The following is a 57,671-nucleotide window of genomic DNA, read 5'->3' on the forward strand; positions in this document are numbered from 1 at the left end:
GGCGCCCCCCGCCCCGCCCGACGCGGCGCCGGTACCCCGCGACCCGCCCGGGGCGTCCGGCGCGGGCTTCCCCGCGGCGTCCGGCCCGGACCCGGCAGAGCCGTCCGCGCTGCCGCCCGTCATCGCACGCGCCCCACGGGCCTCGCGCTCGGCGCACCCGCCGGCGTCGTCGGTGTCTCGTCCATCAGGCCCGATGATGCCAGGAAGACACGTCTGCGCACCGCCGCGTGAGCCGATCCCCCCGGCCGCGCCCTGCCGCCCGGCAGCCGACGTCCGCACCCGGCAACGCCAAATCCGGCGTCCTCCGCCGCCGCGCGCCTGCCGGCCGCGCCGCGCGGCCGCGCGTACCGCCACGCCGCCGCGCGTACCGCCACGCGCCCGTGTGCCCGCTTCGTCCCCGCGACCGAGCGGCAACGGTGGGGATGTCCTGGCAATGAAGTGAGCCGGGTGGTTCACTTCAGGGGACAGGTAGGTCCGGGCCACGGACGGACGGGCCGGGAGTGGTGACGCGGGCGCCGGTTCGGCCGGTGTCGAGGAGGGCGCGTATGGAACGCACGATCGAACTGTCGGCCGGGACGATCGCGTACGGTGACAGCGGCGGCGACGGACCGCCGGTGGTGATGCTGCACGGCCTGATGATGGACGGCTCGCTGTGGGACGGCCCGGCCGCCGAACTGTCGTCGGCCTACCGCTGCCTGACGCCGACGCTGCCACTGGGCGCGCACCGCCGGGCGATGCTCCCGGACGCGGACCTGTCGCTGCCGGGCGTGGCCCGTCTCGTCGCGGAGTTCCTGGAGCGGTTGGACCTGGCCGACGTCACGCTCGTCGGCAACGACACCGGCGGCGCGGTGGTCCAGACGGTGGTCGCCGAGGGCCTCGCCGACCGGGTGGGGCGGATCGTGCTCGCCTCCTGCGAGGCGTTCGACAACCTCCCGCCCGGCCTCACCGGGCGGACGCTCGCCCTCGCCGGCAAGCTCTCGCCCGGCGCGTTCGGCCTGTTCATGCAGCAGATGCGGCTGCGCCCGGTACGCCGGCTGCCGATCGCCTTCGGCCTGCTCACCCGCGCCGGCGACGAGGCGACGGCGCGCTGGATGCGGCCGGTGCTGACCCAGCCGGAGATCCGCCGCGACACCGTCCGCATGCTGCGGGCCGTCCTCGACGACCGGCAGGCCCTGGTCCGGGCGGCCGAGAAGCTGCCGTCCTTCGACCGGCCGGCCCTCGTCGTCTGGGCGGACCGCGACCGCGTCATGCCGCCGGAGCACGGCCGCCGGCTGGCCGAACTCCTGCCGCACGCACGGCTGGTGGAGATCCCGCACGACCGCACGCTGCTCGCACTGGACCGGCCGCGCGAACTCGCCGCCGCCATCGGCGACTTCGCGTCCGACCGGACCCCGGTGTAGCGCCGGGCGGGCGGTTCGCGAGCACGCCGCGGGGGTTCCGCCGCAGGCGCGCGGCGGGGCCCCGGCGCGCGCCTGCGGCGGAACCCGGCCGGCACTCGGGCGGGACCTGGGCGGGGACGAGCGGACAGCGCGCCGCCGACCGGGCGTCAGGCCGCGGCGGTCGCGGCCTTCGCCTCCCGCACGCCGCGCAACGCGCCCGCCCAGGCGATGACTTGGCCGAGCATGTCGCGAACGGAGGCGTCGAGGCCCTCTCCCGCGACGAAGCCGCCGGTGGCGAACGAGGGGATCAGCGGCACGGCTGGCTGCGCGCGGACCGTGGCCACCTGGAGTTCGGCGAGGACGAGCCGCAGCGCCTCCGCGGCGCGGACGCCGGCCGCCCAGCCGCCGTAGCTGACGATGCCGGCGGCCTTGTCGTTCCACTCCCGGTAGACGTAGTCCAGCGCGTTCTTCAGCGCCCCCGGGTAGGAGTGGTTGTACTCCGGGACGAGGAAGACGAAGCCGTCGAGGCCGTCGACCACCCGGGACCAGTCGTGGGTGTGCGGGTGCGCGTACTGCCGGAGGTTCGGGTTGCCGGCCTCGTCGAGGTTGCCCAGACCACGGTCGGCGAGGTCGACCAGTTCGTAGTCGGCGCCGCCGTGGGCGCGTGCGGTGTCGAGCAGCCACGCGGCGATCCGGTCGCCGCGGCGGCCGGGCCGGGTGCTGCCGAGGATGATGCCGATGCGCAGGGCCATGGTGCCCCTTCCGTAGGAGTTGTCGTGTCAACTCTAGGTCGGATCGAGTTGAAGTGACAACTCCGCAGGTCCCGCTAGACTTCAGGGCATGGTGGAGACCCGCGGGCTGGAGCCCGAGGAGTGGGAGCTCTGGGATTCCTGGACGCGCGCGCAGCGGCTGCTGGTCAGGGAGCTGGAGCGCGGCCTGCAACGCGACTGCGGCATCTCGAAGGCCGAGTTCAGCGTGATGGTGACGCTCCTGCGGGCGTCGGGCGACGTGATGCGCGTGCGCGAGCTGGCCGAGTCGCTCGACTGGGACAAGAGCCGCGTCTCCCACCAGCTGACGCGCATGGAGAAGCGCGGCTTCGTGGAGCGGACCGAGTACGGCGCCGACGGCCGCCGCGCGGGCGTCGGCCTCACCGCGGAGGGCCGCGACGCCGTGCGCGGCGCGCTGCTCGTGCACGGCGGCAACATCCGCCGGCACTTCCTCGACACTCTGACGCCCGAGCAGAGCGCCGTCCTGCGGACGTGGAGCGAGCAGGTGGCCGAGCGCCTCGAACCGCGCTAGCCCGCGGCCCGCGGAGGCGCGAGGCGCGGAGGCGCGAGGCGCGGAGGCGCACGCCGCGAAGACGCGAGGCGCGGAGGCGCGGCCTGCGGAGCCGTACGCCGCGAAGGCGCGAGGCGCGGAGGCGCGGCCTGCGGCGGGCGTGGGGCGCCCGGCGTGCGCCGCCGGGCGGCGCACGCGGACGCGGCCGGCGGACGCGGGATGGGTCAGCCGGGCGGCCGGCGGCTCAGGCCGGCGTGGGCGGCGGGGTGGGGGAGGGGCGCCGGGAGACGGCGCGGGCGACGCGGGACTCCAGGGCCGCCCGGCACTCCGGCCACTCCGCGGCGACGACCGAGAAGATCGCGGAGTCGCGCAGACCGCCGTCCTCGCCGGGCGCCCAGGAGCGCGACCAGTTGCGCAGCACGCCCTCGAAGCGCGCGCCGACCGCCTCGATCGCGGCCCGTGAACGGGCGTTGCGCGCATCGGTCTTGAGGTCGACCCGGGCCACGCCCCACTCCTCGAAGGCGTGCCGGAAGAGCAGCAGCTTGGCCTCCGAGTTGACGCCCGTGCCCTGCGCGGAGCCGGCCAGCCAGGTGAACCCGACCTCGACCGCGCACAGTTCCTCGCCGTCCGGCCACGGCCGCGGGTCCCAGAACGACGTCGCCCCGACCGCGCGCCCGGTCTCCTTCGACACCTGCGCGTAGGGGATCAGACGCCCCGCCGCCGCGCGCGCGAGCTGCGCGTCGACGTACTCGCCGACCTCGGCCGCGGTCGGCACCCATGTGAAGCCGTACGACGAGCGGTCCTCCTCCGCGGCCACCGCGAGGTCCGCCGCGTGCCGGTGCCCCAGCGGCTCCAGCCGCACCAGCGTCCCGTCGAGCGCCGGCGCCTCGAACCTCGTCCCCATGGCCTGTCACCGTTCCCGTTCCCGTTCCCGTTCCCGTTCCCGTCCGCGTGCCGCTCCCCGCCGCACGTCCTCACCGCGCGTCGCGCGCGCCCTGCCGGGCCGGGATCCTCGCAGCCAGGGGGTCGCCGTGTCGTGCGGATTTCCGCCCGCGCGTCGGCCGGCGGGCGGACGCTGTCCGCTCACAGGCCGTACGCCTCCAGCGCGTTGGTGCGGCCGATCATGGTGGCGACGCGGCGGGCGTCGGCCGCGGACCAGTCGCCCGCGGCCACCCAGGCGCCGATCGCCGCGGCGGTCGCACGGCGCCACAGCACCGCGCCCACGTAGTGGAGTTCGGGCGGCCCCCAGGCATCGGAGGAGAACAACAGGCGGCCGAACGGGGCGAGTTCCATGGATTCCGCGACCACCGCGGCGGCACGCGCGCCGACATGGTTGAGCGCGAGGCCGACATCGCAGTAGACGCGGTCGAACGCCTGGGCCAGATAACCCGCTTCCCGGTGGTACGGGTAGCAGTGCAGCAGCATCACCGGCACGGCGGCGACCGCGGGCTGCCGCAACAGGTCGGTCAGCAGCAGCGGGTTGACCCGGTGCAGGTCCAGGTCCCGGTCGCCGAAACCGGTGTGGACCTGCACCGGAAGACCGAGCCGCACCCCGCAGTGGACGCCGAAGCGCAGCAGCACGGGGTCCGCGAGCCGTGGGCGGCCCGGCGCCCGCGCCGACTCGGCCAGCCAACGGGCCGCGGCCCGGCGCACCGCGTCGGCGTCCGGCTCGCTCCAGTCCAGGTCGAAGCCCGCGCGGTAGCCGACCACCGTCTTCACGCCGACCGCGCCACGCGCCACCGCCGCACGCAGCAGATCGCGGTAGGCGTCGGCGTACCCGCGCCCGTCCGTCGCGCCCTGCCCGGCCAGGGTCGCGGCCACCTCCTCGGCCACCGCCTCCAAGCGCACCACCTCGTGCGCCGTGCTGCCCGCGACCTGTGCCAACTCGCCCGGGGACAGCAGCCGTTCGGCCGCGTGACCGGCGTCGACGATCCAGCGGTCGACGCCGGCCGCCGGCAGCAGCCGCGCCGCCACCTCGGCGTCGCCCAACACCGCCCGCCGCGCCCAGTAGTCCTCGGCGGGCGCGTGCGCGGGCAGGTCGAGCAACGGCGCGCACCAGCGCCGTACGGCGAAACCGAGGTGGGTGTCGAACGCCGTGGTCCCGGCCGGAATCCCGCCCGTGGAGCCCTCGTTGAGCGACTCCTCGAACTCCGTACGCCCCAGGGGCCCGCGGAACGCGCCGTGCGCGTGGTGGTCCACCAGCCGCAACCCGGCGGTGAACTCGGCCAGTCGCGCGACCTCGGCGGACCCGGTGCTTCCCACGGCGGACCCGGCGCCGGCGGCGGTCCGGGACGTCGTCCCGGTGGGCTGGGACGTCGTCCCGGTGGGCTGCGCGGTCCCGCCGCTCCCGGCGGCGCTGGTGTTCACGAGGTCCACGCGAAGCGGAAGCGGTCGGCCAGGGCGGGCACCGGCAGTTCGCCGTAGGTGGTCTGCTCGTGGCGGCGCACCGCGAGCGTCGCGTCGAGAATGTCGTCGCCGACGATGTCCCGGGCGAGAGCGGAGGCCGCGAGGGCGTCGAGGGCCGCGCCCTGGTCGACCGGCAGACGCACGGCCGAGGGATCGGTGGACGGGTCCACCCGTACCTCCGGGGGGAGTTCGGCGCCCCGGGCGACGCCTCGCACCGCCAGACCGAGGACCGCGGCGGTCGCGAGGTAGACGTTCGCCGCCGGATCACCGCACTTGACCTCGACGTTGGCGCCGTGCGGATTGCCCCGCGTCGCGGCCACCAGCCGCACCGCGGCCTCGCGGTTCTCCAGCCCCCAGCACGCGTAGGCGCCCGCCCACGAACCAGGAACGAGCCGCGCGAAGGAGAGCACCGAGCCGGCGAGCAGTGCCACGGTCTCCGGCAGACCGGCCACGATGCCGCCGAGCATCGCCGCCCCCTCCCGCGTCAGCCCGTGCGGGCCCTGCCCGCCGGACAGCAGCGGGACGCCCGCGCGCTCCAACGACAGGTGCACATGCGCGCCGTTGCCCGCGCCGCCGCCGAACGGCAGCGGCGAGAACGACGCCAGCAGGCCGTGCGCGCGCACCACCCGCCCGATCACCAGTCGCGCCAGCACCACCCGGTCGGCCGACTCCAGCGGCGCGGACGGCGACAGCGACACCTCGAACTGCCCGGTGCCGAACTCCGCGTGCACTTGCTCGACCGGTGCGCCGGCCTCCTCCAGCGCGTCGGTCAACTCCGCGGCGAGGCCGCCGTGTTCGAGCAGCGTGCCGAGTCCGTACGGCTGCCAGCGGCGCTCCGGCAGCGGCTCTCCCGCGGCGTCGGTGAGGGTGAACTCCAGCTCATGGCCCACCGTCGCGGTCAGTCCGGCCGCCTCGGCCGCCGCCTGCACCCGGCGCAGCCGCCCGCGGGCACAGCCCGGCCACTCCTCGCCGTCCTGGCCGAACACCTCGGCCGGCGCCCACGCGTACCCGTCGCCGATCGCGCGGGCCGCCGCGAGGTCGGCGCGCAGCCGCAGATCGCCGACGACGCCCAGGCGCTCGGTGAACACGATGGTGTTGTCGACGCAGAACGAACCCCAGGTCGGCGAGGCGCCCATGCCCGAACGGTGGAACTCCCCGATCCGCCGCAGCGGCACCGACTTCGCGCGCGCCACGCCGCCCATGTCCACCACCGACCCGACCAGCACCCGCACCCCGGCGGTGCCCAACTCCGCCCGGTACTGCGCCACATCGGCGTCGGACAGCACGGGCAGCGACTCGCTGAGCGGCACGGGAACCTCCACGGCGGGCGGACCAGGGGCGCGGGGGCGGCTCGGCTCGGCGCCCGGACCCCCGCCTGCGGGCGGGAGAGTCGCCCGACCGCCCACCACGCTACCGCCGGGGCCCACCGCTCCCGCAGACCTTCACGCGCCCCGCGCGTACGCGTCGCCGCACGTCGTACACCGGGAGTCGCACACCGTGAGTCGCACACCGCACGTCGCACACCGCGCGTCGCACACCGGGAGCCGAGCCGCTCAGTAGCCGCGGCGCAGCGACGTGATGCGGGCCTCGTCCTTGCGGCGGGCGCGGCGGGCCCGCTCCTCGGCCAGCTCGGCGACCGCCTGGTGCAGCGCGTCCAGGACCGCCACGACCTGAGAGCCGAGCGCGTCCGGCGGTTCGGGCTGCAGCACGCCGGTGCCGACCGCGCAGGCCAGTGCGACGAGCAGCGGCTCGTCGGCCGACCAGCGGTGGGCGGCCCGGCGGCGCTCGGGCGAGTCGGCCAGCACGACGCGCCCGGGGGTGAGCAGCCCCCAGCGCCGCCGCCGCTCGCGGGTCAGCCGCCCCTCCGCCTCGAAGGCGTCGAGATACGCGCCGGTCAGATCACGCCCCCGGCGCCACAGCCAGTCCTCGACGGTCTCGGGCTCGCCCCGCGGTCCCGCGGCGAGCGCCGCCGCGGCCTCGCCGAGCATCCGGTCGCCGGCCCAGCCCGCACCGCCGTCGCCGCCCGCGCCGCCCGCCCCGTCCCCGATCGCCGCGCCCCCGCCCGCCGACCGCGGCACGATCCGGTCGCCGTCGAGCACCGCGGCGTCCAGCTTCAGCAGGTCGACCAGCTCCGCCGCCGCGAGCCCGAGCGACAGGTCGCCGCGCTCCACCGACCGGGCGGACGGCAGGTCCAGCGTGATCGTCAGAAGGTCCCGAGCGGTGGTCATGAGCGGTGCTCCCCGGAAGACGCCACGGCCGGCCGGTCCGGCACCCCCGCCGCCCGGCCACCCGCCCATTATCCCTCCCGGCGATCATCGTGCCCGCCCGGTTCCGCCGCCGGGCTGCGGCAGGGCGTCGCTCCCCGGCCCCGGCGCCCGCCCGCACCTGGTCGCCGCACGCGAGGCGGCGCCGCGGTGCGGGCAGGGCGGGCGCCGCACCGCGCGGGACACGGGCCGTGCGTCGCGGGCGAGGGTGATCGTGGGCACAGTGGTGACAGATGGGGCCCGTGTCGGTTGAATGCCGTACGCGTGCAGCAAGCGCTTACTGCTCCTGGAACCCCACACCCCGGAGGGCCGTCGTGCCGATACCCCGCCGCACCCTGCTCACCGCGCTGCCCGCCGCCGCGCTGCCCGCCCTCGCGCTCGGGAGCGCCGCCCCCGCCGGCGCCACGCCCGGAGCGGGTTCCCCGCACGTCGGCGCTGTCCCGTACGCCGCCCGCGCCGCCGACGATCCCTACGCCGCGGTGATCGCGAACACCACCGGGCTCCTCGCCGGGACCGACGCCTCCAACGCCCTGCCGGCGACCGCCGCCAAGCTCGCCGCCGTCGAGGCCACCGCCCGCGCGCGGCTCGCCGCCATGGACGCGGCGGGGACGGGCGAGCTGTTCCGGGGACTGCCGCTCGGCACCAGCGACACGCACCTCACCACGTCGTTCCAGTACCTCTACGAGATCGCGCTCGCCACCCGCGTCCCCGGTCCCGCCGGGACCACCCTGCGCGGCGACGCCGCCGCCCAGCGGCGCGTCGTCGACGGCCTCGCGGCGCTCTACGACGGCTACTACGGCGACCAGGCGACCGGCTACTACGGCAACTGGTTCACCTGGGAGATCGGCATCTCCACCCACGTCTCCCGCACCCTGCTGCTGCTCGCGGTGCCGCTCGCCGCCGCGCGACCCGACCTGACCCCGGCCTACGTCGCCGCGATGGACGGCTACCTGCGCAACGGCAAGGACGGCGACGTCGACCTCGACTCCCGCTTCCACACCGGCGCCAACCTCGCCGACATCACCACCAACCGGGTCCTGCAGGGCGCGGTCGCCGGCGACGGCGCACGCATCGCCAAGGCGGTGGCCGACCAACTCACCGTCTACGCGACCGTCGACCCGTACGCGCCCCGGCACGGCGTCACCGACGGGTTCCACGCCGACGGCTCCTTTATCCAGCACGCCTCGGTCGCCTACACCGGCTCGTACGGCGCCGGGCTGCTCACCCGGGTGGTGCAGACGGTCCAGATCCTGGCCGGCACGCAGTGGGCCCCCGGCGGCGAACTGGTCGAAGTGGTCCGCGGCTGGGTCGTGGACGCCTTCGCGCCGCTGCTGTTCGAGGGCTGGATGATGGAGACGGTCAAGGGCCGCGCGGTGTCCAGGACCACCACCGGGTACGCGGACGCGGCCGCCGTCGTCGAAGCCGTCGTGGACCTCGCCGCGCTGACGACGGGTCAGCAGGCCGCGGACCTGGCGGCGTTCGTCAAGTACGTCGCGACCGCCTCGCGCACGCCGCCCGATCCGGCCGCCTTCGTCTCCCCGGTCGGCGTCGCCCGGCACGCCGCGATCCTCGCCGACCCCGCGATCCCCGCGCGCGACCTCAACGCCCCCGCCTCGCATGCCGCGTTCAACGCGATGGACCGCACCGTGCACCGCCGCCCCGGCTACGCCTTCGCGCTGTCCCGCAGCTCCCGCCGGATCAGCGGCTACGAGTACATGAGCGGCGAGAACCTCATGCCGTGGTTCCAGGGACAGGGCGCCCACTACCTCTACCTGTCCGGCCAGGACCAGCGGAAGGCCTTCGGCGTCGACCACTTCACCACCGTGTCGCCGTACGCGCTCGGCGGCGTCACCGCGCCGGTGGAGACCCGGCGATCCGTCCCCGAGCTGTACGGCGCCGCGTGGTACGACAACCCGGCGGCCGGCTTCACCTCGTCCTCGCCGTCGCAGAACACCTACGTGTACTTCCCGTTGGCGACCAACGCCTTCTCCGGCGGCGTGCGCCTCGGCGGTTACGGCGTCGCGGGCCTCGCGCAGTCCAGCGACGTGGCCTACCGGGACGCCCGAGCCGGGCTGCTGCCGGCGGACTTCACCGCCTACCGCAACGCCGACGCCACCAAGTCGTGGTTCATGTTCGACGACGAGATCGTCGTGCTGGCGGCAGGCGTCGGGGACGGCGCGGGACGCGCGGTGACCACCACCGTGGACACCCGGATCGCCGACCCGGACGCGCCCGTCACCCTCACCGGGGCGCTGCGCGGCGGCGCGCCTTGGTCGGGCACCGGCAGCGGCCCGCTGGCCTGGCTGCGCTACTCCGACGCCGCGCAGGGCGTCGCGGTCGGCTACGCCTTCCTCGCCCCCGCCGTGCCCACCGTCGCACTGGAGACCGTGACCCGCAGCCGCCGCGCGATCCGCACCGCGAACCCCGACACCCCGGTCACCAAGCAGGTGTTCGGCCTCACCGTGCCCCAACCCCCGGGCGACGCCCACCGGTCCATGGCCTGGGCGATCGTCCCGCACGCCACCGAGGGGCAGTTGGCGGCGTACGAGCACGGGCCGCTCGCCGTCCTGGCGAACACCACGCGGTTGCAGGCGGTGCGGCACACCCGGCTCGGCATCCTCGCCGCCAACGCCTTCACCGCGGGAGCGCACCGCGCCGGACCGCTGGAACTCGACGGACCGGCGGGCGTGCTGCTGCGCACCGGCGGCGACGGCTCGGTGCGGATCGCGGTCAGCGACCCCACCACCGAGCGCGACGCCGTCTCGGTGCTGCTGCGCGGCAGGCGGCTGCGGCCCACCGCCGCCGACGACGGCGTCCGGGTACGCCGCGTCCCCGGCGGCACCCGGCTGGACGTGGCCACCCGCCACGCGTACGGACGCGGCTTCACCGCGGCCCTCCGCTGACCCGGGGCGCCGGGTCCTGCGCGCGGTCCCACGCGCGGTCCCGGGCCCGGTCACGAGCCGGACCCCCAGCCGGACGCCCAGCCGGACCCCGAGCCGGATTCGCTGCCCGAAGCGCTGCCGGACCCACGGACGGCCCCGCCCGGCCGCACCCGGTCGGCCCATGTCCGCGCCGCGCCGTTCGCGCGTCGGAGTGATGCCGCGCATAGCCGCGCCCGCCGCGGGGGACCCCTGTGATCGCCGTCCGCCGGACCCGGCCGGCACCGACCCCGAGCGGGCCCCCGCCGTGCCGTGCCGTGCCGGGCCGGACCGCCGCAGCGATCTGGAGGTACGGCCCATGCCCGTCGCCCGCCGCGCCCGCCGCGTCCGTCGTCCCCGCCTCGCCGCCGCGCTGCTCGCCGCGGCGGCCTCCTTCGGCTGCCTCCTGTCCGGACCGGCGCACGCGGGAACGCCCGGCCACGCGGAATCACCCGGGCGCTCCGGACCGCACGCGTCCGCCGGCGAGGACCGCGCCCTCCGCGCCCGTCTCGCCGCGTTCACCGCGGCACCCGGCGGGCCGCCCGGCGCCGTCGCCGTGATCCGCGTCGACGGCCGCCGCGCCGTCTACCGGGCCGGCGTCGCCGACCTCGCCACCGGGCGGCCGCCGCGGGCCCGCGACCACATGCGGATCGCCAGCACCGCCAAGGCGTTCAGCGGCGCGGTGGCGCTGTCCCTGGTCGACGCGGGCCGGCTGCGCCTGGACGACACGATCGGGCGCCGGCTGCCCCGGTTGCCCAAGGCGTGGGGCAAGGTGACGCTGCGTCAACTGCTGCAGCACACCAGCGGCCTGCCGGACTACTCCGAGGCGCCCTCCTTCGTCGCGGAGCTGACCGCCGACCCGCACCACCACTTCGACTCGCGCCGTCTGCTGGACTACGTCGCGGGTCTGCCGCTCGGCTTTGCGCCGGGCTCGCGCTACCACTACTCCAACTCCGACAACATCGCGGTCGCGCTGATGGCCGAGGCCGCCACCGGACGCCGCTACGAGAGCCTGCTCGACACCCTGGTGGACCGGCCGCTGCGGCTGCGCGACACCACGCTGCCGCAGGACTGGCGGCTGCCCGAGCCGTATCTGCACGGCTACGCCCCGGGCGAGGACGGCGGCGCGCCCGAGGACGTCAGCACCCTGCTCAGCGCGTCGGGCGTGTGGGCGTCGGGCGGCATCGTCTCCACGCCGGACGACCTCGCCGCGTTCACCGCCGGCTACGCGGGCGGCCAACTGTTCGGCCCGGCCGTCCGGCGCGCCCAGTTCGCCTTCGTGCCCGGCGCCTCCGAGCCCGCCGGTCCCGGCGTGAACGCCGCCGGGCTGGCGGTCTTCCGCTACGCCACCCGCTGCGGCACGGTCTACGGACACACCGGCAACTTCCCCGGCTACACCCAGTTCGCCGCGGCGACCGCCGACGGCCGGCGCGCCGTCACGGTCAGCATCACCCGCCAGGTCAACGCGACCGTCGACCCCCAGCGCCTGCCCGAACTGCGCGCGCTGGAGGAGGACTTCGTCTGCGCCGCCCTGCACGGCGCGCGGTAGGGCCGGTACGGCGGCCGGCGCCCCTCCCCGCGCGGTGACGCAGCGCAGCCCCGGTAGCGCTCCGGAGTGGTTGTGTCGGAATGGTTGCGCCGCCACCAGCAGGATGGAACACTTCCGGACGCCAACCGACTGGTTCGCACATATATCAACAATCTCGTTGCACCGCGCGGCGGTTGGCGAGCCCCACGACCGCCGAACGTCGCGCCGGACCGGTCCGTACGCGCTCCCGCACCCGACGTGGAGGTCGACGAATGCCCCTGCACCCCTCCCGGCGCCGCGATCCGCGGCACCGGATACTCCGACGCGCCGTGGCCACCGGCGTCACCCTGGCGCTGGCCGCCGGGCTCGGCGTGGGCCTCGGCGGCACCGCCGGCGCCGCCGCCCGCCCCGCCTCAGCCTCCTCGGCGACCGCCGCCACCCCGGCCGCCGCGGTCGCCACGCACGACGGCCGCGCCCACACCGTCAGTTACGACGGCTACTCGTACCTGATCGACGGCAAACGCGTCTACCTGTGGTCCGGCGAGTTCCACTACTTCCGGCTGCCCAGCCAGGACCTGTGGTACGACGTGCTGCAGAAGATGAAGGCCGCGGGGTTCAACGCGGTTTCCCTGTACTTCGACTGGGGCTACCACTCCCCGGCGCCCGGGGTCTACGACTTCACCGGCGTCCGCGACGTCGACAAACTCCTCGACATGGCCGACCGGTTGGGCATCTACGTGATCGCCCGCCCGGGCCCGTACATCAACGCCGAGGTGGACGGCGGCGGCTTCCCCGGCTGGCTGTCGACCAAGGGCGGCCACACCCGCACCGACGACCCCGAGTACCTGAAGTACAGCGACGAGTGGCAGACGCAGATCGACCGCATCCTGCGCCGCCACCAGCTCACCGACGGCACCGGCTCGGTGATCGAGTACCAGGTCGAGAACGAGTACTACAACGGCAACGCCGACGGCCGCTCGTACATGAAGCACCTGGAGGACAAGGCGCTGGCCGACGGCATCACCGTGCCGCTGGTCGGCAACAACAACGGCACCTTCAACTCCGGCGACGCCGCGCTCGACGTCGACGGCGCCGACTCCTACCCGCAGGGCTTCAACTGCAGCACGCCCACGCGCTGGAGCGGCGTCCCCGACATCAGCTACGACCACCCGGACGGAAAGCCGCTGGAGACCGCCGAGTTCCAGGGCGGCGCCTTCGACCCGTGGGGCGGACCCGGCTACGACAAGTGCGCGCAGCTGATCAACGACCAGTTCGCGGACGTGTTCTACAAGCAGAACATCGCCGTCGGCGCCACCTCGCAGAGCTTCTACATGACGTACGGCGGCACCAACTGGGGCTTCCTCGGCGAGCCGCAGAACTACACGTCCTACGACTACGGGGCCGCGATCCGCGAGAACCGGCAGCTGGACCCGAAGTACGACCAGGACAAGCTGATCGGCTACTTCACCCAGGCGGTCACGCCGCTCACCAAGACCGACGCGCTGCCCTCGGTGCCCACCGACAACGCCGCCGTCCTCGACACCGCCCGCCGCAACCCCGACACCGGCACCCAGTTCCACGTGCTGCGGCACACCGACTCCACCGCCACCTCGAAGGACAGCGCCCACATCACCATCGACCTCGGCGCCCACCCCGGCTACACCTACGACGACCGCGACAGCGCGATCGCGTACAGCGGCGACTGGTCGCACGTCGGCAGCGAGCAGAACTACACCGGCGGCGACTACCAGCACACCGAGTCCTTCACCGACACGGCCGGCGACGCCGCGAGCATCGCCTTCACCGGCACCGGCGTGAAGTGGGTCAGCAACCTCGACGGCAACCACGGCACCGCCGACGTCTACCTGGACGGCGCCAAGGTCAAGACCGTCGACCTGTACGGTTCGACCAAGCAGAACCAGTACGTCGCCTACCAGGCCCGCGGTCTCAGCGACGGCCCGCACACCTTGAAGATCGTGGCCACCGGAGCGAGCAACCCGAACGCGTCCGGCACCTTCGTCACCATCGACGCGATCGACGTGGCCACCGGGGCCGGCTCCACCGAGCCCGTCTACACCGTCCCGCAGGCCCCGGGCACCTCCATCGGCCTGAACGGCCGGCAGAGCAAGGTGATCGTCGCCGACTACGACCTCGGCGGCAACCAACTGCGCTACTCCACCTCCGAGATCATGACCGACGCCGCCATCGGCGGACGCGAGGTGGCCGTCCTCTACGGCGACCAGGGCACCGACGGCGAGACCGTGCTGCACTACGCCCAGCGGCCCGCCGTCACCGCCACCGGCGGCGACGTCACCACCACCTGGGACCCGGCCACCGGCGACCTGCGGCTGAACTACCGGCACGACGGCCTGATCCGGGTGCGGATCGGCGGCGCGCACCCGCTCCTGCTGCTGCTCGCCGACACCGCCACCGCCAAGACCTTCTGGCGGCAGGACACCGCCGCGGGACCGGTCCTGGTCCGCGGCACCCACCTGCTGCGCGGCGCCGTCTCCCACGGCGCGAACCTCGCGCTCACCGGCGACAACGGCGACGACAAGAACATCGAGGTGTTCAGCACCGCCAAGACCCTGACCTGGAACGGCGCGCCCGTGCACACCCGGCCGACCGCCACCGGCAGCCGCACCGGGACCATCGCCACCGCCGCCCCGATCACACTGCCCGCCCTCACCGGCTGGCAGCACATCCAGGAGTCGCCCGAGTCGCAGCCCGGCTTCGACGACTCGACCTGGCAGGTGGCCGACAAGACCAGCAGCAACAGCGTCACCACCCCCGCCTCGCTGCCGGTGCTCTTCGCCGACGACTACGGCTTCCACACCGGCAGCACCTGGTACCGCGGCCGGTTCACCGGCGCGGCCGGGCAGACCGGCATCACCCTGTCCGCGCAGAGCGGCGGCGGCGCGGCGGCCTCCTCGGTCTGGCTCAACGGCGTCTTCCTCGGCAGCTCCACCGCCGACGGGCAGAAGACCTACCCCTTCCCGGCCGGCGTGCTCAAGACCGGCGCGGACAACGAGGTGTCGGTGCTGACCGTCGACATGGGCCACGAGGAGGACTACAACGCCGCCAACGGCAGCAAGGCCGCCCGCGGCCTGACCGGCGCCTCGCTCGCCGGCGACCCGCTCGGCACCATCACCTGGCGGCTGCAGGGCGTCCGCGGCGGCGAGACCCCGGTGGACACCGTGCGCGGCCCGCTGGCCACCGGCGGCCTGTACGGCGAGCGCGCCGGCTACATGCTGCCCGGCCACCCGACCACGGGCTGGAAGCCCGTCAGCCTGCCCGCCACCGACACCACCCCCGGCGTCTCCTGGTACCGCACCGACGTCCGCCTGAACCTCCCCAAGGGACAGGACACCTCGCTCGGCCTGACCATCAGCGACGACCCGTCGCGCATGTACCGGGCCGAGATCTACGTCAACGGCTGGGAGATGGGCAACTACGTCAACTACAAGGGCCCGCAGCACAGCTTCCCGGTGCCCGACGGCGTGCTGAACCCGCACGGCGGGAACACGATCGCGATCGCGGTGTGGAACCTCGACGGCTCCACCGGCGGCCTCGGCACGGTCGCGCTGACGAACTACGGCTCGTACGCGTCCTCGCTGACCGTCGCGCAGAACACCAGCCCGCGCTGGGACCCGGTGCGCTACGCGATGCCCGCCGCGCCGCGCGCCTCGGTCGCCCTGCACACGCCCGGCTCGGTCGCCGGCGGCACGGTGTTCACCGCGACCGCGACGGTCTCGGTGCCGGCCGGCGCCCCCACCGCCCGCGACGTCGCCCCGGCGCTGACCGCGCCGGACGGCTGGACGGTCGGCCGCGCCACCCCGGCCTCGGCGCCGAGCGTGGCCCCCGGCCACTCCGCCACCTTCAGCTGGCAGGTCACGGCCCCCGCGCAACCGGCCAAGGCCAGCGGCCTGAAGGCCGCGGTGCGGCTGGTCCAGGGCGGCAGGACCACCACCGTCACCGACGAGCGGATCGTCGGCAGCGTCCCCGCGCCGCCGCCGGCCGGCCAGAACCAGGTCAGCGACCTGGAGTTCCTGTCCGCGACCAACGGCTGGGGCCCGGTCGAGCGGGACCAGAGCGTCGGCAACACCGCGGCGGACGACGGCACGCCGATCACCCTCGGCGGCACCGTCTACGCCAAGGGCCTGGGCACCAACTCGCCCAGCGACGTGCAGATCTACCTCGACGGGCGGTGCAGCAGGTTCACCGCGACGGTCGGCGTGGACAACGGCGACCCGGGCTCGGTCACCTTCTCCGTGCTGCTCGACGGGAAGGTCCTGACCACCACGCCGGTGCTGCGCGGCTCGTCCGCGCCGGTGAGCATCGACGTCCCGGTCACCGGGGGCCAGGTCCTCGACCTCAACGTCGGCGAGGGAGGCGACGGCAACGGCAACGACCACGGGGACTGGGCGAATCCGATCCTGACCTGCGCGGCCGGCTGACGCCGACGCCTCATGCCCGCGGCCCGAGCGGCGGGCGGCGACCGGGGACTCCGGACACCGCCCGGCCGCCCGGCCGACGGCTTGCGTCCGCGGCCGTGGTGCGGGAATCCCCGCGCTACGGCCGCGGCGGCGCGTCCGGCGGCGGGGGAGCGCCGTGCGGCGGGGGCGGCGGCGGTCCGCCCGCGGGGCCGTGGCTGTCGTGCGGCTCGTGCCGTCCGGGCCCGCGGCTGCCGTGACGGCCCGGACCGTGCGGCGGGGGCGGGGGGATGGTGTCGGTGCCCGGGGCCGCGTCCGGCCACACCAGCAGCACCGGGCACGGCGCGTGGTCGACGATGAAGCGGCTGTGCGGACCCAGGCTGTGCGGGCCGAGCCGGGTCCTGTCCCCGTCGCGGGCCAGCACCAGCAGCTGCGCGCCCTCGCACGCCGCGACCACTTCCCGCTCCACCCGCCCGGAGCGCAGCACGCGATCGGCCGGGCGGCCCAGCCGCCGCTCCGCCTCCTCCAGCAGCCGGTCGCCGCCGCGCTCCGCCGCCTGCTCCAGCGCGATCCCCGGATCGCGCTCCGGCCGACCCCGCCCCAGCAGCCCGGCGAACGCGCCGTGCGCCGCGCCCGGCACCTCCGGGTCCGGCACGTGCAGCAGCACCACCGGCGCGTCGGCCGGCGCCCGCTCGCGCACCGCGTCCACGGTGGCCGGCCAGGTGCCCTCCACGATCCAGGCGACGACCGCGCCCCGGCCCCCACCGCCCGGTCCGCGCGCGTCCTCGCTGCTCGTGTCCCTCGTCACGGCGGTCAGCCTCCGATCGCGGTCAGCGACAGCCACAGTGCCACGACCGCGGCGAGCAGCGCGGCAGGCACGGCGAGCAGCCCGAGCCGGGTGAACTCGCCCAGCTCCACGTCCGTTTCGTGCTCCCGCACGATACGCCGCCACAGCAGCGTCGCCAGCGAACCCGCGTAGGTGAGGTTGGGCCCGATGTTCACGCCCAGCAGCACCGCGAGCACCGCGCCCGCCCCGGCCGGGGCGGTCAGCGGGAGCAGCACCAGCACCGCGGGAAGGTTGTTGATCAGGTTCGCCAGCAGCGCCGCGAGCGCGGCCGTGCCCAGCAGCGCCAGGAACCCGGTGCCGTCCGGCACCGCACGGCCCAGCGCCTCGGTCAGACCGTTGTCGACCAGGGCCCTGACCACGATCCCGAGCGCGAGGACGAACGCCAGGAACGGCACCGCCGCCGCCCGCAGCAGCGCCGGGGCGGTCGTCCGCCGCCGGACCAGCGCGCGTACCGCCAGCACGGCCGCCCCGGCGAAGGCCGCCCACGCCGGGTCCATCCCGAGCAGCGACGCCAGCACGAAGCCGCCCAGCGTGCCGCCGACCGTGACGAGCGCGAAGACCGGCAGCGGCGGCGGTGTGCCCGCGGCGCCGTCGGCGGGCGCGCCGGCCGCAAGGTCCGCGGCGAAGAACCGGCGCACCACCGCGTACTCCGCGCCGATCGCCGCCAGCCACGGCAGCGCCATCAGCGCGGCGAACCGGGTGAAGCTCAGTCCGCTGGCCGACAGCGCGAGCAGGTTCGTCAGGTTGGAGACCGGGAGCAGCAGCGACGCGGTGTTGGACAGGTGCGTGCACGCGTACACGTGCGGCTTGGCCCGGACGCCCAGCCGGGCGGCGGTGGCGAAGACCACCGGCGTCAGCAGCACGACCGTCGCGTCCAGGCTGAGCACCGCCGTCGTCACCGACGCCAGCACGAACACCTGGACCAGCAGCCGGCCGGGACCCGCGCGGCCGGCCCCGCCGCCCCGGCCATCCGCGCCCCGCAGGCCGTGAACAGCCCCTCGTCGTCGCACAGCTGGGCCAGCACCAGCACCGCCGCGAGGAACCCGATCACCGGACCGAGCCGCTGCGCCTCCTCCCGCGCGTGGTCCAGCGGGATGGCGCCGCTCCCCACGACCACGGCCGCGGCCGGCACCGCGACGACCGCCTCCGGCAGCCCCCACGGCCGCGCCACGGCACAGCCCAGCACCAACACCAGCAGGACGGCGCTCAGCGCCTCGGCGACGCCCTGGCTCACGCTTCGACCCCTCTTCCCCGCGGTTCCCGCGATGTCCGGCGGCGGATCACCTCGCCGCGGTCGGTGGAGTCTGTCACGCCGACCCCGGCCACCTGCGGACACCGCTCACACGGGTCACGTTTTCCGCCGCGATGGGTACGTTTGTCCTATGGAGTCGAGGGGCATGCCTGCGCGGTCGCGAGGACGGTGGATGCCCAGGTCGCCGTACGCCCGGCTGGCCGCCCCGCTGGTGCTGGTCGCGGTGCTGCTCGCCGTCGACCTGATCGGCGGGAGCGAGCTGCGGATCGGCGGTCTGATGGTCGCGGTCCCCGCGCTCGCCGCGGTCTTCCTCGATCCGTCCGCGGTGCTCGTCGTCGCCCTGGTCACCGTCGCCTGCATCCTGGTGACGGGGAGCGACAACGACCAGATGTGGTCCGCCAACTTCGTCGTCATCCTGGCCACCGTCGTGCTGATCAGCGCGGGCGCGGTCGCCGCAGCGGGGGCCAGACAGCGACGCGAGCGCCAGCTCGCCAAGGTCCGCCGGGTGGCCGCGGTGATCCAGCGGGTGCTGCTGCGCCCGCTGCCCGAACGCCTCGGGCCGCTCACCATCGCCTCGATGTACCTGGCCGCGGAGGAGGAGGCGGCGATCGGCGGGGACCTGTACGCCGCGGCCCGGCTGCCCGGCGGCGACACCCGGCTGATCATCGGCGACGTGCAGGGCAAGGGCCTGGGCGCGGTCGAGGTGGCCGGACTGCTGATCAGCGCCTTCCGCCGGGCGGGCCGGCGCGGCGTGCCGCTGCCGGAGCTGCCGGGCTGGCTCGACGCGGGGCTGCGCGAGGACCTGGCCGAACTCGTCATCGCCCGCGACCCGGACGCCGCCTGCGCCCCCGACCCCGTCCGCGACCCGGCGGGCGTCGGCGACCCGGCGGGCGTCCGCGACCCGGCATTCGCGGCGGGCTCGACCGCCCGCCCCGACCGTCCCGCCGGCCCCGACTGTCCCGCCGGCACGGACCGTCCCACCGGCGCGCACCTCGACCCGGGCGCCGCCGACGACCCTGCCGCCGCACGCCGCGGCCCCTCCGCGCTGGAGGGCTTCGTGACGGCCGCCGTGGTCGACGTCCACGACGGCGGCCGGGTGCTGCAAGTCGCCAACTGCGGCCACCCGCCGCCGCTGCTGATCCGGCGCCGCGCCGTCCGGACGCTGGACGCGACGGTCCCCGGGCTGCCGCTCGGCCTCGGCGACCTCGGCCCGCGGTCCGCCGGGCAGGTCGACTCCTTCGCGCTCGACCCCGGCGACATCGTGCTGCTCTACACCGACGGGGTGATCGAGACGCGCGACGCCGCCGGCGCGTTCTACCCGCTCGCCGACCGGCTCCCGGAACTGGGCGCCCGCGCGGGCGGCCTGGACGACCTGCTGGTCGCCGTCCGCGACGACCTCCAGCGGCACGCCGCCGGTCGGCTCGGCGACGACATCGCCATGGTCGCCTTCCGCCGGGCCGGCTGACCGGGCCCACCGCCGGACTCACAGGCCGGGCGGCGCCGGCGGCGGCTGGTCCTCGTCGAGGCAGAACCACACCGTCTTGCCCTCGGACTCCGGGCGCACGCTCCACTCCAGGGCCAGGAGGTCCAGCATCATCAGCCCGCGGCCGGACGACGCCAGCTCGCCGGGCGCGCGCTGGTGCGGCAGCTCGTCGCCGCGGTCGGTGACCTCCACCCGCAGCCGGCGGCTGCCCGGGTCGCCGGTGATCGTCGCGGTCAGCGCGGCCTGCTGGTCGGTGTGCACCAGGACGTTGCCGACCAGCTCGGACGCCAGCAGCACGGCGGTGTCCACCTGGTCCTCCTGCCGCCAGTCGTGCAGCAGCGACCGCAGCTCGGTCCGCGCCTCCGCCAGGCCCTCGGCCTCCTCCTGGCCCACGGTCAGCAGCAGCCGCCGCTCGGGCACGGCGACCCGCCGCACCGGGCTGTCCCGGCGCAGCAGCAACAGCGCGATGTCGTCCTCGTTGCGCGGCGCCAGCCGGCCCCGGCCTCCGCCCGGGCGCGGCCCCGCGGCCCGTACAGCTCCTCCGGCACCGCGGGGCGCCCGGCGGTCGGCGCGTCGTCCTGCTCGTACTGCTCCATCGGGCTGTGCACCGCGCGGATCAGCCGCTCGGCCATGCCCTCCAGGTCCTCGGCCGGACCCGGCGCCATCGCGTCGCGCACCCGCACCCAGCCGCTGAACATGTCGTGGCCGCCGGTCTCGATCAGGCCGTCGGTGCACAGCATCATGATCTCGCCGGGCTGGAGCCGCAGATCGGTGACCGGGTAGTCGTGGTCGTCCGGCATCAGCCCGAGCGGCAGCCCGCCCCTGACGTGCTTGATCATGCAGGTGCCGTCCGGCAGCCGCAGCACCGGGTGCGGGTGGCCGGCCCTGGCCATGTGCAGCAGTCCGGTGTCCGGCTCGGCCTCGACGTACAGGCAGGTCGCGTACCTGTCCTGGTCCAGCGCGGTCAGGAAGCGGGAGGTGCGGGTCAGCACGGCGTCCGGGCCGTGCCCCTCGGCCGCGTACGCGTGCACCGCCGTGCGCAGCCGCGCCATCAGCCCGGCGGCGTGCACGTCGTGGCCCTCCACGTCGCCGATGACCAGCGCGACGCGGCCGTTGGGCAGGTTGATCACGTCGTACCAGTCGCCGCCGACCACCTGGCCGCCGCCGGTCGGCACGTAGCGCGTCGCGACGGTGAGGCCCGGCGAGGCCGGGGCGGTCGCGCCCATGCTGCGCCGCAGCCCGCGGGAGAGGGCCAGCTCCGCCGAGCTGGTCCGGGTGCGCTCCAGGGCCTGCGCCACCAGCCGCGCGATCAGGCCGAGCAGCCCGCGCTCGTCCGCGGTGAACGCCATCGGCGCGGCGAAGGCCACCAGGCACACCCCGGTGAGCCGCCCGGCCACCACCAGCGGCACGAACGCCCAGGACTCGCGGCCGTGCCGGGCGGCCAGCGGCCAGGTCGCCGGGTACCGCTCGGCGTACTCCCGCGGGGAGGACAGGTACACCGACCGGCCGGTCCTGACCACGTCGGTGGCCGGGAACCGCGTGGTCAGCGTCATACGGAAGACGTCCTCGTGCATCGCGCGGCGGTAGTCGCGCTGGCCGACGACGTTGAGGAACTTGCCCGTCACGCCGAAGACCACCAGTCCGTCCACCGGGAAGCCGGGCGACCCCATGCGGGCGACGGTCCGCAGCGCGCCGGCGAGGGTCTCCGCGACGGCCAGTTCGTGCCCGGTCTCCAGCATCAGTGCGTCGCGGCGTCGGGGCGGCATCGCTTCCGCGCGGTCGCCGGCCGCGTCGTCCCGGGGCGGGACATCCGCGGTGACGTCGGCGGTGACATCGGCGGCGGCGTCGGCGGCGTCGTCCCGGTCCCGGTCCTCCTCCGGGGCGTCCCGAGCGGGCGCGTCCTCCTCGCGCGCGTCCGCGCGGGCGTCCGCCTCCTCGCGCGCGTCCGCACGGGAGGCGGCGTCCCCGGGCGCGGACGGATCGGGCCGCGGATCGATGCGGTTCAGCGCGTCGATCTGCCGCAGCTCCGCGGTGTCCGACGCCTTGCCGCCCGGCGCCGGACCCTCCGCTCCCTCGCCCATCCGGCGCCCTCTCGCCCAGGTGTGGTCCCCTTCCGCCTCCCATGCTCCGACGGGCGAGCCGCCCTCGCACTCGGAGGACGGCGGCGGGGGGCCGTACGGTGGGGCGGCGGGGCGGGGCCCGGCCCGGGGACGGGCGGTCAGCCGGTGGTCGGCCGGTAGGAGTACACCGTCGTGGCGACCTCGCAGACGCCCGGTGACACGATCTCCACGCGCAGGGTGGACGCGTTCACGTCGTAGTCCACGCCCTCGGTCTCGAACGAGCCCGAGCAGATGCTGCTCTGCGGTACCTGGAAGAGCGTGCTGACCTGGCCGGTGACGGCGGTGCCGTCCAGCGCGTGCGGCAGGTCCACCTGGATCACGTCCTTGGCGGCGTCGTCCGACGCGCACACCAGGCGGGTGGCGGAGACGAAGTCGCAGCCCTGCACGTCGGTGACCTGCCGGTCCAGGGTGATCTGCCCGGCCTGCGGCAGCGTCCCGCCGGTGGCCGGCGTCGACGCGTTGGTCAGCGGCGCCGGGAACACCTGGAGCCGCCCGACCGTGCCCCACTCGCCCTCGACCAGCCACTGCGCGTCCGGCGAGACGGCGGCGAAGGAGTTGTTCAGCAGTTCGCCGGCGTCGAGCGGGTGGGTGTAGTCGTACGTCTGGCCCGACGGGGTGGTGACCTCGAACATCTTGGACGTGGCCGAGTCGCCGCCCTGGTACGCGTCGTAGACGTAGCCGTTCACGATGTCCGGGTCGCCGACGTGGTTCCAGCCGGCGATCCGCAGCCCCAGCGGGATCGAACCGAGGCCCCGGGTGAGCAGCGAGCCGTCGGCGCGCGAGGCGATGCCCTCGCCGCCGGTCAGCGAGTTGACGGTGGTGCTGCCGGTGGCCCGCCAGCCGCCCGGGGAGTCGGCGTGGGCGGTGGAGGCGCCCACCGCGGCGAGCGCGGTGGCGGCGATCAGCGCGGTGGCGGCGCGGCGGCGGGTCGTGCGTGCGGATGCGGGCGCGGTCAACGGAACCCCCAAGAGGAACCAGCGGGCGACGGGCGGGCACGCCGGTCGGGTACGGCGGCCCCGGGCGGCAAGAACCGTAGCCCCGCACGCCCCGCCCGCACCACAGGGCATCGGCCAACTCGGCCTGAACATCAGCCCCTTCGCGGCTTGCGTCCGCGCGAGGAGGTCGGCCAACGGACCGGCCTTGACAGGAACGCCGCCGCGACAGAGTCTTGGCAACGTTGTCAGGATCGCGCGTCCGGTTCACCCGCAGCCGGGCCGCGCGGGTCCCCACAGACGGGGCCGGGGTGCGCCTGGGATCGCTGCCCCGGCCCTTCGACGCGATCGCCGGGCGCGGGGCGCCGCGCGGGGCGTCGGACGCGCCCGGCGCGGCGCGGGGCTCCCGGGAGTCAGTCCTCGCTGTAGGGGGACAGCAGGCGCACTGCCTGCTCGCGGCGGGACAGGCGGCGGGCCGACGCCTTGGAACGGGCGGCGGTCAGTGTGGCCAGGGCGTGGGCGACGGCGGCCACCGCGGTGGGCGAATCGGCGTACGACGCGCTCGCCGTGGCCGCGGTCAGACACACGTCGGCGTGCGCGGCCAGCGGGCCCGCCGGGTCGTCGGTCACCGCGACGACCGTCGCGCCGGACGCCGAGAACGCCTCGGCCAGCCGCAGCGTCCCCACGTGGTAGCGGCGCAGCGCGAAGGCGACCAGCACGTCCTGCGGGCCCGCGTCGATCAGCGCCTCCACCTCGTGCGCCGCCGGACCGCCGACCACCGCGACCTGGCCGAGCACCGCGGACAGATCGCTGGCCAGCAGGTATGCGAAGGCGTGGCTGCGCTGCGCGCCGGTGACCCAGCGGCGGCGGGCGGCCAGCAGCGCGTCCGCGGCGGCGGCGAGCGCGCCGCTGTCGTCCAGCTCGCTGAGCGTGGTCGCCACGTTGTCCGACTCCAGCACCGTCATCCGCGGCAGCAGCCCGGCCCGCGCCGCCGGGTTCAGCCGTGCCTCGAACCGGGCCGCGGGGCTGCGCAGTTCGCCGTCGAGCTTGTCGGCGACCCGCGCCTGCAGCTCGGCCAGGTCGCGGAAGCCCGCCGCGGTCAGCAGCCGGTGCAGCTCGCGCCGGGTGGCGCCGCTGCGTTCGAGCAGCACGTCGTGCCGCTGCAGCACGGCGTGCGGATAGCCGGCGGACAGCACCTCGCACAGGGCCTGCTCGCCCGGACCGAGATCGCGCGCGGCGTCGGCGAGCATCGTCAGCGGGTCCGACCAGGACGAGGCGTGGCTGCACACGTCAGCACTCCCGGCAGATGCGGCGGCGGTCGACGGCCCGCGCACCCCCGCGGGCCGTTCGGTCACGACCGCGATCCTGCCCCCTGCCATAGCGCCACAAACCGTGGTAATCACTGATGTTCACGGCGCGCCCGCCCGGGACGCGGCGTGGGACGACGACGGGGAGGCGGCCGTGACGTATCGCGGTGACGGGTCGGCGGCAGGCGGCGGCCGGGACGAGGGCGGCGCGGGCACGGACGCCGGAGCGGCCGGCGCGTCCGGCGCGCGAGCGCGAGTCGAGGCGTCCGGTGCGCGAGCGCGAGTCGAGGCGTCCGGTGCGCGAGCGCGGGTCGCGGCGCCCGGTGTGCGGCCCCGGCCCCGGGCAGCGGCCGACGACACGGATGCCGCGGACGCAACAGAGACGGCCCACCGCGCGGACGCGGCCCGCGCCGACGTCTCCCGCGCGGGCGGGGCCGGCACGGCGCGGGTGCCCGCCCAGGGCGGGGAGGCGCGGCGGACCGCCCGGCCCGGCAGCAGCGTGTCCGCGATGCGCCTGGGTCGCAGACTGCGGATGTCGCGCCGCAGGCTCGGCCTCACGCTGGACGCGGTGAGCGGCAGGACCGGCCTGTCCAAGAGCTTCCTCAGCCAGGTCGAGGCCGGCCGCGCCAACCCGACGCTGGAGTCGCTGCACCGGCTGGCCGAGGCGGTGGAGACCCCCCTGTCGGTGCTGCTCGCCGGGCCCGGACCCGCGGGCGGGGGCGGCGCCGGCCGCGCGCCGGCCGCCCTCGCGCTCGGCACGACCTACCGCCCGGCCCGCGACTGCGGCCGCTGGGCGGCCGGGGAGGGCCGGACGTACCCGCTCACCGCGCCCGGCGCGCGGCGCTTCGAGACCGTGCTGGTCGAGGGGACCGCCGCGCACCACGCCCTGGCCACCAGCCACCCCGGCGAGGAGCTGTGCCACGTGCTGGCCGGCCGGCTGCGCGCCGAGGTCGACGGCGAGCGGTTCGCGCTCGCGGCCGGCGACTCGCTGCACTACGACAGCGCTCTGGCGCACCGGCTCACCGCGCTCGCCGCCGGGACCCGCTTCCTGCTCCAGGTCGCGGGGCCGCCGGTCGCCTGACCGCGCCGCCGGCCCGCCGCACCGGCCCTCGTGGCAGGGACACGTCGTCATGGCCCCTCACCGTACGCACACGCGCCCGGCCGGGCGATGGACGTGGTGTCGGTGCCGCGGCTTCACGGGTCGACAGAACGTCCAGCCGGCACGCCGACGCGGAGGCCGCCCCCGGGGAGCGGACGCGCGTCGCGCTACCAGCGCGGGGGGCCGTCCGCCGGGTGCGGGGGGAGCGCGAGGCCGGGCGGGTGGACGAGGTACGCCGCTCCCGCGCCGCTGCCGGAGAGCCACACGCGCGCGAAGGCGGTCCGCGGGTAGACCCGGCGAACCTCGTGGTCATCCGCGGCCAGCGGGTCGTTGACCACCACGTCACCGGCCGCCGTGAAGCCGCACACCACCACGATGTTCCCGGCCGTGGTGTACGAGCGGCCCGGCCCCGACAACTCGGTGCTGCGCAGCGCCAGCGAGGTCGCCACCGGCACGCCGGCGGCCACGAAGCGTTCCAGGTCGGCCAGCGACAGCAGCCGCACCACCATGCCGCGCAACCCGTAACGCGCCGGATAGGCGGCGTTGAAGGCCCAGTTGCCGCAGCCCTTGTAGGCGTGGTCGTAGACCTGACGGGCGGCGAAGTCGACCTGCGGCGCCGGGTCCTCGGGGTCCAGCCAGGCCAGGTCCGCGGCGTCGGGGCCGCGCCCGAAGAACTCCACCAGCATCGCGGTGCACGCCGGCCCCGCCCACGCCTCGCCGCCGCCGTCCCACTGCGGGCAGTGGCCGGTGTGCGCGCCCTGCGACCGCCCTGGCACGTCGAGCACCACGCCCCAGGCGGCCCGCCCGTCCGCCGCGTCCGCCGCGTCCGTCCGGCGGTCGGGCCCCGTTCGGATGCCGGCCGGCGAGGCCGTGCCCCCGCCCGTACGCCAGTCCGCGCGACCGTCGCCCCGCGCGCCGGGGACCGCCGCGCGGGAGGCCGCCGCGTACAGGCCGGCCAGCGCGACGGGCGCGCCGCCGCGGACCGCCGCGGCGAGGTCCACGGCGAGGCGGTACGCCGCGATCCCGGCCGGCCCGGCGGTGACCGTGTCGACGTCCACCCGGGCGTGCGCGTCACCCTGGCCCGGAACGGTCGCGCGGTGCACCAGCGCGTCGCCCGCGCACCAGTGCGCGAGCACGTACCACGGCGAGAGCGCGCCCGCCGGGTCGCGCACCTGGAGCCGCACCGTCAACCGCGCGCCGTCCGGGGCGTCGGCGCTCCACGACGGCACCACATCGGTCGCGGTGAAGGGCGGCGCGACCCACGGCGAGGTCCAGCGGCCGTACTCCCACGACGCGCAGCCGTGCCCGAACGGGTCCGCGTACTCCTCCCGCCCCGCCGCAGCGCCCGCCGGCCGCAGCGCTCCGTCCCGCCACACCACGCCCTGCGCGCGCCCGCGCGCGAAGTCCGCGGCGCTGTCCCAGCGTTCGAGCGCGGCGAGCGCGGCCGACGCGGTCGCCGCGGCTGGGGCCGCGGCAGCGGCGGGGCGACGGCCGCCGGGCGCTGCCGCCGGCTCGTGCGCCGACACGGCGGGAACGCGGCCGGGCCCCGCCGGACGATCGGCGTACGCCGCGCGGGCGCTCCCGGACGCTCCCGAGCCCCCGGCAGCACGCCGCCCCGGACGCCCGTCCGGCGCCGCCGGATCGCCGCCGCGCGCGGCCGGGCCGGTGCCGGTTCCGGCCGAGCGGATGTCGGCCGCCGGGCCGGTGCTGGACCCCGCGGCGCCGCGGGGTGCCGTGGAGCTACTGCCGGTCTTCGCCGAGGTCGTGGCGGCTGCTTGGCCGCCGCCGCGCGCGGCCGGGCCGCCGGGCTCTGCCGAGGGGACACCCGTCGCCGGATCGCCGCCGGGCTCCGCCGGGCCGCTGGGGAGCGTGCCGCTGCGCGGTCCGGCGGAGGGCCGCTCATGGTTGCCTGTCACGCTGCGCCCGCCGCTCCCGTCGATCCCCGCCGGGGGCCACCGTACCCGGCCTGAGCAGGGGAGACTCCCACGGGTCCGTCGGCGTCCCGGCCCCGTCGCCCGCCGCCGTGCGGATGCGCAGGGCGTGCGGGACGGCGGTGACGGAGGGCGTGTCGCGGGGCAGGAGGGGGCCGGGTCCGCCGGGCACCAGCGCGCCCAGCACCCGGGGCCCGCGCGCGCCCGTGCACGAGGGCAGCGTCGCCGGCAGGCCGTGCGCGGTGTGCCAGCCGAGCACCGCGAACGCCACCGCCTCCTTCGCGTCCGCCGGCAGCCCGACCGCGTCGGTGGGCCGCACCCGGACGCCGGGCAGTTCCGCCGCCACCTCCCGCATCAGCACCGGGTTGCGCGTGCCGCCGCCGGACACCAGCAGCGCGTCCAGGCGGTGCGCGCGCACCGCGTCCGCGACGGTCCGCGCGGTGAGCGCGGTCAGCGTGCGCAGGAGGTCGGGCAGCGCCAGGCCCGGACGCCCCGCCAGGAAACGGTGGGTGTAGCCGCCGTGGAACAGCTCCTTGCCAGTGGTCTTCGGCGCCGGCCGCCGGTAGTACGGCTCCGCGAGCAGGTCGGCGAGCAGGCCCTCGTGCACGGTCCCGGCCGCGGCGAGCGCTCCGTCCTCGTCGTACGGGCGGCCGGTGGCCGTGCGCACCGCCGCGTCGAGCAGCGCGCTCGCCGGACCGGTGTCGTACGCGAGGGGCTCGCCGCCGCCGACGGTCAGGTTGGCGATCCCGCCGAGGTTGAGCGCGCCGGTGCGGTCGGGCAGCCCGGTGAGCAGCAGCACGTCCAGGTACGACACCAGGGGCGCGCCCTGGCCGCCCGCGGCGACGTCGCGCGGGCGCAGATCGGCGACGACCGGGACTCCGAGGCGCTCGGCGATCCAGGCGGGCTGGCCGAGTTGCAGCGTGCCCAGCACCTCGCCGCCGCGCGTCCAGTGGAAGACGGTCTGGCCGTGCGAGCACACCAGGTCCACCGGGCCGGCCGCGGCCACGGCGTCGGCGGCGGCGTCCGCGAAGGCATGCCCGATGCCGGTGTCCAGCCGGCAGACCTCCTCCATGCCGACCCGGCCCGGCGGCAGCGCCGACACCAACTCCTCGCGCAGCGCGGCCGGGTACGGCGTCGCGCCGGTCGCCGCCACCGCGATCTCCAGCACGCCGTCCCGGCAGGAGATGTCCACCACGGCGGTGTCGATCGCGTCGTGGGACGTCCCGCTGATCATTCCCAGCACCCTCACCGGCGCTCCTCTCCCGCCCGACCGTCCGACTGCCCGACCGCCCGACCGCCGTCCGACCGCCGTCCGTGCGCCGCGGGCGCGCCGAACGGCGGGAAGCGGTTCGGCCGAGGGCGGCCCGAACGGCGCGGCGCGGGCGGCACGGACGACGACGGTAGGGCGACCGCACGCCGAAAGCGATCACGCGCGGCCGTGTTCACCCCTGGTGCACCAACGCCTCCGGCGCGTGCGCGTGGGCGCGCCGGCCGCACTCGACGCGTCGAAGCACCCACGTGGCCCGCAGCCGCCCTGATCGGGTCGGTCGCGTCGCTCGTCCCGCCGGTCGGGCACGGGTCAGCGCGGGGCGAGGAGGAGGTCGACCGCCGCGCGGGCCGAGGCCAGGGAGGGGCCGTAGGTGGCGAGGTGCCAGGCGCCCGGGCGTCCCGTCGCGGGGGAGTGCGCCGCGGCCGCCGGCGCCGGTGCGGCGTCCGCCGGCCGGGGTAGGTGGCGCCGGCCGGCCGCGGCTGCGGCGGGAGTGGCCGGGCGTCCGGCGCGGGGAGGCCCATGTCGACCACGCCCGCGTCCGGGCGAGCGGACAGGAGGCGGGCGAGGGCCGCGGTGATCCAGGCGTGGCGCGCCGCGTCGCGTACCACCAGCACGAGGGGGCGCTCGTGGTCCGCGGCGATCTCGGCGAGGGCGGACGGGTCGGCGGTCTCCGGCGTCACCGTGCGCAGCACCGTGCCGGGCAGCCGCTCGGCCAGCAGGTCGGCGATGCCCCACGGCGTGACACGGCCCACCGCCACCGTCCGCGCCGTCTCGAACGTCGCCACCACCGGCGGCACGTCGAACCGCGGGGCCTCGCCGCGCAGTTCGAGCGCGCGCCCGGCCGCCAGGGCGCCCAGCGCGGCGTACGCGCTCCGCCCCGGCCGGGCGGCCGAGGCGCCGCCCGACGCCGCGGAGCCTGACGCGGCGCCCGACGAGGCGGAGCCCGACGCGGAGCCTGACGCCGCGGCCCCCGTCGCGGCGTCCTCGGGCGCCGGCCCCGGCAGCGCGATCCCCGCGACGCGGTCCGCCGCCTCGGCCAGGCGCTCGGCCGGCAGCTCGCCGGACCGCACCGCCGCCACCACCGCGTCGGCCACCGCGCGCACCGTGGCCTCCTCGGTGGCGCGCGCGCCCAGGCAGAGCAGATCGGCGCCGGCCGCCAGCGCGCGTACCGCCAGCTCCGGCAGCGTACGGCCCGCGGCCACCGCCTCCATCTCCAGCGCGTCGGTTACGATCGCGCCGCCGAAACCGAGCCGTCGGCGCAGCAGGGTGAGCAACACGGCGCTGAGACTCGCGGGCCGGTCCGGGTCCAGGCTCGGCACCAGCAGGTGGCCGGCCATCACGGTCCGCACCCTTGCCGCGATCGCCGCCCGGAACGGCGCCAACTCCCGTCCCTCCAGCGTCGCTTCGTCGACGTTTAGCACCGGCAGCGCGTGGTGGGAGTCCACGGAGGTGTCGCCGTGGCCCGGGAAGTGCTTGGCGCAGGCCGCGACCCCCGCGGACTGCAGCCCGGCGACGAACGCGGCGGTGTGCGCGGCGACATCGGCCGCGTCGGTACCGAACGACCGCACCCCGATCACCGGGTTGCGCGGGTCCGAGGTGACGTCGGCGGTCGGCGCGTACGCCAGGCGGATGCCCGCCGCGGCCAGGAACGCGCCCATCTCGGCCGCGACCGCGCCGGTCAGCGCGGGGTCGCCGACCCGGCCGAGCGCCGCGTTGCCCGGCCAGCTGCTGCCGTGCGCGGACTCCAGCCGGGTCACCGCGCCGCCCTCCTCGTCCGCCGCCACCAGGACGTCCGGGTTCTCCGCGCGCAGCGCCCCGGTGACGGCGGCGGCCGTCACGGCGTCGGGCGTGTTGCGGGCGAACAGGCAGACGCCGCCCAGCCCTTCGCCGATCAGCCGCCGCAGCCAGTCCGGCGGCGCCGTGCCCCGGAACGCGGGCTGGATCACGGTCAGCGCCTGCCGGCGCAGCTCCTGCGGCACTCGTCCTCCTGGTCTCCTGCGGGTCTCCTGGCCGGTCGTCCCGGGAGCCCGACCCCGCCGGGCGCGCCGCACCGTACCCGCCGCGCCCCGCGCCCGCCAAGCGGACGCGCGGCCGTGACACCGCTCGTGAGCCCGGCGGCGTACCGCCGCAGCGAGGCCCGAACGCCCAGCTCAGGTCGGCCTGTTCAGTGCCAGTGAACTTATCCCGGCGCGATTGCCGTCAGCCCCGCACGCCTGCCAGCCTGCGTCATCCCGCGCATCCGCCGGCACTCCGGGCGCACCCGCATCCCTGGACCTCACCCGAGACGCCTTCGCACAGAGAGCAGGTACCCCGCACATGCGACGCCACCTCCGTACCCTCGCCGCCCTCACCGCGCTGCTGTCCGCCGGCGCCGCCGCCTGCGGCTCCGGCGGCGGGGACAAGAGCTCGGCCAAGGACCCCGGCCCGTCCGCGTCCGGCACCCTCACCGTCTGGCTCCAGGTGGACGCGCAGACGCTGTGGCCCACGTCGGTCGCGGCGGCCACCGCCGACTTCAACAAGAAGTACCCGAAGGTCAAGGTGTCGGTGCAGTACCAGGCGTGGACCGACCACCTCACCAAGTTCGACGCGTCCGCGCAGGCGGACAAGGAGCCCGACGTCATCGAACTCGGCAACAGCGAGACCGCGCAGTACGTGCAGGCCGGCGCGTTCACCGACCTGACCGCGAAACGCACGACCTTCGACGGCAACACCACGTGGCAGAAGGGCCTGCTGGACGCCTGCACCCACGACGGCAAGCTGTACTGCGTCCCCTACTACGGCGGCACCCGCGCGGTGGTCTACCGCAAGGACCTGTTCGCTGCCGCCGGCATCACCAAGGTCCCCGCGACCTGGGCCGAACTCAAGGTCGACGTGGCCACGCTGATGGCGAAGCACAGAAGCGACAAGGGCTTCTCGGCCTTCTTCCTGCCCGGTCAACACCCCTACGGAGCGCTGCCGTTCGTCTTCGACAACGGCGGGCAGATCGCCACCCAGGGCGCCGACGGCAGGTGGAAGTCCCAACTGTCCTCGCCCGCCGACGTGCAGGGTCTGAAGAACTGGAAGTCGCTGATGGACGCCGGCATGCGCGGCGACCGCACCGGCGACGACCTCGGCGCGGTGCCCGCGCTGGTCGCGGGCAAGGCCGCGATGAGCTTCTCCACCAACGGCCAGCTGGTGCAGGTCTACAGCCAGGACAAGGGCGACCCCAAGCTCAAGGGCAAGGTCGGGTCCTTCCCGATGCCCTCGCCGACCAAGCCCGGCTCCTACGCCCCGCCGTACATGGGCGGTTCGGTGCTCGCGGTGACCGCCAAGGGCAAGCACCAGGCGATGGCCGAGGAGTGGATCCGCGACTTCACCTCCACCGCGCGGGAGAAGGAGTTCCTGGCCGGCGGCTTCCTCGCCAACACCCTCGACCTGACCTCCTCCGACCCCGAGCGGGCCGGCGACTTCGTCGGGCTGGAGGACAGCTGGAGCGTGCCGGCGGCCAAGAACTGGGCGCAGGTCGAGAAGAACCTCACCCTCAAGCAGATGCTCGCCGACATCGCCACCGGAAAGCTGAGCGTCGAGGCCGCGACCGCCACGTACGGCAAGCAGATGGAGGAGACCCTCAACGCCTCCTGATCCCGGGCGTTCCCGCCCCCGCGCCCCGGCCGCGGGGGCGTCGCCCGCCCGCCCTCGCGCACCCGCGCCCCTTCGCACGGACGGACCCCGCATGACGACCATCGCCCCGCCGCGCAGTTCCGGGCCGGCCGCCGACGCGCAGGCGCCGCCGGCCCGCCGCCGCAAGGACCCCACCCCGTACCTGCTGATCGCGCCCTCGCTGCTGGTGCTGCTCGGCGTGCTGGCGTACCCGCTGGTGAAGGTGGTGATCCTGTCCACCCAGAAGTGGGGCGTCGCGCAGATCTTCAGCGCCTCGGGCTCGCCGTCCTTCGTCGGCGCCGACAACTACCGCGCCCTGCTGGGTGATTCCCAGTTCTGGACGGTGCTGGTGCGCACCGTCTCGCTCACCGCCGCCATGGTGGGGCTCTCCATGGGCCTCGGCTTCGGCATCGCCCTGCTGATGCGCCGGGTGCCCGCGTGGTGCCGGCGCGGCATGACCTTCGCGCTCGTCATGGCCTGGTCGGTGCCCACCTTCATCTCCACCGAGATCTTCCGGTGGATGACCGAGTACAACTCCGGCGTCGTCAACTGGGCGATCGGCGCCCAGCCGCACAACTGGTACACCGACGCCGCCCAGGGCCTGGCCGTCGCCACCGCCGTCGTGGTCTGGGGCGCGGTCCCGCTGATCGCCGTCACCCTCTACGCCGGGCTGACGCAGATCCCCGGCGAACTCGTCGAGGCGGCCCGGATGGACGGCGCCGGCGCCTGGGGCGTCTTCCGGCACATCACCGTGCCGGTGCTGCGCCCGCTGCTGACGATGCTGACCACGCTCTCGGTCATCTGGGACTTCCAGGTCTTCAACCAGATCTGGATCCTGCGCAACGGCGCCCCCGCCTCCGACTACTACACCCTCGGCATCTACGCCTACGTCAAGGCGTACGCCGGGCACGACTACGGCCTCGCCTCGGCCACCGCCGTGCTCACCGTCGTCGCGCTGCTCGGCGTGATGATCGTCTACCTGCGGCAGATCGCGAAGATCGGAGAGGTGTCGTGACGATCCGCAGCACCCGTACGGGCCGTGCGCCCGGGCCGGCGCGGGGGCCGCCGGGACGAGTCGGGGCGCCTCCGCGGCGGGCCGCGCCAAGTCCGCGGCGACCGGCGGCTGGACCGTGCTGGGCGTGCTGGTCATCCTGGTGTGGATCTTCCCCGTCTACTGGATGGCCACCACCGCCTTCAAGTCCACCGCGGCGATGGCCGCCGACCCGCCCCAGCTGTGGCCGCACGCCCCCACCCTCATGCACTTCCGCAAGGTGGTGGACGACCCGCTGTTCTGGGACGCGGTCCGCAACAGCGCCCTGGTCACCGGGATCACCGTGCCCGTCGCGGTGCTGGTCGCCTTCGGGTCGGCGCTGGCCATCGCCCGCTTCCGGTTCCGCGGCCGCGGTGCGTACCTGGCGGCGGTGATGCTGGTGCAGATGGTGCCGCACGTCGCGCTCGTGGTGCCGGTCTTCCTCACCCTCAGCGACGTCGGGCTGACCGACTCGGTGCCCGGACTGGTCGTCACCTACATGGCCTTCATCCTGCCCTTCGCGGTGTGGACCCTGCGCGGTTTCGTCGCGTCGGTGCCGCAGGAGCTGGAGGAGGCGGCGATGACCGACGGCTGCACCAGGATGGGCGCCTTCCGCCGGATCATCCTGCCGCTGACGCTGCCCGGCCTCATCGCGACCTCCGTCTACTCGATGATCCTGGCGTGGAACGAGTACCTCTTCGCGTACTTCATCCTCGCCACCCCGAGCAAGTACACCGTGCCGCTGTGGCTCACCCACTTCGTCACCAGCGAGGGCACCGACTACGGGGCGCTGATGGCCGGTTCGGTGATCGTGTCGGTGCCGGTGGTGGTGTTCTTCATGCTCGTGCAGCGCCACCTGGCGGCGGGGCTGACGGCGGGAGCGGTCAAGGGCTGAGCCCTCGCGGGACGGCTGAGCCCTCGCGGGGCGGCTGGGCCTCGCGGAGCGGCTGGGCCCTCGCGCCGGCGGCTCCCGCGGCGCCCGGCCGGGCGTCGACAGCGCCCGGGAATTGGTGCAGCATGCGCGCATGCCGCTGACCGTCCGCGATCTTCTCGCGATCCCCTCGCTCCGGCTGGGGCTGGTGGCCGGGCGGGCGGGCCTGGGCGCGGTGGTGGAGGCCGCGCACGCCTCGGAGATGCTCGCGCCGGCCGCCTGGCTGGAGGGCGGCGAGGTCGTCATGACCACCGGGCTGCTGCTGGCCGGGCAGGGCGCGGACGAGGCGTACGCCGGCTACGCCGAGGACGTCGCCCGCGGCGGCGCGGCGGCGCTGGTCCTCGGCATCGGCGCCGGGCTTCCGCTCCAGCAGCCGCCGCCCGCGCTCGCCGCGGCGGCCGAACGCCTCGGGCTGCCGCTGCTGACCGCGCCCGAGCGCACGCCCTTCGTCGCCGTGACCAAGGCGGTGTTCGGCGCCCGCGCCGCCGAGGAGCGGCGGCTGCTGGAGCGCACTTTGCGCACCCAGCGGCAGCTGACCGCGGTCACCGCGTCCGGCGGCGGCCTCGACGCGCTGCTGCGGGCCTGGCACGACGCCACCGGCGGCGGCGTCGTGGTCTGCGACGTGCTCGGCCGACTGCTCGGCGCTGCCGGGGCCGACGGCTCCGCGGCGCTCGCCGAGGCCGCCGAGATCCTCGACGTGGTCGCGCTGCGCGGACTGCGCGGCAGCGCCGACGGCGACCTGCCCTCGGGCCGTCTCCAGGTGCAGCCGCTGGGCGGCGCCCGGCTGCGCGGCTTCCTGCTGCTGCTCGGCGCGGGCAGCGCGGAGAGCCGGCTGCTCGGCAGCGTCCTGGTCTCGCTGCTCTCGGTCGAACTGGAGCGCAGGCACCTCGCCGACGAGCCGCAGCGCCGCCGCCGCGCCCACCTGCTGGACCGGCTGCTCTCGCCCGACCTGCCGGCCGCCCAGGCCCGGTCGCTGCTCGCCTCGGCGGGCGTGCCGGCCGCGTCGGTCCGCGCGCTGGCCGTCGCCGCGGACGCCGAACGGCCCGAGGAGCGCGCGGAGCTGGCCGCGGACCTCGCGATGGCCGTGCCCGGCGGGCTGGTCCGCGTCACCGGGGCGAACGCGGAGCTGCTGGTCGGCGACGAGGTGGACGTGGCCGGTGTGCTGGCCCGGTTCGCGCCCGGCCGCCCGGCCGGCATCGGTCCGGCGGTCGGGCCGCAGTACGCGGCGCTGTCGCTGCGGCAGGCGCGGGCGCTGCTGCCGACCAGCCGGGAGCTGGGGCGGCCGGTCACCGCGACCGAGGCGGGCTCGGTCCGCCTGCTGCTGCACCTCGGCAGCCCGGCGCTGCTGGCCGGCTTCGCCGATACGGTGCTGGCGCCGCTCGACGCCGCGGACGACGGGACCGGCGCGCTCACCGAGACGCTGCGGGTGTGGCTGGAGACGAACGGGTCCTGGGCGGAGGCGGCGGCGCTGCTCGGGGTGCACCGGCACACCGTGCAGAGCCGGGTCCAGCGGATCGGGCGGCTCACCGGCCGCACGATGGACCGCGCCGAGGACCGCGTCGACCTCTGGCTGGCGCTGCGGGCGCGCGAATCCGCGTCCGCGGCGGTCTCCGACCGCCCGCCTCCCCCTTCCCCCGGCTGACCGGGCGCCGGGCGCTGCCCCCTCTGGCGCCCGGCGCCGCGCCCTTTGGCATCGGGCGCCGCGCCTGCGCGCCGGGGCTCCCCCGAAGGGCGCGGGGAACGGCTCCCCCAGACTCCGTCCGGGAGGTACCCCCACCAGCCCTCCACGGCCGGTGGTCCGGATCGGACCGATCCGCCCCTCCGGGCCGGTGCCGACCTGCGGGCCGCAGACGGCCGGCCGCGCGGTTCCCCGCGCCCCCATGGCCTGACGCCCAGCGTCACGTCGGGCTCAGAGGCCGTCGGTGAACAGGAGGCGGTTGGGGGAGCTCTGGTCCACGGAGAGGACGTCCTTGGTCGTCGCGGCGTCGACCCACGCCGCGACGGCCGCGGCGTCCGCGCCCGGGTGGGCGGCCTTGTAGAGCAGCGCGACGCCCGCCGCGTGCGGGCTGGCCATCGACGTACCGCTCATCGTCACGCTGCCGCCGCCCAGCTTCGCGGAGACGATGTCCTGTCCGGGCGCGAAGAGCGACAGGCAGCGCCCGTAGTTGCTGAAGGACGTCTCGTGGTCGCCGGTGTCCGTCGCCCCGACGGTCAGCACCCGGTCCGCGCTCGCCGGAGAGACCCTGCACGCGTCCTGCGCGTCGTTGCCGGCCGCGACCACCGGCAGCACCCCCGCGTCGGACAGCGCGTCCGCCGCCTGGTTGAGCGCGGGGGAGTAGGACCCGCCGAGCGACGCGTTGGCCACCGCCGGCTGCTGCGCGTTGCGCGCCACCCAGTCGAAGCCGGCGATGATCCCGGCGATCGTGCCGCGCCCCTGGCAGTCCAGGACGCGCACGCTCACCAGCCGGGCCGCGTGCGCCACGCCGTACGTCGCGCCGCCGACCGTACCGGCCACATGGGTGCCGTGGCCGTCGCAGTCGCGCCCGCCGCGCCCGTCGCCGATCGCGTCGAAGCCGGGCACCGCGCGCCCGCCGAACTCGCTGTGCCCGTAGTCGATGCCGGTGTCCAGGATGTACGCGGTCGCCCCCGCGCCGTCGCCCGCCGTGCTGAACTGGTGGTCGAGCGGCAGATTGTGCTGGTCGATCCGGTCCAGGCCCCAGGACGCGGCTACCGCCCGGTCCTGCCCGGGACGTACCGGACGCGGGCCCGCGTCGGCCGGCCGAGGCGCCGGCCGCGCCCCCGCCGTCCAGGACGCGCCGACCGCCGCGTTCTCCTCGACCGCGGCGACCCCCGGGGTGCGGCGGACGGTGTCCAGCTGGGCCGCGCTGAGCGCGGTGGCGAACCCGCGCAGCACCCTGCCGTAGGAGAACAGCGGCGACACGCCGACCTTCCCGGCGAACTGCGCCGGGTCCAGGGTCTTGTCCAGCGTGACGATGTACTGCCCCGGCACCGCGCGGTCCGAGCGGTACAGCGGGGCCAGGCCCGCGCGCGGCGACGGCGACGCGGCCGACGCGCCCGGGACGGCGGTCAGGGGGGCGAGCAGGAGGGCCGCGGCGGTCAGGCCGCGGACGAGCTTGCGCATGGCGGACTCCGTGGTCGTGAGGGGAGGGCGACGGCCCACGCCAGGACGACGCGCCGACGTGGGAGATACCCCTCACCGTCCGCTCGCCGGGCGGTCCGCCGATCGGGACACGCCGCGCGCCCCCGGCACGTCAGCCGATCGGCGGCCGGGGGTCCCCGGGTTACCCTCGGCCCATGATCGCGAGCAGGCGGGTCGGCGGGCGGCCGCAGGACAGGCAGCGGGACGTCGCCCGGCTCTCGCCGCTGCTGCTGGCGCTGGTGATCGGCGCGATCGCCCTGACCACGCCGAAGAACGTCACGGTCAGCAGGCTGCTGCCGGTCGCGCCCGCACTGGCCGCGTCCATGTGGTCGGTGGGCGCGACGCTGGGACTCGGCCTGGGCACCACCGCCCTCGTGGTGCTGGTCGAGGCCCTCTACGACGACCCGTCGGCGTGGTTCACCGCCGCCGCCGGAGGGGCGGTCACCGCCGCGGCCGCGTACACCAGCCACGTACGGCTGGCCCGCGAGCGGACGCTGCGCCAGGTCCGCTCGGTCGCCGACGCCGCGCAGACGGTGGTGATGCGCCCGCTGCCCGACCGGATCGGCCCGGTGCACGTCCAGACGATGTATCTCGCGGCGGCCGAGGAGGCCCGGGTCGGCGGCGACTTCTACGACATCGTGGACACCCCGTACGGCGTCCGGCTGGTGATCGGGGACGTCCGCGGCAAGGGGCTGTCCGCGGTGGGCGTGGCCGGCGCGGTGACCAGCACCTTCCGCGACGCCGCGTTCGAGGAGCCGGACCTCGCCCGGGTGGCCCACCGGCTGGACGCCGGGATGGCCCGCTACGACGCGCTGGTGCCGTCCGCGGACGGCGACGAGCGCTTCGCCACCGCCGTGCTGGCGCAGATCCCGCACGACGGCGCCCGCGTCGACCTGCTCAACTGCGGCCACCCGCCGCCGGTCCTGGCCCCCCGCGACGGCCGGGTCAGGTTCGTCGAGCCGCCCGGCGCCTCACCGCCGCTGAACATGCGCGAGCTGCTCGGCGGCGAGTACCGGATCGGCGGCGTCACGCTCGGCCCCGGCGACCGGCTGCTGTTCTACACCGACGGGGTCAGCGAGACCCGCGACCGCGCCGGCCGCTTCTTCCCGCTGCTGGACTGGCTGCGCGCCCAGGCGCCGCGCGACCCGCGCGCCCTGCTGGACGGCCTGCACCGCGCGCTGCGCCGCTACAGCGGCGGCGGGCTGGACGACGACATCGCCGTCCTCGCCGTCCGCCGCGCGGACGGCGAGGAGGAGACCGCGGGCGGGGCGGACGTCGAGGTCACGCCGCCGAGGTCGTGAACTGCCCGGCGCCGCTGTCCTTCAGCCACTGCGACCAGGACAGGTTGTAGTCCGCGTAGCCGTTGCTGCCCTCTGCCTTGCCGCGCGGCGACCCGGTGATCGTCACCGGGTCGCCCTGCTTGGCCCAGTTGTAGAACCACTTCGCGTCCGCCAGCGACAGGTGCACGCAGCCGTGCGAGCCGTAGCCGTGGCCCGGCTGCGGGTCACCGGTCGAGTAGTGGATGTAGGTGCCCGAGGTGGTCAGGTGCACGTCCCACGGCAGCGTCAGGTCGTAGTAGTCCGGGCTGCTCTTGTCGCAGCTGATGCCGACGCTGCACGAGGTCATCCGGACCTTCGGCTGCTTGTCGATGACCGCCATGGTGCCGTCCCAGGACGGCCAGTCCGGGCTGCCGGCGTCGATGGCCAGCGTCTTGACCACCGTGCCGTTGTGGGTGACCTTCATGGTGTGCTGGGTGACCGACACCAGCGCCTCGTCGTCCGCGCCGACGGTGAACGAGTGGTGGTAGTCGTGCACGCCGTAGCGGCCGTTGCCGTTGGGCACGTGCGTCATCTTCGCGTCGACCGTCACCTGGGTGCCCGGCTTCCAGTACGACTGCGGGCGGAAGTCCACCCGGCGGTCGCTGAACCAGTGCCAGGCGCCGGTGGTCGGCACCGACGTGGTGATCTTGATGGCCTTCTCGATGCCGGCCCGGGCCGAGACCGCCACCGGGTCGGAGAACACCACCGACACCGGCATCGCCACGCCCACCGTGGTGCCGGTCTGCGGCGTGATGGTGTCGAGCAGCATCGGCGGCGGCGCGGGCTTGCTCGGCGTCGGCTTCGCGGTCGCCGAGGGCTTCGCCGTGGCCGTCGCCGTCGTGCCGCCGGCGCCCGGTCCGTCGGCCGCGGAACTGCCGCCGCCACCGCACGCCGTGGCGCCCGCCAGCAGCGCACCGGTCACCAGTGCGATTCCTATGCCGTTCCTGACCCGCCTCATGCCCGCACTCCCGCTCACACCGTCACTTCTTCAACTACCCCGACGTCAGATCTTCCTACTGTCGCAGACGCGCGGTCGGCGGCAGCCGGTTGCGGAGCAGGGAAGCGACGAGCGAATCAGAAAAGACGCAGGTCAGCGCCGTGTGAGTGGTGCGGGAGCGGATCCCGGCCGGTGCGCGGCCGACGAATTTGACTAAGGCTTGACCGCGACGCGGCCCTCGTCCATGCGCAGGAGCAGCAGCCGGGCGCCGGTCTTCTCCAGGAACTCGTCCACCGCCTCGCGCGATCCCTGCCACCAGCCGTAGTCGTCGATGAGCAGCACACCGCCGGGCGACAGCCGCGGATACAGGTGCTCCAGCTCGTGCCGGGTGGAGGCGTACCAGTCGGTGTCCAGGCGCAGGATCGCGATCTGCTCGGGCGCGCCGCCGGGGATGGTCTCCTCCACCCGGCCCGGCACGTAGTGCACCCGCTCCCGCGGATACGGGAGGCGCTCGAACCCGGCGCGCACGTCCTCCAGCGTGGCCACCGCCCAGATCGGACGGTCCCGGCCCTGCCGCGCCATCAGGTCGGCCGCGCTCTCGCCGTCGCGCCGCCGGTCCCGCTCGGTGGGCGGCGGCATGCCCTCGAAGGTGTCGAAGAGGTACAGGTCGCGGTCGGTGGCCCCGGCGGACAGCAGCGTACGGGCCGCGGCTTGCATGCTGCCGCCGCGCCAGACGCCGCACTCCACGATCGCGCCGGGTATCCGGTGCCGGGTGACGTAGCGCACCGCAAGCACCAGCGCGTTGAGCCGCTCGGGTGAGGTCATGGTGTACGGCCGCACCGCGCGGATGGTCTCCCGCGCCTCGTCGTCGTAGTCGGCGGGCAGCTTGAGCGGCGGCGGCTCCCCGGCGGCCGCGGGCGCCGGGGAGGCCGGCCCCGACGGGCCCGGAGGCCCCGCGGCCGCCCCCGCCGCGACCGGCGGAGCGGCCCGGCGCGGCGCGCGGGGTACGGAACGGCGCAGCTCGTAGCCGGTGAGCCTGCCGAGGGAACGGTTCACGCTGCCTTTCCAGCCCATGCCAGGACGCTACTGCGGCCCGCCGGCATCCGCACCGGCCGGGACGGAAGGGGCTTCGTACGCGCGCCGCGCTCCGCACTTGCCGAACGGCGCGCGGGACGCCTTGATGGGTACGAGTGGGGCAGCGGCCGTGCGGGCGGCCGCCTCCGCCGAGGGAGGCACCCATGGCAGCCATGGCGTTCGACGTGATCGTGGAGATCCCCCAGGGGTCCCGCAACAAGTACGAGATGGACCACACCGCCCACCGCATCCGGCTGGACCGCATGCTCTTCACCGCCACCCGCTACCCCGCCGACTACGGCTACGTCGAGGGCACCCTCGGCCGCGACGGCGACCCACTGGACGCCCTGGTCCTGATCGGCGACCCCACGTTCCCGGGCTGCACCGTCGAGTGCCGGGCCATCGGCATGTTCGTGATGAGCGACGAGAAGGGCCCGGACGAGAAGGTGCTCTGCGTGCCCGCGCACGACCCGCGGTACGCGGCCTTCCAGGACATCGAGGACGTGCCCGCCTTCGACCTGCTGGAGATCACCCACTTCTTCGAGGTCTACAAGGACCTGGAGCCCGGGAAGTCGGTGGAGGGTTCGCACTGGGAGGGCCGCGACGCGGCGTACGCGGAGATCACGGCGTCCCGCGAGCGGACGGGGGGCGCCGCGGGGTGAGGGTGACGCCCGCGAGCGGACGGGCGGAGCCGCGGGGTGAGGGCGGCGTTCCGAGCGGACGGGCGGAGCCGCGGGGGAGTGCGCGGCCCGGGGAAATGGGGCGGCGCGGCGGGGCGGGCCTTGTTACCGTTGAGGACATGGACGACATGTGGGTCACGCAGGCCCCCGCGACCGCGCGAGCGACCAGCTCGCCGGTTGCCGCTGCCTGACCGCTTCGTCCCACCCCTCTCGAACGCCCGAAGCGCCCGGCGACCGGAAACGGCTCGCCGGGCGCTTCGCCGCGCGCTCCCTCCGGGGGGCGGGGGAGACGTCCCGGGGGTCTTTCCGGCGACCGCGGCCCCGACCGGAAGGCCGATCCGCCGTGAAACCCTCCACGTCGACCTCGACGTCGACCCCCACGTCGACTGCCACCTCGGCCCCCACCTCGACCCCGCCCGTCCCGCCGATGCCGCGGCATCCACAGCCGCGGCCGAGCACCCGCGACGTCGTCGCCGCCTTCACCGGCTACTTCCGCGAGCACGGCCACCGGCTGATCCCCGGCGTCCCGCTGCCGCGCCCGGACGGCGACCCCGTGCTGTTCACGACCTCCGGCATGCACCCGCTCACCCCGTACCTGGAGGGCCGGCCGCACCCCCTCGGCACCCGGCTCGCCGGCGTGCAGCGCTGCCTGCGCACCACCGACCTGGACGAGGTCGGCGACCCGACCCACCTCACCGTCTTCGAGATGCTGGGCTCCTGGTCGCTCGGCGACTACGGCATGGACCGCACCCTGCGCTTCGGCCACGACCTGCTCACCGAGGGCCTCGGCGTGCGCCCGGAGCTGCTGCACGCCACCGTCTTCGGCGGCGACGACCAGCTCGGCCCCGACGAGGAGTCCCTGTGCACCTGGCAGGAGCTGGGCGTCCCCGTGGAGCCGACCCGCGAGGACAACTGGTGGTCCAACGGCCCCACCGGGCCCTGCGGTCCGGACTCGGAGATCTTCGTGTGGACCGGCGACGGCCCCCCGCACGGCACCCCCACCTCCGACGCCCGCTGGGTCGAGGTCTGGAACCACGTGCACATGCGCTACCGCCGCCACCCCGACCGCAGCCTGACCCCGCTGCCCCGGCACGCCGTCGACACCGGGATGGGTCTCGAACGCCTCGTCATGGTCCTCGGCGGTCACCCGGGCGTCCACGACATCGACCTCTTCGAGCCCTGGACGCTCACGCTGCCGCGGCTGTGGGGACTGGACGGCCGGGAGCTGCGGATCGCCGCCGACCACCTGCGGTCGGCCGTCGCCGTGATCGGAGACGGCGTCATGCCCGGCAACACCGGCCGCGGTTACGTGCCGCGGCGGCTGCTGCGGCGCGTGCTGACGATCCTCCGGCAGCAGCCGCCGGGCCGGCAGTCCCCGGGCGGGCAGTCCCCGGGCGGGCAGTCCCCGGGCGGGCGTGGTCCGGGACGCAGCCTCGCCGACCTCCCGGTGGAGCCGGTCGAGGACACCCTCGACCACTTCCGTCCGCGGCTGCCCGGCGGACCGCCGTCGCCGACGCCGCGGCAGGTCATGGACGTCCTGCGCACGGAGGAGCGGCGGTTCGACGAGGCCCTGGACCGGGGCCGCCGCGTGCTGTCCCGGCAACGGTTCGCCGGGCCGCTCGGCGACGACGACTACCGCTACCTCCACGACACCCACGGCCTCCCCCGCGACCTCGTCGACCTGCTGCGCGAGCCGTACGGAGCCCGGCCCACGCGGTAGCGGCTGCGCTGTAGTAGGCGTATGAGGCCGCGTCAACTTCGCGCTAGTAGTTCACTATTTCGAGTGATCACCATCTGATCGCCTGTGTGCCAGAAACAAGCTCCATACGGTCGGTTCATGGTCACTTCCCATCATGAAGCGGCACACCGGATCTTTCAGGATCGTCCGGAACTGCTCACTCCCGTCCTGCGCATCCTGAACGTCCGGGCTCCGGCCAAGGCGGCCATCGAGGTCATGTCCCCCGACGTGACCGAGATCCGCCCGCTGGAGCGCCGCGTCGACACCGTCCTGCGCGTCCTGCCGATCGACGGCGAAGGCGGTCCGTTCCTGCTCGCCGTCGAGGCGCAGGGCCGCCGGGACGAGAACAAGCCCGCGAGCTGGGGGTATTACCTGTCGTACCTGAGCGCGAAGTACGGCTGCCCGGCCCTGCTGATCGTGGTCTGCCACGACCGGTCCACCGCGGACTGGGCGGCCGGGCCCTTCCGGCAGGGCTGGGGCGGCTGGACCGCGCTCAGCGTGCATCCGCTCGCCCTCGGCCCCGACAACGTCCCGCCCATCACCGAACCCGAGGCGGCCGGCCGCGACCTCGCGCTGGCCGCGTTCTCCGCGCTCGTCCACAGCAAAGGCCCCGACGCCCCGGCCATACTGGACGCACTGGCCCGCGCCCTCGGCGTGGCGGAGGACGACGCGCTCAACTACTACACGGAAATGCTGGACATCGGACTGGGGCCCACCCCGGAACGCGAGATCTGGAGGAAGCTGATGAAGAACGGGACCTACTTCCCCGGCCGCGGCGGAATCATCGAGGAGACCTTCCTCAACGGCAGGGCCGAGGGCGAGGCCGTGGGCAAAGCGAATGGCGTGCTGCGTATCCTCGGTCACCGCGGGATCGAGGTTCCGGACGAGGCCCGGGAGCGCATCCTCGCGTGCCGCGACAGCGTTCTGCTGGAGCACTGGATCGACGAGGCCCTGAGCATCGAGAGCGTCGACGAGCTCTTCGAGGACGAGGATGCCGGTTGATCAAGAACGGGAGCTTCTTCCCCGGCCGCGGAACGCTGCTCGAGCAGACGTACCTGGCGGGCAAGGAAGCGGGTATCGCTGAGCTGAAAGCCCAACTGGCCCGGAAGAGCGAGGCCGAGGCCAAGGTTCTCGGTATCGCGACCGCGGTGGTGAAAGTCCTGGAAATGCGGGAGTTCACCGTGTCGGACGAGGTGCGGGAACGCATCCTCGGTTGCCACGAGAGGCAACTGCTCAGGTACTGGCTCGGCGAGGCATTCGACGTGAAGAGCGTCGAGCAGCTCTTCGCGGACGACTGAGCCGAGCGGCCTCGCGCCGTTGCGACCTCGTCGGCCCGGTGGCGGAAGCGTGCGCCTGACGTCAGCGCCCTTCCGCCCCGGGCACGTCCCCCACCCCCCGGAGGGGCAATGCCACGGCGTGGTGCGGGCCTTGACATGTGCAGGGGGCCGGGAGAGAGTCAACGCCAGCTAGACAACGTTGTCTTCAATGTTGTCCGGAGATCCCCCCGACCCCACCCCCGGCAGGAAAGGGCAACCGCAGCCAATGGTGTCGCTCAGATCCCCGCGACGAACAGTCGCCACCGCACTCTCGGCCCTGGCCACCGCGCTGCTCGGCGCGGGCCTGGCCGCCGCGCCCGCGTCGGCCGCCCCGGCGACCTCCGCGGGCCTGGTGCGGGACCCGGTCCCGTACGTCAATCCGCTGATCGGCTCCTCCAACGCCGGCAACACCTACCCCGGCGCCGTCGTGCCGTTCGGCATGCTCGCCTGGAGCCCGCAGAACTCCACGGGCAACCAGTTCTCCACGCCCGCCCCGGGCGGATACCGGTACGACGCCACCAAGATCCGCGGCTTCAGCCTCACCCACCTCAACGGCGTGGGCTGCTCCGGCGCCAACGGCGACATCCCGATCATGCCCTACGTGGGCGACGTGACCTCCTCGCCCAGCTCCGACACCAAGGACGCGGTCTACGCGAGCACCTTCTCGCACGCCAACGAGACCGCCCAGGCCGGCGACTACAAGGTCGGCCTGGACAACGGCGCCTCCGCCGAGCTGACCACCACCGCCCGCACCGGCACCGGCGAGTTCGGCTTCCCCGCCGACAAGCCCGCCACCATGCTGCTGCGCACCTCCAACTCCGAGAGCGGCAGCACCGCGGCGACCACCCAGGTGGACACCGCGACGCACACCGTGACCGGCTCGGTGAGCGCGGGCAACTTCTGCGGCCCGCAGAGCGCCAACAACCGGCACGACGTCTACACCCTGTACTTCACCGCGCACTTCGACCAGCCGTTCGCCGCCACCGGCACCTGGACCGACGGCACGCTGAACCCCGGCTCCACCTCGGCGACCGGCGGCACCGGCTACAACAGCAGCGGCAACGCCGCGGCCGGCAAGGGCTCGGGCGCCTACGTCACCTTCCCCGCCGGCACCGACCACGTGCAGGTCAAGGTCGCCATCTCCTACGTCAGCCCGCAGAACGCCGAGGCGAACCTGCGCGCGGAGAACCCGCCGGCCACGTCCTTCGCCACGGTGCGCTCCCGGGCCGCGGCCCAGTGGCGCGACGCCCTCGGCCGCATCCAGGTCGGCGGCGGCAGCGAGGACCAGCGCAGCACCTTCTACACCGCGCTGTACCACTCGATGCTGGAGCCCACGCTCACCAGCGACGTCAACGGCCAGTACCTGGGCGGCGACCGCACCACGCACTCGCTGGCCAAGGGCCAGCACGCGCAGTACGGCACCTTCTCCGGCTGGGACCAGTACCGCGCCCAGGTGCAGCTGCTGACGCTGCTGCAGCCGCGCGTCGGCAGCGACTATGCGCAGTCCCTGTACAACTACGCGCAGCAGCGCGACGGCGAGTGGGACCGCTGGCTGCTGGAGAACGGCAAGACCAGCATCATGTCCGGCGACCCCTCGGACGCCGCGCTGGCCGGCATCTACGCCTTCGGCGGCCGTGACTTCGACGTCAAGGGCGCACTGAAGTCGCTGGTCACCGCCGCGACCGTGCCGACCGCGAACGACGCGAGCAGCGCCGGCTGCAACGTCGAGTGCGTGGGCCAGCGCCCGGCGCTCGACCAGTACCTCAAGCTCGGCTACGTGCCGGCGAACAACTGCCACTGCTGGGCGGGCGCCGCCGAGACGCTGGAGGACGCCGCCGCCGACTTCGGCATCTCCGAGCTGGCCGGCCAGGTCCACGACAACAAGACGCAGAAGGCGTTCCGCGACCGCGCGGGCAACTGGACCAACGTCTTCGACCCCGACGCCACCGCGCAGGGCGGCTACATGCGCGACCGCAACTCCGACGGCTCCTGGTCCGGCGCCACTTTCAGCCCCGGCACCGGCAGCGGCTTCGTCGAGGGCACCAGCGCGCGCTACACCTGGATGGTCTACTCCGACATCGCGGGCCTGGCGCAGGCGATGGGCGGCGACCAGAAGGCCGTCTCCCGGCTCGACGCGTTCTTCCGCAAGCCCGACGGCAGCTTCGACTTCTCCGCCGCCGACGACACCCGCTACGACCCGACCAACGAGCCCGACATCAACGCGCCCTACCTGTACGACTACCTGGGCGCCCCGTACAAGACGCAGGAGACCGTGCGGGCCGAGACCGACGGGCTGTGGACCGACACCCCCGGCGGCATCCCCGGCAACGACGACGCGGGCACCATGTCCAGCTGGTACGTCTTCTCCGCGCTCGGCATGTACCCGCAGGTCCCCAGCCGGGCCGACCTGGTGCTGTCCTCGCCGGTGTTCCCGCACGCGGTGGTCCGCACCGGCCTGGGCAAGACCATCACGGTCGACGCCCCGCAGGCGTCCACCTCGAACATCTACGTGCAGGGCCTGCGCGTGAACGGCAAGCGCTCGGACCAGCCGTGGGTCCCGGCGTCCTTCGTCACCCGCGGCGGCACCCTGGAGTACACCCTGGGCGCCACGGCGAACACCTCGTGGGGCAGCGCCGCCAAGGACGCGCCGCCGTCCTTCCGCGACGGTGAGGCGCAGTTCTTCGCCTCCACCGACCCGGCCCAGGTGAAGGTCGAGCCCGGCGGCTCCGCGGACACCGCGGTGAAGCTGACCACCATCCAGGACAAGAAGGTCGACGTCCGCTGGTCCGCGCAGCCCCCGGCGGGCATCACCCTGACGCCCGCCGCCGGCAAGGTGACGGTGCCGAGGAACGGCGCCGCGAGCGCGAAGGTGACCGTGTCGGCGGCCGAGGGCACCAAGGCGGGGGTCTACTCGATCCCGATCGCGCTGACCTCCACGCACGGCGGCACCGCACCGCCCGCCTCGCTGTCGGTGACCGTCGGCGTGCGCGGCACGGTGACCTGGTACGTCAACAACCGCGGCATCTCCGCCGACGACGACGACCCGGCCGCCAACTTCGACGGCGAGGGCTGGAGCTACTCGGCGAAGGCGCTCGCCTCGGCCGGCGCCACCCCGGGCGCGACGATCTCGGCCGCCGGCTTCGACTTCACCTGGCCGCAGGTGGAGGCCGGCGCTCCCGACAACATCGTGGTCGGCGGCGGCGACCAGGTCCTGGACGTCTCCAAGTCCCCCGCGGGCGCGACGAAGCTGAGCCTGCTCGGCAGCGCCAGCGAGGGCCAGACCACCGGGACCGTCACCCTCACCTACACCGACGGCACCACCGAGCAGGCCCAGATCGGCTTCAGCGACTGGACGCTCGGCGGCGGGTCCCAGCAGCCGTCGTACGGCAACGTGGTCGCCGTGCACACCGCCTACCGCGACGTGCAGGGCGGCACCACCGACCCGGTGGGCACGGACGTCTTCGCGACCGCGCCCATCGCCCTGCAGGCGGGCAAGCAACTGGCCAGCGTGACGCTGCCGGCCACCACCCAGGGCGGCGACATGCACGTCTTCGCGGTGGCCACCGCCTGACGCCCGCCGGACCGCCCGACGCCTGACGCCCGGTGAAGCCGGCGCCCGGCGGTCGCCATCCGGCCGCCGGGACCGGCGCGGGCCCGACGCCCGGAAGCGGCGCCCGTTCCCCCTCGTCGCCACGGGGGAGCGGGCGCCGCCGGCGTGTGCGCGGGACGTCCCGCCGCGGGCGCTACGCTCGGACCCCGGTGACGGGCGAGACCCGCGGGCGAGCGGGGGAATGGACGGCGATGGGGTCCCACGAGCGATGGACGCGGCTGCTCGAAGCCCTCGGCGAGCGGGGGAGGATCGAGGTCGGCGAGGCGGCCGACCTGCTCGGCGTCTCCGCCGCCACCGTGCGCCGTGACATGGAGGAGCTGGCCCGCCAGCAACTGCTCACCCGCACCCGCGGCGGCGCCGTGGTCACCGGCGTCGCCTACGATCTCCCGCTGCGCTACAAGGCGGCCCGCCAGGCCGACGAGAAGCACCGCATCGCCCGCGCGGCGGCGGCGCTGGTCCCGCCCGGCGCGGTGGTCGGCCTGACCGGCGGCACCACCACCTCGGAGGTGGCCAGGGAACTGGCGGTGCGCGCCGACCTCGCCGGCCGCGGCGCCGCCACCGCGCTCACCATCGTCACCAACGCCGTCAACATCGCCAACGAGCTGGCGGTCCGCCCGTACGTGAAGACCGTGGTCACCGGGGGAGTGGCGCGCCCCAACTCCTACGAGCTGACCGGCCCGCTGGCCTCCGCGACGCTGCGCGCGGTCTCCCTTGACTACGCGATCCTCGGCGTCGACGCGGTCGACCCGCGCTTCGGCGCCGCCACCCACGACGAGGGCGAGGCCGACGCCAACCGCGCGATGGCCGAGCGCGCCCAGCGGGTGGTGGTGGCCGCCGACGCGACCAAACTGGGCCGCAGGGCCTTCGCGCGGGTCTGCGACACCGCGGAGATCTCGGTGCTGATCACCGACCGCGAGGCCCCGGAGGAGACGGTGGAGGAGTTCACCGCGCAGGGCGTCGAGGTGCACCGGGTCTGACCCGCCGCAGCGCGGCCCGAAGCGCCGGCCGCCGGCAGTCGGACCCCAGCCGCCGCGCCGGGCTCGCCCCCCGCCCGCCCCGCGCGGTCAGAGCACGCCGTCCGGGCCCTCCGGGTCGTCGGGGTCGCCCGGCCACAGGCTGTCCGCGCGCAGCGCCAGCTCCTGCAGCACCTCGGCGGAGGAGACGTCGGTGCGCCCGGAGTCGTGCACCTCGGCCAGCTGGAGGAAGATCAGCGAGAAGGCGCCGGTGAGGCGTTCGATGACCGGGCCGAGCTGGAGGCTCAGCGCCTCGCCGATCTCGGCCGGCGTGGCGTCCGAGGGCAGCGCGATGGTCGGCATCGTCTCGTTCAGCAGCGCCCTGACGTTGTCCCCGGAGATGTCCTCCCGGTCGGGGTCCTCCTCCAGCAACTGCTGCATCTGCTTCGCCTCGGTGAGGACGCCGATCACCCGCCGCACGAAATCGCTGTCTTTCATGCGGGGAGCGTACGCGGCCCGGCCCCCCGCGCACGGCTCCGCGCGCGGACCGACGCGATCAAGACCGCCGCGCGGCGCGATCGCGGCGGTTCCGGGCCGCGATCGAGGCGGCGGCCCGGCGCGGTCCCGGCGCTCGCCGCGGGAGCGAGGCGGCCCCCGGTGCTCCCCGCGGTCTCCCAGCGGTCCCGTCGCGGTCCCGCGCGATCCCGTCGCGGTCCCGGCGCGGTCCCTTCGCGGGCTCACCGCGACCAGCGGTAGCACAACTCCGGTCGCCCGACCTGGCCGTAGCGGGGCGTGCGGGCGGCCCGCCCGGTCTCCACCAGGTGCTCCAGATAGCGGCGGGCGGTGATCCGGGACACGCCCGCCGCGCGCGCCGCGTCGTTCGCCGACAGCCCCTGCGGGCCCGCGCCGCGCAGCGCCTGGGTCACCGCCTCAAGGGTGGGCGCGCTCAGCCCCTTGGGCAGTGCCGCAGACCGCGGCGGGCGCAGCACCGCCAGCGCCCGGTCCACCTGGTCCTGGCCGGACGCCTCGCCGTCCGGCAGCTCGCTGCGGTAACGCGCCCACGCCTCCAGCCGGTCGCGCAGCGCCGGGAACGCGAACGGCTTGAGCAGGTACTGCACCACCCCGGCGGACACCGCCTGCCGCACCACCTTCAGATCGCGCGCCGAGGTCACCGCGATCACGTCCGCGCCGTGCCCGGCCGCCCGCATCCGCTGCACCAGCCGCAGCCCGTGCCCGTCCGGCAGGTTGAGGTCCAGCAGCACCAGGTCCACCGGCCGCCGCTCCAGCACCCGCAGCGCGGCGCCGCCGTCGTGGACCACCGCGGCCACCTCGAAGCCGGCCACCCGCCCCACGTACAGCCGGTGCGCCTCGGCCGCCACCGGGTCGTCCTCGACCACCAGCACGCCGATCACGCCCGCACCTCCCGTACGCCGTCCGGCGCCTCGTCCGACGTCCTGTCCCGCGCCCCGCCGGGCGTCACGTCCGGTGCCCGGTCCCGCGCCGGGTCCCGCGCCACGCCGCCGGCCCCGGCCCGCGGACCGGGGGTCAGCGGCAGCGCCACGGTGAAGCGCGCGCCGCCGGCCGGTGCGCGGTCCAGCGCGACCGAGCCGCCGGCCCGCCGCGCCGCCTGCTGCACCAGGGCCAGGCCGAGGCCGTGCCCGCGGCTCTTGGTGGTCCAGCCGCGGCGGAAGACCTCGCTGATGTCCGCCGGGTCGATGCCGGGGCCCGAGTCGCCGACGCGCAGCAGCAGTTCGCCGTCCTCGACCCGTACCGACACCTCGACGGCGGGCCGTCGCCCGCCGTCGCCCGCGCCCTCCACCGCCGCGTCGATCGCGTTGTCCAGCAGGTTGCCCAGCACCGTCACCAGGTCGCGGGCGGTGAGTTCCGGCGGCAGCACCCCGTCGTCCAGGCTGCTGTCCTGAGCGACCGTCAGCTCGACCCCGCGCTCGTGCGCCTCGGCCGCCTTGCCCAGCAGCAGCGCGGCGAGCACCGGCTCGCCCACCGCCGTCACCACCCGGTCGGTCAGCGCCTGCGCCAGCCGCAGCTCCCGGGTGGCGAACTCCACCGCCTCCTGCGCCCGGCCGAGTTCGACCAGCGACACCACGGTGTGCAGCCGGTTGGCCGCCTCGTGCGCCTGCGAGCGCAGCGCCTCGGCGAAGCCGCGCACCGAGTCCAGCTCGCCGGTCAGCGCCTGCAGGTCGGTGCGGTCCCGCAGCGTCACCACGGTGCCGCGCCGTTCGCCGCCGCTCACCGGCGAGGTGTTGACCACCACCACCCGGTCCGCGGTCAGGTGCACCTCGTCCAGCCGGGGCTCTGCGGCCAGCAGCGCTCCGGTCAGCGACGGCGGCAGCGCCAGGTCGGCGACGCCGCGGCCGACCACGTCCTCGTCCAGGCCGAGCAGTTCGCGCGCCGCGTCGTTGCACAGCACCACCCGGCGCGCGGAGTCCAGCAGCACCAGGCCCTCGCGCAGCGCGTGCAGCGTCGCCTGGTGGTAGTCGTACATCCGGCTCAGCTCGGCCGCCGCCATGCCGTGGGTGTGCCGGCGCAGCCGCCGGTTGGCGACGTAGGTCCCCAGGCCCGCCACCGCGCACGCGGCCAGCGCCACCGCGACGAGCCCCAGCAGCCGCCCGCGCAGCCGGTGGCTGATGGTGTCGACAGTGATCCCCACGCTCACCAGGCCCACGATCCGGTCGCCGTCCCTGATCGGCGTCACCACCCGCACCGACGCCCCGAGCGTGCCGGTGTACGTCTCGGTGAAGGTGCGTCCGTGCCGGGCGGGCGCGATGTGCCCGAGGAAGCGCTTGCCGATCAGCGAGGGGTCGGGGTGCGACCAGCGGACCCCGTGGGGGTCCATGATGGTCACGAAGTCCACCTTCGCGTCGGCGCGCACCTTCTGCGCGTACGGCTGCAGGACCGCGCTCGGGTCGGCGGAGCGGGCGGCGGCGACCACCGCGGGGGAGTCGGCCACGGCGCCCGCGGTGGCGACCACCTGGGCGCGCGCCGCGGCCTGCGCGCGGTCGCCCGCGTCGACGTAGGCGAGCACCGCGCAGCCCGCCACCACCGCCGCGGTGATGACGACCTGCATCGCGAAGAGCTGCCCGGCCAGGCTGCGCGGACGCGGCCGGCCGCGGCGGGCGCGTATCAGGGGCGACATGCCCACCAGTGTGCCCGCCGCCCGCGAACTCAATGAACGCAAACGTGACCTGGGTCACGCGACGCGCGCATAGTCACCGGGACCAGTCAGCTGCGGTCGCCCGGGACGGAGGCCGCGGACCGAGGGAGACGACGGTGTCAGCCCCAGCCTTCAGCGACGACGGCCCGAGCCGCGGCGGCGAGAGCCCCGGCGACGGCCCCGGCCACGACGAGCGCACGGCCGCCGCCCGGCCGGCCACGAGCCGCTCCGACCGCACCCATTACCTCTACCTCGCGGTGATCGCGGCCTCGATCGCCGGCATCGTGCTGGGTCTGGCCGCACCCGACACGGCCGTGCAGCTCAAACCGCTCGGCACGGGCTTCGTGAACCTGATCCGGATGATGATCTCACCGGTCATCTTCTGCACCCTCGTGCTCGGCATCGGCTCGGTGCGCAGGGCCGCCCAGGTCGGCCGGGTCGGCGGGCTCGCGCTCGGCTACTTCGTGGCGATGTCGTTCGTCGCGCTCGCCGTCGGCCTGGCGGTCGGCAACGTCCTGCACCCCGGCTCAGGGCTGCACCTGACCAGCGCGCTCAAGGGCGCCGGCCAGGCGCAGGCGGCCGGCGCGCCGCCCGAGGGCGTCGACTTCGTGCTCTCCATCATCCCGACCACCTTCGTCTCGGCGTTCACCGAGGGCCAGGTGCTCCAGACGCTGCTGGTCGCGCTGCTGGCCGGCTTCGCGCTGCAGGCGCTCGGCCGGGCCGGCGAACCGGTGCTGCGCGGCATCGGCCACCTGCAGAAGCTGATCTTCCGGGTGATGTCGATGATCCTGTGGGCCGCACCGGTCGGCGCGTTCGGGGCGCTGGCGGCCGTCGTCGGCTCGGCCGGCGTGGACGCGCTCAAGGCGCTCGCCACCATCATGCTCGGCTTCTACGCGACGTGTCTGATCTTCGTCGTGGTGGTGCTCGGCGCGCTGCTGTGGATCGGCGCCCGGATCAACCTCTTCCGGCTGCTGCGCTATCTGGCCAGGGACTTCCTGCTGATCGTGTCGACCTCGTCCTCGGAGTCCGCGCTGCCGCGGTTGATCGCCAAGATGGAGCACCTCGGGGTGAGCCGCCCGGTGGTCGGCATCACGGTGCCGGCCGGCTACTCCTTCAACCTCGACGGCACCATGATCTACCTGACCATGGCCTCGCTGTTCATCGCCGACGCGATGGGCAAGCCGCTGGCCTTCGGCGAGCAGATCTCGCTGCTGCTGTTCATGATGGTCGCCTCCAAGGGGGCGGCGGGCGTGTCGGGTTCGGGCCTGGCCTCGCTCGCCACCGGGCTCCAGTCGCACAAGCCGGCCCTGGTGGACGGCATCGGCCTCATCGTCGGCATCGACCGCTTCATGAGCGAGGCCCGCGCGCTCACCAACTTCGCCGGGAACGCCGTTGCCACCGTCCTGATCGGCACCTGGACCGGCGGGTTCGACCGGTCCAGGGCCGACCGGGTGCTCGCCGGCGACCTGCCCTTCGACGAGGCGACGCTGCTCGCCGACGCCGACGCCGACGCCCATGCCGACCCTCACGTGCACCTCGGCAAGGACTCCGGCAAGCACCCGGCGCCCGACCCCCTCAAGGAGCCCGCCGCCCTCGGCCACGGCCCCGCCGCGGCAGGCGCCCCGGCGACGCCACAGGTCTGAACCACCGTACGCGGTGCGGCCGCTCACCCGGCCGCACCGCAAGGCGCCCACCTGGCAGGACCGTTCGGGTGGCGCCCCCGGCGCGGCGCCCCGAACGACCGGAGATGGATTGATTCCCGCCGCACCATTGACGCTGGGAAGATCGGAGGCGAAGATTCCTGTCGTCTCTTCGGCATGCCCGTGTCACCAGCCTCTTCTGGGCCCCACCTGGTGCGCATGGTCGTATGACAACGTTGTCAAAGGAGTAAGCGACAGGATGGCTCCAAGGATGCGAAGCCTGCGGGCTCCGGTCGTGGTGGCCGCCGCCGCGCTGATCGCGGCGGGAGCCGCGGCGCTGCCGGCGCAGGCCCAGCCGGCCGCTGGCCAGACGGTGGCGAGCACGGGCACCGGCGACCTCACGCACCTGGTCAATCCCTTCATCGGGACCCAGAACGACGGCAACACCTACCCGGGCGCCGCCGTCCCCTTCGGCATGGTCCAGCTGTCGCCCGACACCGGGCACAACACGGGCTACGACTACAACCAGGACCACATCCGCGGCTTCAGCACGGTGCACCTGTCCGGCGTGGGCTGCGGCCTCGGCGGCGACCTGCCGGTGCTGCCCACGACCGGCGCGATCACCTCCACCGACGACGCCGTCTACGCCGCGCCCTTCAGCCACGCGGACGAGACCGCGTCGCCCGGCTACTACAAGGTGAAGCTGGGCACCGGCATCACCGCCGAGCTGAGCGCGACCGACCGCACCGGCTGGCAGCGCTACACCTTCCCGGCCACCGACCAGGCCAACGTCCTGCTCGACTCCGGCCAGGCGCTGCACAACGTGACCTCCAGCACCGTCAAGGTGCTGGACGACCACACGGTCGTCACCGCCGTCACCGGCAGCGGCTTCTGCCAGGACACCAAGCCGTACACGGTCTACACCGAGACGCGCTTCGACCGGCAGTTCGCCTCCTACGGGACCTGGAGCGGCTCCGCGGTCACCGCCGGCAGCCGCACCTCCACCGCCGCCGGCCTGAACGGCGCCTACGTGCGCTTCGACGCCACCACCGACCACCAGGTCACCGCGGTCACCTCGCTGTCCTGGGTGGACGCGGCCGGCGCCGACAAGAACCTGAAAGCCGAGGGCGCCGGCACCTTCGACACCACGAAGGCCGCGGCGCGGCAGGCCTGGCAGGACCGCCTCGCGCAGATCCGCGTGCACGGCGGCACCGACGAGCAGCAGCGCACCTTCTACTCCTCGCTGTACCGCTCGTTCCTCGCGCCCAACATCGGCAGCGACGTCGACGGCCGCTACACCGGCTGGGACGGCAAGGTCCACTCCGGCAACGGCTCGGTGTACTACCAGAACTGGTCGCTGTGGGACACCTACCGCACCCAGCAGCAACTGCTCTCGCTGCTCGCGCCGCGCGAGTCCCGCGACATGGCGCTGTCGCTGCTGCGCATCGCCGAGCAGAGCGGATCGCTGCCGCGCTGGGGCTACGTCACCGTCGAGACCAACATCATGACCGGCGACCCGGTCACCCCGTTCCTCGTGGACGCCTGGCGGCAGGGCCTGCTCAAGGGGCACGAGGAGGAGGCGTACCGGGCGCTGAAGAAGCACGTGGACACCGTCCCGCCGGCCGACTCGGCCTCCGCGGTGCGCCAGGCCGATCAGGAGTACCTGTCCGGCGGCTACGTGCCGTACGACCCGACGCACCCCGGCAAGCCCGGTGACAACGACTTCCAGCACGGGCCGTCGGCGACCCTGGAGTACGCGCTCGCCGACGCCGCGCTCGGCGGCATGGCCAAGGACCTCGGCCACACCGCCGACGCCCGCCGCTACCTCGCCCGCGGCCAGAACTACCGCAACCTGCTGGACCCGTCGACCGGCTTCTTCCGGGCCCGCGACACCGACGGCGTCTTCGTCGGCCCGTCCGACCCGGCCTCCAGCGTCGGCTTCCACGAGGGCACCTCGTGGCAGTACATGTGGCTGGTGCCGCAGGACGTTCCGGGCCTGGTCGACCTCATCGGCGGCACCCAGAAGGCCAACGACCGGCTGGACTCGTTCTTCGCCTACGACCAGCTGCTGAAGGACCCGGCCGGCACCGCCCGGAACGTGTGGGTCAACGGCACGTACTCGTACTACAACCAGGACAAGTACAACCCGCAGAACGAGCCCGACCTCGGCGCCCCGTACACCTACCTGTCCACCGGGCAGCCGTGGAAGACCACCGACGTGGTGCACGCCGCGCTCACCCTGTTCACGGACGCGCCCAACGGCGTCACCGGCAACGACGACCTGGGCACCATGTCCGCCTGGCAGGTCCTGTCGTCCATCGGCGTCTACCCGATGACGCCCGGCACCGACCTGTGGGGCCTGTCCACGCCGGTCTTCGACCGCGTCGACCTCACCCTGGACCGGCACTACTACCCGCGCGGCACGCTCACCATCACCGCCCCGGGCAGCAGCGACACCCACCGCTACATCCAGTCCGCCACGCTCGGCGGCAGGTCGCTGCGCACCACCTACCTGACCACCGGCGACATCCGCGCCGGCAAGGACATCGCGCTCACCCTCGGCGACCAGCCCTCCACCTGGGGCACCGCCAAGTCCGCCGCGCCGCCCGCGCTGGACCACGTCGCCGACACCCAGCGGCGCACCGCGGCGGGCGTCTCGCCGGCCGCGCCCGGCCTGCTGGCCGGCGGCTCCTCGGCCGACCTGACCGTCTCCGCGGTGCTGACCGCGCCGGGAACCGCGAGCGGCACGGTCGACATCAGCGCGCCCAACGGCCTGCGGGTCTCGCCGACCAGCGCGGCCGTCCACGTCACCTCGGGCACGGTGCCGGCCACCCGGCAGATCACCGTGCACGTCACCGCGCCTGCCGGCACCCCCGACGGCACCTACCCGGTGACCGTCCGGGTGCGGCAGAACGGCGGGCCCACCGCCATCAGGACCGTCCCGGTCTCGGTGACCACCGCCACCTGCCAGGGGACCACCGGCTACTGCCCGCAGGACCTGAGCGGCCAGTACGACCTGGACGGCGTGTCCACCGCGGGCGCCACCGCCGGCGGCGACTTCGACGGCACCGGTACCAGCTTCCCGGCCGAGCAGCTGCCCGCGTCCGGCACCGGGGTGCTCGACGGCCGCGCCTACGCCTTCCCCGACACCGCGGGCGCGGCGAAGAACTTCGCCACCGCCCACGGCCAGACCGTGCCGCTGACCGCGCACGCGTACTCCGCGCTCGACGTGCTGCTCAGCGCCCACCACGGCGACGTGACCGGCACCGCCACCGTGCACTACGCGGACGGCAGTTCGGCGCCGGTGTCGCTGAAGGCCACCGACTGGGCGGCCTCCGGCCCCCGGCTCGGCGAGGACACCGCGATCCACTTCGACAGCCGCTACGACAGCCACGGCGCGGCCGACGGCGTCGCGATCAACCTGTGGCACCTGACGGTGCCGCTGGACCCCGCCAAGCAGGCGGTGTCGATCACCCTTCCCGACGACAGCCGGATGGCGCTCTACGCGCTCAGCGGGCGCAACGCCTGACCGGCCGCACCACCTGACGGGCCGTCGCACCGCGCAACGGTCCGCCCCGACCCCGTCCGGCCCGCGGAACGCCCCGCGGGCCGGACGGCGCCACCCGCCCGCCCCGGCGTGCGCACCGCGCACCGGCCAGGCCGGCGACAGCGGCGCCACCGCGGCGGGCGGTGCGCCGAGCAGTACCCGGAGCCGAAGCAGAGAGGCATCACGCATGACAAGTGGCCGAACACGCCGCACCCTGGCCAGACCCTTGCTGGCCGCGGCGATCTCCGTGGCCCTGACCGTACCCGTGACGGCGGTCGCGCACGCGGCCACCGCCGACTCCGCCGGGCGGGGCGCCCCGGCGCCCGCGTTCACCACGTCCTTCGAGGACGGCCAGGCGCAGCCCGCGGCCGACACCGCGGAGACCCGCGGCGGCAAGCCGTGGGTCTCCGGCGTGACCGCCGGCACCCTGCCCGTGGTGTCCGGCAGCATCAAGGACAAGATCGCGGAGATCACCGCC

General features: G+C 75.2%; 40 protein-coding genes and 2 pseudogenes (2 of these 42 running past the window's edge). 21 read left to right on the plus strand and 21 right to left on the minus strand.

Going from position 1 to position 57,671, the window contains the following annotated elements; genetic code table 11:
* Positions 1 to 123: the start of a TetR/AcrR family transcriptional regulator gene (locus VSR01_RS33995; protein WP_326452822.1), read on the minus strand. Its footprint begins 627 nt before the window's first position; the window shows 123 of its 750 coding nt (coding positions 1-123); its start codon is at positions 121 to 123; its stop codon lies beyond the left edge, outside the window.
* Between the two features lie 422 nt (positions 124 to 545).
* Between VSR01_RS33995 and VSR01_RS34000 the strand changes: the two genes are divergently transcribed.
* Positions 546 to 1,400: an alpha/beta fold hydrolase gene (locus tag VSR01_RS34000; RefSeq protein ID WP_326452823.1), complete on the plus strand. Its 855-nt coding sequence runs from the start codon at positions 546 to 548 to the stop codon at positions 1,398 to 1,400.
* A gap of 146 nt (positions 1,401 to 1,546) precedes the next feature.
* On the opposite strand, the gene VSR01_RS34005 is transcribed toward VSR01_RS34000, so the two are convergent.
* Positions 1,547 to 2,131 (minus strand): NADPH-dependent FMN reductase, encoded by a 585-nt coding sequence (locus tag VSR01_RS34005; RefSeq protein ID WP_326452824.1) that lies wholly within the window; start codon positions 2,129 to 2,131, stop codon positions 1,547 to 1,549.
* Between the two features lie 88 nt (positions 2,132 to 2,219).
* Here VSR01_RS34005 and VSR01_RS34010 point away from each other — a divergent pair, with 88 nt between their 5' ends.
* Complete coding sequence (locus VSR01_RS34010; protein WP_326452825.1) at positions 2,220 to 2,678, plus strand: MarR family winged helix-turn-helix transcriptional regulator; 459 nt, start codon at positions 2,220 to 2,222, stop codon at positions 2,676 to 2,678.
* A 223-nt stretch (positions 2,679 to 2,901) separates the two neighbouring features.
* Here VSR01_RS34010 and VSR01_RS34015 read toward each other — a convergent pair whose 3' ends face one another.
* The 4 genes from VSR01_RS34015 to VSR01_RS34030 all read right to left on the minus strand — a co-directional run bounded on the left by VSR01_RS34015 (position 2,902) and on the right by VSR01_RS34030 (position 7,291).
* On the minus strand, positions 2,902 to 3,561 hold the full coding sequence (locus tag VSR01_RS34015; RefSeq protein WP_326452826.1) for a GNAT family N-acetyltransferase: 660 nt from the start codon (positions 3,559 to 3,561) through the stop codon (positions 2,902 to 2,904).
* Between the two features lie 179 nt (positions 3,562 to 3,740).
* Positions 3,741 to 5,024 (minus strand): amidohydrolase family protein, encoded by a 1,284-nt coding sequence (locus tag VSR01_RS34020; protein WP_326452827.1) that lies wholly within the window; start codon positions 5,022 to 5,024, stop codon positions 3,741 to 3,743.
* On the minus strand, positions 5,021 to 6,373 hold the full coding sequence (locus VSR01_RS34025) for a glutamine synthetase family protein (RefSeq protein ID WP_326452828.1): 1,353 nt from the start codon (positions 6,371 to 6,373) through the stop codon (positions 5,021 to 5,023). The genes VSR01_RS34020 and VSR01_RS34025 overlap by 4 nt, the downstream gene beginning before the upstream one ends.
* A gap of 243 nt (positions 6,374 to 6,616) precedes the next feature.
* Positions 6,617 to 7,291, minus strand: a complete 675-nt coding sequence (locus VSR01_RS34030; RefSeq protein ID WP_326452829.1) for a GPP34 family phosphoprotein — start codon at positions 7,289 to 7,291, stop codon at positions 6,617 to 6,619.
* Between the two features lie 350 nt (positions 7,292 to 7,641).
* Here VSR01_RS34030 and VSR01_RS34035 point away from each other — a divergent pair, with 350 nt between their 5' ends.
* The 3 genes from VSR01_RS34035 to VSR01_RS34045 all read left to right on the plus strand — a co-directional run bounded on the left by VSR01_RS34035 (position 7,642) and on the right by VSR01_RS34045 (position 16,230).
* The gene (locus tag VSR01_RS34035) at positions 7,642 to 10,230 is read left to right on the plus strand and encodes a polysaccharide lyase family 8 super-sandwich domain-containing protein (RefSeq protein WP_326452830.1); all 2,589 of its coding nucleotides are present in this window, start codon (positions 7,642 to 7,644) and stop codon (positions 10,228 to 10,230) included.
* Positions 10,231 to 10,564: 334 nt separating this feature from the next.
* Complete coding sequence (locus tag VSR01_RS34040) at positions 10,565 to 11,794, plus strand: serine hydrolase domain-containing protein (protein ID WP_326452831.1); 1,230 nt, start codon at positions 10,565 to 10,567, stop codon at positions 11,792 to 11,794.
* 251 nt (positions 11,795 to 12,045) lie between these two features.
* Positions 12,046 to 16,230: a beta-galactosidase gene (locus VSR01_RS34045; protein WP_326452832.1), complete on the plus strand. Its 4,185-nt coding sequence runs from the start codon at positions 12,046 to 12,048 to the stop codon at positions 16,228 to 16,230.
* 115 nt (positions 16,231 to 16,345) lie between these two features.
* Here VSR01_RS34045 and VSR01_RS34050 read toward each other — a convergent pair whose 3' ends face one another.
* Both VSR01_RS34050 and VSR01_RS34055 read right to left on the minus strand, forming a co-directional pair.
* Complete coding sequence (locus VSR01_RS34050; RefSeq protein ID WP_442785602.1) at positions 16,346 to 17,014, minus strand: universal stress protein; 669 nt, start codon at positions 17,012 to 17,014, stop codon at positions 16,346 to 16,348.
* 5 nt (positions 17,015 to 17,019) lie between these two features.
* Positions 17,020 to 18,287: pseudogene (locus VSR01_RS34055) on the minus strand (SLC13 family permease).
* A gap of 190 nt (positions 18,288 to 18,477) precedes the next feature.
* Here VSR01_RS34055 and VSR01_RS34060 point away from each other — a divergent pair.
* Positions 18,478 to 19,770, plus strand: a complete 1,293-nt coding sequence (locus tag VSR01_RS34060) for a PP2C family protein-serine/threonine phosphatase (RefSeq protein WP_326452833.1) — start codon at positions 18,478 to 18,480, stop codon at positions 19,768 to 19,770.
* Between the two features lie 18 nt (positions 19,771 to 19,788).
* On the opposite strand, the gene VSR01_RS34065 is transcribed toward VSR01_RS34060, so the two are convergent.
* The 4 genes from VSR01_RS34065 to VSR01_RS34080 all read right to left on the minus strand — a co-directional run bounded on the left by VSR01_RS34065 (position 19,789) and on the right by VSR01_RS34080 (position 24,195).
* Complete coding sequence (locus VSR01_RS34065) at positions 19,789 to 20,247, minus strand: ATP-binding protein (RefSeq protein WP_326452834.1); 459 nt, start codon at positions 20,245 to 20,247, stop codon at positions 19,789 to 19,791.
* Positions 20,184 to 21,869 carry a PP2C family protein-serine/threonine phosphatase gene (locus VSR01_RS34070; RefSeq protein ID WP_326452835.1) on the minus strand — a complete coding sequence of 562 codons (1,686 nt, stop codon included), beginning with the start codon at positions 21,867 to 21,869 and terminating at the stop codon, positions 20,184 to 20,186. The genes VSR01_RS34065 and VSR01_RS34070 overlap by 64 nt, the downstream gene beginning before the upstream one ends.
* Positions 21,870 to 22,006: 137 nt before the next feature.
* On the minus strand, positions 22,007 to 22,864 hold the full coding sequence (locus tag VSR01_RS34075) for a hypothetical protein (RefSeq protein WP_326452836.1): 858 nt from the start codon (positions 22,862 to 22,864) through the stop codon (positions 22,007 to 22,009).
* 389 nt (positions 22,865 to 23,253) lie between these two features.
* The gene (locus VSR01_RS34080) at positions 23,254 to 24,195 is read right to left on the minus strand and encodes a MurR/RpiR family transcriptional regulator (protein WP_326452837.1); all 942 of its coding nucleotides are present in this window, start codon (positions 24,193 to 24,195) and stop codon (positions 23,254 to 23,256) included.
* Between the two features lie 106 nt (positions 24,196 to 24,301).
* Here VSR01_RS34080 and VSR01_RS34085 point away from each other — a divergent pair, with 106 nt between their 5' ends.
* Complete coding sequence (locus VSR01_RS34085) at positions 24,302 to 25,228, plus strand: helix-turn-helix domain-containing protein (protein WP_326452838.1); 927 nt, start codon at positions 24,302 to 24,304, stop codon at positions 25,226 to 25,228.
* A gap of 185 nt (positions 25,229 to 25,413) precedes the next feature.
* Here VSR01_RS34085 and VSR01_RS34090 read toward each other — a convergent pair whose 3' ends face one another.
* The 3 genes from VSR01_RS34090 to VSR01_RS34100 form a co-directional block, all read right to left on the minus strand.
* Positions 25,414 to 26,772 (minus strand): C39 family peptidase, encoded by a 1,359-nt coding sequence (locus VSR01_RS34090; protein ID WP_326452839.1) that lies wholly within the window; start codon positions 26,770 to 26,772, stop codon positions 25,414 to 25,416.
* Positions 26,773 to 27,145: 373 nt separating this feature from the next.
* A complete protein-coding gene (locus VSR01_RS34095; RefSeq protein ID WP_326452840.1) occupies positions 27,146 to 28,426 on the minus strand; it encodes an anhydro-N-acetylmuramic acid kinase in 1,281 nt (426 codons plus the stop codon).
* A complete protein-coding gene (locus VSR01_RS34100; protein WP_326452841.1) occupies positions 28,423 to 30,426 on the minus strand; it encodes a glycoside hydrolase family 3 N-terminal domain-containing protein in 2,004 nt (667 codons plus the stop codon). The genes VSR01_RS34095 and VSR01_RS34100 overlap by 4 nt, the downstream gene beginning before the upstream one ends.
* A 337-nt stretch (positions 30,427 to 30,763) precedes the next feature.
* Between VSR01_RS34100 and VSR01_RS34105 the strand changes: the two genes are divergently transcribed.
* The 4 genes from VSR01_RS34105 (at position 30,764) to VSR01_RS34120 (ending at position 35,689) form a co-directional block, all read left to right on the plus strand.
* Positions 30,764 to 32,068 carry an extracellular solute-binding protein gene (locus tag VSR01_RS34105; protein ID WP_326452842.1) on the plus strand — a complete coding sequence of 435 codons (1,305 nt, stop codon included), beginning with the start codon at positions 30,764 to 30,766 and terminating at the stop codon, positions 32,066 to 32,068.
* A 91-nt stretch (positions 32,069 to 32,159) separates the two neighbouring features.
* The gene (locus VSR01_RS34110; protein WP_326452843.1) at positions 32,160 to 33,101 is read left to right on the plus strand and encodes a carbohydrate ABC transporter permease; all 942 of its coding nucleotides are present in this window, start codon (positions 32,160 to 32,162) and stop codon (positions 33,099 to 33,101) included.
* A 124-nt stretch (positions 33,102 to 33,225) separates the two neighbouring features.
* Positions 33,226 to 34,011 carry a carbohydrate ABC transporter permease gene (locus VSR01_RS34115; protein ID WP_326452844.1) on the plus strand — a complete coding sequence of 262 codons (786 nt, stop codon included), beginning with the start codon at positions 33,226 to 33,228 and terminating at the stop codon, positions 34,009 to 34,011.
* A 130-nt stretch (positions 34,012 to 34,141) separates the two neighbouring features.
* Positions 34,142 to 35,689, plus strand: a complete 1,548-nt coding sequence (locus tag VSR01_RS34120; protein ID WP_326452845.1) for a PucR family transcriptional regulator — start codon at positions 34,142 to 34,144, stop codon at positions 35,687 to 35,689.
* Positions 35,690 to 35,956: 267 nt separating this feature from the next.
* Here VSR01_RS34120 and VSR01_RS34125 read toward each other — a convergent pair whose 3' ends face one another.
* Complete coding sequence (locus VSR01_RS34125) at positions 35,957 to 37,189, minus strand: S8 family peptidase (protein ID WP_326452846.1); 1,233 nt, start codon at positions 37,187 to 37,189, stop codon at positions 35,957 to 35,959.
* Positions 37,190 to 37,362: 173 nt separating this feature from the next.
* Here VSR01_RS34125 and VSR01_RS34130 point away from each other — a divergent pair, with 173 nt between their 5' ends.
* Complete coding sequence (locus tag VSR01_RS34130) at positions 37,363 to 38,508, plus strand: PP2C family protein-serine/threonine phosphatase (protein ID WP_326452847.1); 1,146 nt, start codon at positions 37,363 to 37,365, stop codon at positions 38,506 to 38,508.
* Here VSR01_RS34130 and VSR01_RS34135 read toward each other — a convergent pair.
* Together VSR01_RS34135 and VSR01_RS34140 are read right to left on the minus strand one after the other, a co-directional pair.
* Entirely contained in the window at positions 38,489 to 39,484 is a 996-nt protein-coding gene (locus tag VSR01_RS34135; protein ID WP_326452848.1) for a L,D-transpeptidase, read from the minus strand. The genes VSR01_RS34130 and VSR01_RS34135 overlap by 20 nt on opposite strands.
* 192 nt (positions 39,485 to 39,676) lie before the next feature.
* Positions 39,677 to 40,537 (minus strand): TylF/MycF/NovP-related O-methyltransferase, encoded by an 861-nt coding sequence (locus VSR01_RS34140; RefSeq protein ID WP_326452849.1) that lies wholly within the window; start codon positions 40,535 to 40,537, stop codon positions 39,677 to 39,679.
* Between the two features lie 173 nt (positions 40,538 to 40,710).
* Here VSR01_RS34140 and VSR01_RS34145 point away from each other — a divergent pair, with 173 nt between their 5' ends.
* From VSR01_RS34145 to VSR01_RS34170, 6 genes are all read left to right on the plus strand, one after another.
* The gene (locus VSR01_RS34145) at positions 40,711 to 41,199 is read left to right on the plus strand and encodes an inorganic diphosphatase (protein WP_326453966.1); all 489 of its coding nucleotides are present in this window, start codon (positions 40,711 to 40,713) and stop codon (positions 41,197 to 41,199) included.
* A gap of 445 nt (positions 41,200 to 41,644) precedes the next feature.
* A complete protein-coding gene (locus VSR01_RS34150) occupies positions 41,645 to 42,937 on the plus strand; it encodes an alanine--tRNA ligase-related protein (protein WP_326452850.1) in 1,293 nt (430 codons plus the stop codon).
* Positions 42,938 to 43,054: 117 nt separating this feature from the next.
* Positions 43,055 to 43,957 carry a hypothetical protein gene (locus VSR01_RS34155; protein WP_326452851.1) on the plus strand — a complete coding sequence of 301 codons (903 nt, stop codon included), beginning with the start codon at positions 43,055 to 43,057 and terminating at the stop codon, positions 43,955 to 43,957.
* Positions 43,954 to 44,253 (plus strand): hypothetical protein, encoded by a 300-nt coding sequence (locus VSR01_RS34160; protein ID WP_326452852.1) that lies wholly within the window; start codon positions 43,954 to 43,956, stop codon positions 44,251 to 44,253. The genes VSR01_RS34155 and VSR01_RS34160 overlap by 4 nt, the downstream gene beginning before the upstream one ends.
* 244 nt (positions 44,254 to 44,497) lie before the next feature.
* Complete coding sequence (locus VSR01_RS34165) at positions 44,498 to 47,842, plus strand: GH92 family glycosyl hydrolase (RefSeq protein ID WP_326452853.1); 3,345 nt, start codon at positions 44,498 to 44,500, stop codon at positions 47,840 to 47,842.
* 230 nt (positions 47,843 to 48,072) lie between these two features.
* Positions 48,073 to 48,858 (plus strand): DeoR/GlpR family DNA-binding transcription regulator, encoded by a 786-nt coding sequence (locus VSR01_RS34170; RefSeq protein WP_326452854.1) that lies wholly within the window; start codon positions 48,073 to 48,075, stop codon positions 48,856 to 48,858.
* A gap of 87 nt (positions 48,859 to 48,945) precedes the next feature.
* Here the strand turns inward: VSR01_RS34170 and VSR01_RS34175 are convergent, their stop codons facing one another.
* The 3 genes from VSR01_RS34175 to VSR01_RS34185 form a co-directional block, all read right to left on the minus strand.
* The gene (locus tag VSR01_RS34175) at positions 48,946 to 49,332 is read right to left on the minus strand and encodes a hypothetical protein (RefSeq protein ID WP_326452855.1); all 387 of its coding nucleotides are present in this window, start codon (positions 49,330 to 49,332) and stop codon (positions 48,946 to 48,948) included.
* A 239-nt stretch (positions 49,333 to 49,571) separates the two neighbouring features.
* Entirely contained in the window at positions 49,572 to 50,246 is a 675-nt protein-coding gene (locus VSR01_RS34180) for a response regulator (RefSeq protein ID WP_326452856.1), read from the minus strand.
* Positions 50,243 to 51,988: a sensor histidine kinase gene (locus VSR01_RS34185; protein WP_326452857.1), complete on the minus strand. Its 1,746-nt coding sequence runs from the start codon at positions 51,986 to 51,988 to the stop codon at positions 50,243 to 50,245. The genes VSR01_RS34180 and VSR01_RS34185 overlap by 4 nt, the downstream gene beginning before the upstream one ends.
* Positions 51,989 to 52,263: 275 nt before the next feature.
* On the opposite strand from VSR01_RS34185, the gene VSR01_RS34190 reads away from it, so the two are divergent.
* The 3 genes and pseudogenes from VSR01_RS34190 to VSR01_RS34200 all read left to right on the plus strand — a co-directional run.
* Positions 52,264 to 53,649: a cation:dicarboxylate symporter family transporter gene (locus VSR01_RS34190; protein WP_326453967.1), complete on the plus strand. Its 1,386-nt coding sequence runs from the start codon at positions 52,264 to 52,266 to the stop codon at positions 53,647 to 53,649.
* 268 nt (positions 53,650 to 53,917) lie between these two features.
* Positions 53,918 to 56,260: pseudogene (locus VSR01_RS34195) on the plus strand (GH92 family glycosyl hydrolase); the annotation flags it as partial.
* A 1,120-nt stretch (positions 56,261 to 57,380) separates the two neighbouring features.
* On the plus strand, positions 57,381 to 57,671 hold the beginning of the coding sequence (locus VSR01_RS34200; protein ID WP_326452858.1) for a GH92 family glycosyl hydrolase. Its footprint extends 3,663 nt past the window's final position; 291 of the gene's 3,954 nt are visible here — the first part of the coding sequence; its start codon is at positions 57,381 to 57,383; its stop codon lies off the right edge, out of view.

Source organism: Actinacidiphila sp. DG2A-62 (genome assembly GCF_035825295.1).
GTDB lineage: Bacteria > Actinomycetota > Actinomycetes > Streptomycetales > Streptomycetaceae > Actinacidiphila.

Excerpts from the sequence above, each read along its gene's own strand:
- VSR01_RS34015 (WP_326452826.1), bottom strand. The coding sequence starts at position 3,561 with ATGGGGACGAGGTTCGAGGCGCCGGCGCTCGACGGGACGCTGGTGCGG.
- VSR01_RS34135 (WP_326452848.1), bottom strand. The coding sequence starts at position 39,484 with ATGAGGCGGGTCAGGAACGGCATAGGAATCGCACTGGTGACCGGTGCG.
- VSR01_RS34105 (WP_326452842.1), top strand. The coding sequence starts at position 30,764 with ATGCGACGCCACCTCCGTACCCTCGCCGCCCTCACCGCGCTGCTGTCC.
- VSR01_RS34175 (WP_326452855.1), bottom strand. The coding sequence starts at position 49,332 with ATGAAAGACAGCGATTTCGTGCGGCGGGTGATCGGCGTCCTCACCGAG.
- VSR01_RS34040 (WP_326452831.1), top strand. The coding sequence starts at position 10,565 with ATGCCCGTCGCCCGCCGCGCCCGCCGCGTCCGTCGTCCCCGCCTCGCC.
- VSR01_RS34045 (WP_326452832.1), top strand. The coding sequence starts at position 12,046 with ATGCCCCTGCACCCCTCCCGGCGCCGCGATCCGCGGCACCGGATACTC.
- VSR01_RS34110 (WP_326452843.1), top strand. The coding sequence starts at position 32,160 with ATGACGACCATCGCCCCGCCGCGCAGTTCCGGGCCGGCCGCCGACGCG.
- VSR01_RS34185 (WP_326452857.1), bottom strand. The coding sequence starts at position 51,988 with ATGTCGCCCCTGATACGCGCCCGCCGCGGCCGGCCGCGTCCGCGCAGC.
- VSR01_RS34005 (WP_326452824.1), bottom strand. The coding sequence starts at position 2,131 with ATGGCCCTGCGCATCGGCATCATCCTCGGCAGCACCCGGCCCGGCCGC.
- VSR01_RS34125 (WP_326452846.1), bottom strand. The coding sequence starts at position 37,189 with ATGCGCAAGCTCGTCCGCGGCCTGACCGCCGCGGCCCTCCTGCTCGCC.
- VSR01_RS34150 (WP_326452850.1), top strand. The coding sequence starts at position 41,645 with ATGCCGCGGCATCCACAGCCGCGGCCGAGCACCCGCGACGTCGTCGCC.
- VSR01_RS34130 (WP_326452847.1), top strand. The coding sequence starts at position 37,363 with ATGATCGCGAGCAGGCGGGTCGGCGGGCGGCCGCAGGACAGGCAGCGG.
- VSR01_RS34010 (WP_326452825.1), top strand. The coding sequence starts at position 2,220 with ATGGTGGAGACCCGCGGGCTGGAGCCCGAGGAGTGGGAGCTCTGGGAT.
- VSR01_RS34120 (WP_326452845.1), top strand. The coding sequence starts at position 34,142 with ATGCCGCTGACCGTCCGCGATCTTCTCGCGATCCCCTCGCTCCGGCTG.
- VSR01_RS34070 (WP_326452835.1), bottom strand. The coding sequence starts at position 21,869 with ATGGGCGAGGGAGCGGAGGGTCCGGCGCCGGGCGGCAAGGCGTCGGAC.
- VSR01_RS34140 (WP_326452849.1), bottom strand. The coding sequence starts at position 40,537 with ATGGGCTGGAAAGGCAGCGTGAACCGTTCCCTCGGCAGGCTCACCGGC.
- VSR01_RS34060 (WP_326452833.1), top strand. The coding sequence starts at position 18,478 with ATGCCCAGGTCGCCGTACGCCCGGCTGGCCGCCCCGCTGGTGCTGGTC.
- VSR01_RS34165 (WP_326452853.1), top strand. The coding sequence starts at position 44,498 with ATGGTGTCGCTCAGATCCCCGCGACGAACAGTCGCCACCGCACTCTCG.
- VSR01_RS34145 (WP_326453966.1), top strand. The coding sequence starts at position 40,711 with ATGGCGTTCGACGTGATCGTGGAGATCCCCCAGGGGTCCCGCAACAAG.
- VSR01_RS34155 (WP_326452851.1), top strand. The coding sequence starts at position 43,055 with ATGGTCACTTCCCATCATGAAGCGGCACACCGGATCTTTCAGGATCGT.
- VSR01_RS34170 (WP_326452854.1), top strand. The coding sequence starts at position 48,073 with ATGGGGTCCCACGAGCGATGGACGCGGCTGCTCGAAGCCCTCGGCGAG.
- VSR01_RS34000 (WP_326452823.1), top strand. The coding sequence starts at position 546 with ATGGAACGCACGATCGAACTGTCGGCCGGGACGATCGCGTACGGTGAC.
- VSR01_RS34030 (WP_326452829.1), bottom strand. The coding sequence starts at position 7,291 with ATGACCACCGCTCGGGACCTTCTGACGATCACGCTGGACCTGCCGTCC.